This window comes from Agrobacterium genomosp. 13 str. CFBP 6927 (assembly GCA_900012615.1).
In the GTDB taxonomy this organism is placed as follows: Bacteria; Pseudomonadota; Alphaproteobacteria; order Rhizobiales; family Rhizobiaceae; genus Agrobacterium.
The window spans coordinates 435,691-491,767 of the sequence record LT009756.1 but is presented as its reverse complement, the minus strand read 5'-3'; the positions used below and the strand labels follow the sequence as shown (position 1 = coordinate 491,767).

61 protein-coding genes and 2 tRNA genes (2 of these 63 running past the window's edge) are annotated in these 56,077 nt (G+C 59.2%); 37 read left to right on the top strand and 26 right to left on the bottom strand.

Features of this window, described 5'->3' with window-relative positions; translation table 11 throughout:
* From AGR13A_RS02470 to motA, 6 genes are all read right to left on the bottom strand, one after another.
* Nucleotides 1-27, bottom strand: the start of a protein-coding gene (locus tag AGR13A_RS02470) for a hypothetical protein (RefSeq protein WP_035227720.1). The gene continues 411 nt to the left of window position 1, outside the view; only the first 27 of its 438 coding nucleotides appear in the window; the start codon lies at nt 25-27; its stop codon lies beyond the left edge, outside the window.
* A gap of 5 nt (nt 28-32) precedes the next feature.
* Nucleotides 33-1,115, bottom strand: a complete 1,083-nt coding sequence (gene flhB / locus AGR13A_RS02465) for a flagellar biosynthesis protein FlhB (RefSeq protein ID WP_035227722.1) — start codon at nt 1,113-1,115, stop codon at nt 33-35.
* A 126-nt stretch (nt 1,116-1,241) separates the two neighbouring features.
* Nucleotides 1,242-2,285, bottom strand: a complete 1,044-nt coding sequence (gene fliG, locus AGR13A_RS02460) for a flagellar motor switch protein FliG (protein ID WP_035227725.1) — start codon at nt 2,283-2,285, stop codon at nt 1,242-1,244.
* A gap of 27 nt (nt 2,286-2,312) precedes the next feature.
* Nucleotides 2,313-2,852, bottom strand: coding sequence for a flagellar motor switch protein FliN (fliN, locus tag AGR13A_RS02455; RefSeq protein WP_035227726.1), 540 nt, complete (start codon nt 2,850-2,852; stop codon nt 2,313-2,315).
* A 65-nt stretch (nt 2,853-2,917) separates the two neighbouring features.
* A complete protein-coding gene (locus tag AGR13A_RS02450; protein WP_167377379.1) occupies nt 2,918-3,877 on the bottom strand; it encodes a FliM/FliN family flagellar motor switch protein in 960 nt (319 codons plus the stop codon).
* Entirely contained in the window at nt 3,874-4,746 is an 873-nt protein-coding gene (gene motA / locus AGR13A_RS02445) for a flagellar motor stator protein MotA (protein WP_035227730.1), read from the bottom strand. The genes AGR13A_RS02450 and motA overlap by 4 nt, the downstream gene beginning before the upstream one ends.
* Nucleotides 4,747-4,931: 185 nt before the next feature.
* Here motA and AGR13A_RS02440 point away from each other — a divergent pair, with 185 nt between their 5' ends.
* From AGR13A_RS02440 to AGR13A_RS02360, 17 genes are all read left to right on the top strand, one after another.
* Entirely contained in the window at nt 4,932-5,711 is a 780-nt protein-coding gene (locus AGR13A_RS02440) for a DUF1217 domain-containing protein (RefSeq protein WP_139786060.1), read from the top strand.
* A gap of 1 nt (nt 5,712) precedes the next feature.
* A complete protein-coding gene (gene flgF / locus AGR13A_RS02435) occupies nt 5,713-6,447 on the top strand; it encodes a flagellar basal-body rod protein FlgF (protein ID WP_035227734.1) in 735 nt (244 codons plus the stop codon).
* Nucleotides 6,448-6,458: 11 nt separating this feature from the next.
* On the top strand, nt 6,459-7,865 hold the full coding sequence (fliI, locus tag AGR13A_RS02430; RefSeq protein WP_035227735.1) for a flagellar protein export ATPase FliI: 1,407 nt from the start codon (nt 6,459-6,461) through the stop codon (nt 7,863-7,865).
* A gap of 3 nt (nt 7,866-7,868) precedes the next feature.
* Nucleotides 7,869-8,432: a hypothetical protein gene (locus AGR13A_RS02425; protein ID WP_139786006.1), complete on the top strand. Its 564-nt coding sequence runs from the start codon at nt 7,869-7,871 to the stop codon at nt 8,430-8,432.
* Between the two features lie 254 nt (nt 8,433-8,686).
* Nucleotides 8,687-9,079 carry a flagellar basal body rod protein FlgB gene (flgB, locus tag AGR13A_RS02420; RefSeq protein ID WP_003493850.1) on the top strand — a complete coding sequence of 131 codons (393 nt, stop codon included), beginning with the start codon at nt 8,687-8,689 and terminating at the stop codon, nt 9,077-9,079.
* Nucleotides 9,080-9,082: 3 nt separating this feature from the next.
* Entirely contained in the window at nt 9,083-9,502 is a 420-nt protein-coding gene (gene flgC / locus AGR13A_RS02415; RefSeq protein ID WP_035227740.1) for a flagellar basal body rod protein FlgC, read from the top strand.
* Complete coding sequence (locus tag AGR13A_RS02410; protein WP_080833478.1) at nt 9,499-9,834, top strand: flagellar hook-basal body complex protein FliE; 336 nt, start codon at nt 9,499-9,501, stop codon at nt 9,832-9,834. The genes flgC and AGR13A_RS02410 overlap by 4 nt, the downstream gene beginning before the upstream one ends.
* An 18-nt stretch (nt 9,835-9,852) precedes the next feature.
* Nucleotides 9,853-10,641, top strand: a complete 789-nt coding sequence (gene flgG, locus AGR13A_RS02405) for a flagellar basal-body rod protein FlgG (protein ID WP_080826137.1) — start codon at nt 9,853-9,855, stop codon at nt 10,639-10,641.
* Between the two features lie 20 nt (nt 10,642-10,661).
* Nucleotides 10,662-11,162, top strand: coding sequence for a flagellar basal body P-ring formation chaperone FlgA (gene flgA, locus AGR13A_RS02400; RefSeq protein ID WP_080723312.1), 501 nt, complete (start codon nt 10,662-10,664; stop codon nt 11,160-11,162).
* 56 nt (nt 11,163-11,218) lie between these two features.
* Nucleotides 11,219-12,280 carry a flagellar basal body P-ring protein FlgI gene (locus tag AGR13A_RS02395; protein WP_237681190.1) on the top strand — a complete coding sequence of 354 codons (1,062 nt, stop codon included), beginning with the start codon at nt 11,219-11,221 and terminating at the stop codon, nt 12,278-12,280.
* Nucleotides 12,277-12,813, top strand: a complete 537-nt coding sequence (locus AGR13A_RS02390; protein WP_080833473.1) for a MotE family protein — start codon at nt 12,277-12,279, stop codon at nt 12,811-12,813. Before AGR13A_RS02395 ends, AGR13A_RS02390 begins: the two co-directional genes overlap by 4 nt.
* Nucleotides 12,810-13,529 carry a flagellar basal body L-ring protein FlgH gene (gene flgH / locus AGR13A_RS02385; RefSeq protein WP_080833471.1) on the top strand — a complete coding sequence of 240 codons (720 nt, stop codon included), beginning with the start codon at nt 12,810-12,812 and terminating at the stop codon, nt 13,527-13,529. The genes AGR13A_RS02390 and flgH overlap by 4 nt, the downstream gene beginning before the upstream one ends.
* Nucleotides 13,530-13,557: 28 nt before the next feature.
* Nucleotides 13,558-14,064, top strand: coding sequence for a flagellar basal body-associated FliL family protein (locus tag AGR13A_RS02380; RefSeq protein WP_080833469.1), 507 nt, complete (start codon nt 13,558-13,560; stop codon nt 14,062-14,064).
* Entirely contained in the window at nt 14,061-14,798 is a 738-nt protein-coding gene (gene fliP / locus AGR13A_RS02375) for a flagellar type III secretion system pore protein FliP (protein WP_003493833.1), read from the top strand. Before AGR13A_RS02380 ends, fliP begins: the two co-directional genes overlap by 4 nt.
* Nucleotides 14,799-15,169: 371 nt before the next feature.
* Nucleotides 15,170-16,360: a flagellin N-terminal helical domain-containing protein gene (locus AGR13A_RS02370; RefSeq protein WP_080833466.1), complete on the top strand. Its 1,191-nt coding sequence runs from the start codon at nt 15,170-15,172 to the stop codon at nt 16,358-16,360.
* 402 nt (nt 16,361-16,762) lie between these two features.
* A complete protein-coding gene (locus tag AGR13A_RS02365) occupies nt 16,763-17,953 on the top strand; it encodes a flagellin N-terminal helical domain-containing protein (RefSeq protein ID WP_080833465.1) in 1,191 nt (396 codons plus the stop codon).
* A 259-nt stretch (nt 17,954-18,212) separates the two neighbouring features.
* A complete protein-coding gene (locus AGR13A_RS02360) occupies nt 18,213-19,544 on the top strand; it encodes a flagellin N-terminal helical domain-containing protein (protein WP_080833463.1) in 1,332 nt (443 codons plus the stop codon).
* A gap of 205 nt (nt 19,545-19,749) precedes the next feature.
* On the opposite strand, the gene AGR13A_RS02355 is transcribed toward AGR13A_RS02360, so the two are convergent.
* Nucleotides 19,750-19,824 (bottom strand) — tRNA-Thr (locus tag AGR13A_RS02355).
* 155 nt (nt 19,825-19,979) lie between these two features.
* Here AGR13A_RS02355 and AGR13A_RS02350 point away from each other — a divergent pair.
* The 10 genes from AGR13A_RS02350 to AGR13A_RS02305 all read left to right on the top strand — a co-directional run bounded on the left by AGR13A_RS02350 (nt 19,980) and on the right by AGR13A_RS02305 (nt 26,834).
* Nucleotides 19,980-20,246 (top strand): hypothetical protein, encoded by a 267-nt coding sequence (locus AGR13A_RS02350; RefSeq protein WP_035227825.1) that lies wholly within the window; start codon nt 19,980-19,982, stop codon nt 20,244-20,246.
* Between the two features lie 102 nt (nt 20,247-20,348).
* A complete protein-coding gene (gene murA, locus AGR13A_RS02345) occupies nt 20,349-21,641 on the top strand; it encodes a UDP-N-acetylglucosamine 1-carboxyvinyltransferase (RefSeq protein ID WP_035227826.1) in 1,293 nt (430 codons plus the stop codon).
* Nucleotides 21,642-21,754: 113 nt separating this feature from the next.
* A complete protein-coding gene (locus tag AGR13A_RS02340) occupies nt 21,755-22,195 on the top strand; it encodes a DUF2948 family protein (RefSeq protein WP_080833462.1) in 441 nt (146 codons plus the stop codon).
* A gap of 134 nt (nt 22,196-22,329) precedes the next feature.
* Complete coding sequence (hisD, locus tag AGR13A_RS02335) at nt 22,330-23,628, top strand: histidinol dehydrogenase (RefSeq protein ID WP_080833460.1); 1,299 nt, start codon at nt 22,330-22,332, stop codon at nt 23,626-23,628.
* Nucleotides 23,629-23,631: 3 nt separating this feature from the next.
* Nucleotides 23,632-24,105 (top strand): UPF0262 family protein, encoded by a 474-nt coding sequence (locus AGR13A_RS02330; RefSeq protein WP_035227831.1) that lies wholly within the window; start codon nt 23,632-23,634, stop codon nt 24,103-24,105.
* 2 nt (nt 24,106-24,107) lie between these two features.
* A complete protein-coding gene (locus AGR13A_RS02325) occupies nt 24,108-24,596 on the top strand; it encodes an arsenate-mycothiol transferase ArsC (RefSeq protein ID WP_003493816.1) in 489 nt (162 codons plus the stop codon).
* A 143-nt stretch (nt 24,597-24,739) separates the two neighbouring features.
* A complete protein-coding gene (gene infA / locus AGR13A_RS02320) occupies nt 24,740-24,958 on the top strand; it encodes a translation initiation factor IF-1 (RefSeq protein WP_004432473.1) in 219 nt (72 codons plus the stop codon).
* A 33-nt stretch (nt 24,959-24,991) separates the two neighbouring features.
* The gene (locus tag AGR13A_RS02315) at nt 24,992-25,615 is read left to right on the top strand and encodes a Maf-like protein (protein ID WP_035227833.1); all 624 of its coding nucleotides are present in this window, start codon (nt 24,992-24,994) and stop codon (nt 25,613-25,615) included.
* Nucleotides 25,616-25,618: 3 nt separating this feature from the next.
* Nucleotides 25,619-25,846, top strand: a complete 228-nt coding sequence (gene yacG / locus AGR13A_RS02310; protein WP_035227836.1) for a DNA gyrase inhibitor YacG — start codon at nt 25,619-25,621, stop codon at nt 25,844-25,846.
* 151 nt (nt 25,847-25,997) lie between these two features.
* Nucleotides 25,998-26,834: a DUF6030 family protein gene (locus AGR13A_RS02305; protein WP_080833458.1), complete on the top strand. Its 837-nt coding sequence runs from the start codon at nt 25,998-26,000 to the stop codon at nt 26,832-26,834.
* Between the two features lie 12 nt (nt 26,835-26,846).
* Here AGR13A_RS02305 and galE read toward each other — a convergent pair whose 3' ends face one another.
* The 3 genes from galE to mscL all read right to left on the bottom strand — a co-directional run bounded on the left by galE (nt 26,847) and on the right by mscL (nt 29,942).
* Nucleotides 26,847-27,878, bottom strand: a complete 1,032-nt coding sequence (gene galE, locus AGR13A_RS02300; RefSeq protein WP_080833456.1) for a UDP-glucose 4-epimerase GalE — start codon at nt 27,876-27,878, stop codon at nt 26,847-26,849.
* A gap of 315 nt (nt 27,879-28,193) precedes the next feature.
* Nucleotides 28,194-29,360, bottom strand: coding sequence for a pyridoxal phosphate-dependent aminotransferase (locus AGR13A_RS02295; protein WP_080833454.1), 1,167 nt, complete (start codon nt 29,358-29,360; stop codon nt 28,194-28,196).
* Between the two features lie 153 nt (nt 29,361-29,513).
* The gene (gene mscL / locus AGR13A_RS02290; protein WP_035227845.1) at nt 29,514-29,942 is read right to left on the bottom strand and encodes a large conductance mechanosensitive channel protein MscL; all 429 of its coding nucleotides are present in this window, start codon (nt 29,940-29,942) and stop codon (nt 29,514-29,516) included.
* Nucleotides 29,943-30,225: 283 nt separating this feature from the next.
* On the opposite strand from mscL, the gene AGR13A_RS02285 reads away from it, so the two are divergent.
* Nucleotides 30,226-33,735 carry a PAS domain-containing hybrid sensor histidine kinase/response regulator gene (locus AGR13A_RS02285; protein WP_080833452.1) on the top strand — a complete coding sequence of 1,170 codons (3,510 nt, stop codon included), beginning with the start codon at nt 30,226-30,228 and terminating at the stop codon, nt 33,733-33,735.
* A gap of 52 nt (nt 33,736-33,787) precedes the next feature.
* Here the strand turns inward: AGR13A_RS02285 and AGR13A_RS02280 are convergent, their stop codons facing one another.
* From AGR13A_RS02280 to AGR13A_RS02220, 13 genes are all read right to left on the bottom strand, one after another.
* The gene (locus AGR13A_RS02280; RefSeq protein ID WP_080833450.1) at nt 33,788-35,635 is read right to left on the bottom strand and encodes a methyl-accepting chemotaxis protein; all 1,848 of its coding nucleotides are present in this window, start codon (nt 35,633-35,635) and stop codon (nt 33,788-33,790) included.
* Between the two features lie 145 nt (nt 35,636-35,780).
* Nucleotides 35,781-36,482, bottom strand: a complete 702-nt coding sequence (visR, locus tag AGR13A_RS02275) for a transcriptional regulator VisR (RefSeq protein WP_167377510.1) — start codon at nt 36,480-36,482, stop codon at nt 35,781-35,783.
* A 52-nt stretch (nt 36,483-36,534) separates the two neighbouring features.
* Nucleotides 36,535-37,266, bottom strand: coding sequence for a transcriptional regulator VisN (visN, locus tag AGR13A_RS02270; RefSeq protein WP_035227854.1), 732 nt, complete (start codon nt 37,264-37,266; stop codon nt 36,535-36,537).
* A gap of 370 nt (nt 37,267-37,636) precedes the next feature.
* Complete coding sequence (gene fliF / locus AGR13A_RS02265) at nt 37,637-39,319, bottom strand: flagellar basal-body MS-ring/collar protein FliF (protein ID WP_035227857.1); 1,683 nt, start codon at nt 39,317-39,319, stop codon at nt 37,637-37,639.
* 129 nt (nt 39,320-39,448) lie between these two features.
* The gene (cheT, locus tag AGR13A_RS02260) at nt 39,449-39,832 is read right to left on the bottom strand and encodes a chemotaxis protein CheT (RefSeq protein ID WP_003493786.1); all 384 of its coding nucleotides are present in this window, start codon (nt 39,830-39,832) and stop codon (nt 39,449-39,451) included.
* 14 nt (nt 39,833-39,846) lie between these two features.
* Nucleotides 39,847-40,392, bottom strand: a complete 546-nt coding sequence (cheD, locus tag AGR13A_RS02255; RefSeq protein WP_003493784.1) for a chemoreceptor glutamine deamidase CheD — start codon at nt 40,390-40,392, stop codon at nt 39,847-39,849.
* Nucleotides 40,389-40,778: a chemotaxis response regulator CheY2 gene (cheY2, locus tag AGR13A_RS02250; RefSeq protein ID WP_003493781.1), complete on the bottom strand. Its 390-nt coding sequence runs from the start codon at nt 40,776-40,778 to the stop codon at nt 40,389-40,391. Before cheY2 ends, cheD begins: the two co-directional genes overlap by 4 nt.
* Nucleotides 40,778-41,833: a protein-glutamate O-methylesterase CheB gene (cheB, locus tag AGR13A_RS02245; protein WP_080833446.1), complete on the bottom strand. Its 1,056-nt coding sequence runs from the start codon at nt 41,831-41,833 to the stop codon at nt 40,778-40,780. Before cheB ends, cheY2 begins: the two co-directional genes overlap by 1 nt.
* Entirely contained in the window at nt 41,830-42,738 is a 909-nt protein-coding gene (cheR, locus tag AGR13A_RS02240; RefSeq protein WP_003493776.1) for a protein-glutamate O-methyltransferase CheR, read from the bottom strand. The genes cheB and cheR overlap by 4 nt, the downstream gene beginning before the upstream one ends.
* A gap of 13 nt (nt 42,739-42,751) precedes the next feature.
* The gene (locus tag AGR13A_RS02235; protein ID WP_080833443.1) at nt 42,752-45,019 is read right to left on the bottom strand and encodes a chemotaxis protein CheA; all 2,268 of its coding nucleotides are present in this window, start codon (nt 45,017-45,019) and stop codon (nt 42,752-42,754) included.
* 16 nt (nt 45,020-45,035) lie between these two features.
* Nucleotides 45,036-45,401 carry a chemotaxis response regulator CheY1 gene (gene cheY1, locus AGR13A_RS02230; RefSeq protein ID WP_003493773.1) on the bottom strand — a complete coding sequence of 122 codons (366 nt, stop codon included), beginning with the start codon at nt 45,399-45,401 and terminating at the stop codon, nt 45,036-45,038.
* Nucleotides 45,398-45,697, bottom strand: coding sequence for an STAS domain-containing protein (locus AGR13A_RS02225; RefSeq protein ID WP_003493771.1), 300 nt, complete (start codon nt 45,695-45,697; stop codon nt 45,398-45,400). The genes cheY1 and AGR13A_RS02225 overlap by 4 nt, the downstream gene beginning before the upstream one ends.
* On the bottom strand, nt 45,697-47,292 hold the full coding sequence (locus AGR13A_RS02220) for a globin-coupled sensor protein (RefSeq protein ID WP_308399972.1): 1,596 nt from the start codon (nt 47,290-47,292) through the stop codon (nt 45,697-45,699). Before AGR13A_RS02220 ends, AGR13A_RS02225 begins: the two co-directional genes overlap by 1 nt.
* 516 nt (nt 47,293-47,808) lie before the next feature.
* Here AGR13A_RS02220 and AGR13A_RS02215 point away from each other — a divergent pair.
* From AGR13A_RS02215 to mnhG, 7 genes are all read left to right on the top strand, one after another.
* Nucleotides 47,809-48,186: a hypothetical protein gene (locus AGR13A_RS02215; protein ID WP_080833437.1), complete on the top strand. Its 378-nt coding sequence runs from the start codon at nt 47,809-47,811 to the stop codon at nt 48,184-48,186.
* A gap of 106 nt (nt 48,187-48,292) precedes the next feature.
* A complete protein-coding gene (locus AGR13A_RS02210; RefSeq protein ID WP_080833435.1) occupies nt 48,293-51,211 on the top strand; it encodes a monovalent cation/H+ antiporter subunit A in 2,919 nt (972 codons plus the stop codon).
* A complete protein-coding gene (locus tag AGR13A_RS02205; RefSeq protein WP_020810384.1) occupies nt 51,211-51,546 on the top strand; it encodes a Na+/H+ antiporter subunit C in 336 nt (111 codons plus the stop codon). The genes AGR13A_RS02210 and AGR13A_RS02205 overlap by 1 nt, the downstream gene beginning before the upstream one ends.
* The gene (locus tag AGR13A_RS02200; RefSeq protein WP_035239397.1) at nt 51,543-53,189 is read left to right on the top strand and encodes a monovalent cation/H+ antiporter subunit D; all 1,647 of its coding nucleotides are present in this window, start codon (nt 51,543-51,545) and stop codon (nt 53,187-53,189) included. The genes AGR13A_RS02205 and AGR13A_RS02200 overlap by 4 nt, the downstream gene beginning before the upstream one ends.
* Entirely contained in the window at nt 53,186-53,674 is a 489-nt protein-coding gene (locus AGR13A_RS02195; protein ID WP_003522771.1) for a Na+/H+ antiporter subunit E, read from the top strand. Before AGR13A_RS02200 ends, AGR13A_RS02195 begins: the two co-directional genes overlap by 4 nt.
* Nucleotides 53,671-53,952, top strand: coding sequence for a K+/H+ antiporter subunit F (locus AGR13A_RS02190; protein ID WP_003522772.1), 282 nt, complete (start codon nt 53,671-53,673; stop codon nt 53,950-53,952). Before AGR13A_RS02195 ends, AGR13A_RS02190 begins: the two co-directional genes overlap by 4 nt.
* Nucleotides 53,949-54,293 carry a monovalent cation/H(+) antiporter subunit G gene (gene mnhG / locus AGR13A_RS02185; RefSeq protein WP_003522773.1) on the top strand — a complete coding sequence of 115 codons (345 nt, stop codon included), beginning with the start codon at nt 53,949-53,951 and terminating at the stop codon, nt 54,291-54,293. Before AGR13A_RS02190 ends, mnhG begins: the two co-directional genes overlap by 4 nt.
* A 9-nt stretch (nt 54,294-54,302) precedes the next feature.
* Here mnhG and AGR13A_RS02180 read toward each other — a convergent pair whose 3' ends face one another.
* Nucleotides 54,303-54,635 (bottom strand): helix-turn-helix domain-containing protein, encoded by a 333-nt coding sequence (locus AGR13A_RS02180; protein WP_059760526.1) that lies wholly within the window; start codon nt 54,633-54,635, stop codon nt 54,303-54,305.
* Nucleotides 54,636-54,713: 78 nt separating this feature from the next.
* On the opposite strand from AGR13A_RS02180, the gene AGR13A_RS02175 reads away from it, so the two are divergent.
* Together AGR13A_RS02175 and AGR13A_RS02170 are read left to right on the top strand one after the other, a co-directional pair.
* Nucleotides 54,714-54,992, top strand: a complete 279-nt coding sequence (locus AGR13A_RS02175) for a hypothetical protein (protein ID WP_080833433.1) — start codon at nt 54,714-54,716, stop codon at nt 54,990-54,992.
* 53 nt (nt 54,993-55,045) lie between these two features.
* Complete coding sequence (locus tag AGR13A_RS02170) at nt 55,046-55,306, top strand: helix-turn-helix domain-containing protein (protein WP_080833431.1); 261 nt, start codon at nt 55,046-55,048, stop codon at nt 55,304-55,306.
* On the opposite strand, the gene AGR13A_RS02165 is transcribed toward AGR13A_RS02170, so the two are convergent.
* Nucleotides 55,307-55,897: an alpha-ketoglutarate-dependent dioxygenase AlkB gene (locus tag AGR13A_RS02165; RefSeq protein WP_080833429.1), complete on the bottom strand. Its 591-nt coding sequence runs from the start codon at nt 55,895-55,897 to the stop codon at nt 55,307-55,309. It lies immediately after the preceding gene.
* A 159-nt stretch (nt 55,898-56,056) separates the two neighbouring features.
* Nucleotides 56,057-56,077 (bottom strand) — tRNA-OTHER (locus tag AGR13A_RS02160); it runs 51 nt beyond the window's last position.

Here is a 56,077-nt window from a genome sequence, read left to right as displayed (position 1 = left end):
CTGTTCAGAATAGGCGGATTTTTTCATTGGTTTTATTGAACCCGTATTTTCGATGACTTCATGGCGTAAACCCGATGAACGAGTTCAGCCACAGCCTTATAAAAGGCTGGTGGAATCACACTATCGATCGAGACTTGCGCAAACATGGAGCGTGCGAGCGGTGGGTCTTCAAAAACGGGGATATTATTTTCTTCCGCAATCTCGCGGATTTTCAATGCGATAAGGTCCTGGCCCTTGGCCACGACGATCGGCGCATCGCTTTCTTCGCGCACATAACGCAACGCCACCGCAAAGTGTGTGGGGTTGGCGATGACAAGCGTTGCGCGCGGCACGTTGTTGATCATGCGCCGGCGGGCACGGTCACGCGCGATCGAACGCTGGCGGGATTTGACCACGGGGTCGCCCTGCGACTGTTTGTACTCTTCCTTCACCTCATGCTTCGTCATTTTCAGCTGGCTGAACCAGTGGTGGCGCGTCCACAAAAGGTCGACGGCGGCGAGCAGCGCGGTCGACAGCAGGATCACCACCATCATTTTTTTGACGATCTCGACAACCCTGACGAAAATCACCTGCGGATCGGAAAACATCAGGTCGATGAGACTGTAGAAATCGCCGCGCAGCGCAAAGAACATGATCACCGAAACGATCAATATCTTGAACAGCGATTTGCCGAATTCAACGAAACCCTGCTTGCTATAGATACGTGTGAAACCCTTTGCGGGCGAGACACGCGACCATTGCGGACGCACCCTTTCAAGCACCGGCGACGGCAGGTTCTGTAAAAACGACGAAGCGAGGCCGAAGACGATGAACATGATCATGGCCGGCATGAGCAGATAGGCCATGGATGTGCCGAGAAAATAAAGCAGCGACAGGGCGTCCGGCCTGGTGCTGAGATCCCATTGCTCGGGCTGGCCGAACAGGTCCTTCAGTGTGACACCGATGCGACCGGCACCATCGGGCAGAAAGAAAACCAGATAACAATAAAAGGCGAGCGACGAGGCAAAGATCGGCACTTCGCGAGAAAATGGAAGGTTGCCCTTTTCGGCCGCATCGCGGAGTTTTTTCTCCGTCGGGGCTTCTGTTTTACTGTCCTTGTCCTGATCGTCTGCCAAGGCACGTTCCCGGGATAAAAAAAGGCCCGCCGATCCCGGCAGGCCGTCATCCCGAAACTAGCGCCCATGGTCGGCCATCGCAATGGCCGCGTCTGCCAAGGGTGTGGGTTATCAACCGGCTTCCGCTTAAGCCGCCGCCGATTGTTCGTCCGTGGAGGCTTCCTTCAGCTGAATCTGGCCGGAATTGGCCAGGCGGATGGCTTCCTGCGCCACGGCGCGGCGCGCGATCGCCACTTCGCGGGTGTTGACCGAGGCCTGCGGCACGGCGAGATCCGATTCGATCATGCGGCGCTGACGCGGGCTGATGCTCGACAGGACACATTCCTTGATTTCCGCCGTGGCGCTGCGCAGGGCCATGGTGAGAACATCTGCCGAGACATCGTTGAGCAGCAGGACGCGGCTGCGCTGCGGCATGAACATGATGTCGTCGAAGAGGAAGATCTTCGGCTTGACCTTGTTGGCGGCTTCCTTGCTCAGCGTTTCGAGCGAGCTGAGCAGCGTGTCGACCTGCGGCTTTTCCATTTCGTTCATCAGATCGGCAACCTTGGTGGAACCGCCCGCATTGCGCTCTGCCTCGATCTCGTTGATGAGGTTGACCACACGCTTCTCGATGATCTGCGCAGCCGTGGGGCTGACTTCCTTCATGTTCACCGTACGGTTCATGATATCGGCGCGCTGTTCTTCCGGAATGGTGAGAAGGACCTTGGCGCCGAAAGACGAGGGCAGCATGGAGAGGATATAGGCGATGGTCTGGGGATGCTCGCGCAGCAGGAACTTGCCGACGAATTCCGGCTCGGCTTCCTGCAGGCGGTCCCAGATCGACGCCTCATAGGCCTGGAAGGCTGCACGGCGGCCAAGAAGGCTGTCGACTTCCTCCGGTGTCAGGCCTTCTTCGAGAATACTTTCAATCGCCTTGGCATTGTCCATCAGACCCGTTCCTTCGGTGAACAGGTCTTCGAACTCCGCCACGATCTGTGCAAGTTCGTCCGGGGGAATGACGCGCAGCGTCTGGGCCGAGGAAATGATCAGCTGCAATTCGTGCTGCGTGAAAAACTTCAGCAGCTTGCCGGCGACGCCCTTGCCCATGGCAAGAAGCACCGCGGCCGCCTTGTCGGCCTGAGACAACGGCTTGCCCGCAAGGGGGTTACCGAAATCCTCGAAGTCCATCATGGTCTTTCCTCTCCGTCCCCACAGGGATCAGGCTTTTCTCGTACTCATTACTTCAATCAATTTTACGCCGAAGCGCGTATCGTCGTCTTCAAGTACCGTTATTTCACCGCGCGCAATACGGCGGCCATTCACCATGATTTCAACCGGTTCGCCGATCTTGCGGTCTAGCGCGATCGTCGCACCTTCCTCGAGGCTCATCAGACCCGAAACCAGCATCCGGCTGGTGCCGAGAACGATCTGGACATCGATCGGGATATCCATGATCAGGTCCATATTGTCGGACAATCCGCTGCCAAGCGGCGCCTTGACGCCCGCAACCTGCGGGGCGGCGGCAAAATCATCCATCGCAAAATCGGTCGACCCGCCACCGAAGGCGGAAAGATCGCTGTCTGCGGAAGCATCGTCCGCGCTTCCGAAATCGCCGAAGTCACCAAAATCGGATAGCGAACCTTCCGCATCCGTCTTGAGGACGCCGCGCAGATCGCCGATAGCCTGGTCGATGTCGCCGCTGTCTTCAAGCGACGGCAGTACCGCATCATCGGTCACAGGTGTTTTCTTCGTAGCCATGCGCTGATTATTCCCTTTGAAACTTGCGTCAACCTGCCCAAAACCCCAAAAGGCCGGGGCAGGATTTAACCCATCAAATGTCGCAGAATCTCGTCGTCCGTGCTGACATTGTTCTTTACCCGAACCATGTAGCGGTCGCCGGACTTGCCGAATTCGCAATTATAGAGTTTGGAGCCGTTGGCACTGACCTCGACGCCGATATCGTCCTGCTTCAGATCCTGAAACGGAATGACGTCGCCGGCCACCAGCCTGGAGATCGTCCGCAGGGTCAGCGTTTCGAGCTTGATGCGCGCCTCGAGCGTTACCTGCGATCTTTTCACCTGCTGCGAAATCATATCCATCCATTCTTCCTGCTTCTTCAGCGCCTGGGCTGAAGCCTTGGGAGCGACGATGGATGTCTTGAGCAGGGGCCGCTGCGGAACGATGAGAGAAAATTCCGACGCGACCTTGCCGATATTGATCTTCATGCGAATGGTCACGCCATAGAGGCCGGCGATCATTTCGTCGAAGGCGCTTTTTCCATTGGCGTTGAAGGGCGGATCGATGGTCGCCTCGAAACCACCAGGTGCATTGACGCCCGAGCGCAGGACACCCGCGATGCGTCCGAGAACCATGGCCGCAAGGTCGAGTTCGATATGGGACAGGCTGCGCTCATCAGGCTCGCCGATGCTGTCAGGGGCCGCACCCAGCATGCGCTCCATGAGCGCGATGACGAAGCCGTTGCCGACAGCCATCATGAAATTGGGGCACCAGTTGCGCAGCGAACAATCGGCGACGGCGACATTCTGTCCGACATTGGCGATGAGATCGGTCATCAACCCCGATTCGGAACCGAGATATTCGACCTCTATCGCAATGCCGGTCTCGCTGTGAAAGATGTCCGGCAGGAATTCGCTGTAGAGATGGCCGATATCGGAACCGATCTTGGCGATCGTCCTGCGGTCGGAAAGCCCTCCCGTGAGTTTCGCGAGCAGGGCAGTATCGATGGCGGGGGCTCTTTGGGGTGCAGCTTTAGCCATCGTCATGCCGCCTTGTTTTCGCCGCCGGGGTTCATCATCTCCTGCTCGACGGCGTCGATGGACGGCCGCTCATAGTTGGAGATGGTCTTGCGGCCGTATTCGAGCGCGACCTGCGGCACCGAGCCGTTCATGTAGGCGATCAGCGTCTGCTTGACGATGATGTAGAGGCGGTGCTGCTTGGTGCGGACGATCTTGACCTGCGACGCGAGCGGATTGCAGATCGAATAGGACAGGATGATGCCGAGCATGGTGCCGACGAGTGCGGCGCCGATCAGGCCGCCCAGAACTTCCGGCGATTCGTTGATCTTGCCCATGGCCTTGATGACACCGAGAACCGCCGCGACGATACCGATGGCGGGGAAGGAATCGCCCATGGTGGTGATCGCGTGGTAGGGCTTCAGCTTGTCGGTCAGGATGGTTTCGATTTCCTCATCCATCAACGCTTCGATTTCATGGCTGCGGGCGTTGCCGATGATGATCAGGCGGACGTAGTCGCAGATGAACGAGGTCAGTTCCTTGTTCTTCAGGACCGAAGGTGCGCTCTGGAAGATCGAGGATTCTTCCGGATTGTCGATATGGGCCTCGATCTCGTTGCGCGACTTCGTGCGCAGGTCGCGCATCAGCGAATAAAGCACGCCGAGCACGTCGAGATAGTTTCGCTCCTTGGGCACCGAATGTTTGAAGGCCTCGCCGAGCGCCTTGCCCGAGTCCTTCACGACCTTCATCGGGTTCGCCATGATGAAGCCGCCGAGGCCGGCGCCACCGATAATCAACAATTCGAACGGCTGAACCAGCACGTCCAGATGGCCGCCCATCGCCATGTAGCCGCCGATGATGCAGCCGAAGGTGATTATAAGTCCAATTACAATATTCATTGATCGACCACGCCCGAACAGTGTTCCATGCCGCCATCTCTAGAAAATGTGGCTTGCGTGAACCTGTCCGCGAGGCCTCCTGCTCGCTTCCCCATCAGCCAGTTTCGCACAAGCAAGCTGCGGCACTATGCCGGCAAAGGCGGACGTGCGCCTTGAGATCGGGATCAAACGAGAGCGGCGGTTCAGTGACTTCCACCTACACCAGCTACAGACTGATCAGTCATGACATCGGCAAGTCGCTCGAGCGCGTGTCGAAGCAGCCCGACGTGGCGCGCGAGACCGAATATTACCGGTCGAAAATCGGCGATGTAAAATCCATCGACGATTTCATGGCAGATACCCGTCTCTATAATTATGCGCTGAAAGCCCACGGCCTCGAGGACATGGCCTACGCGAAAGCCTTCATCCGCAAGGTGCTGGCGGAAGGCACAACCAGCAAGGACGCCTTCGCCAACAAGCTTTCCGATAGTCGTTATGCCGATCTTGCAAAATCGCTGGACTTTGTGAGCTTCGGGGCAGCCACGACCGCAACTGAGGCGGCGCAGTCCGGCGTCATCAGCAAATACACACGCCAGACCCTTGAACAGGAGGCGGGTGACGACAATAACGGCGTCCGTCTTGCCCTTTATTTCGAGCGCATGGCGCCGAATATCAAATCGGGCCTCGACTTTCTGGCAGACGACGCGCTCGCGCAGGTGTTCCGCACGGCCTACAACCTGCCCGACGAATTTGCGGCAGCAGATGTCGAGAAACAGGCCGCTCTCATCGAAAAAACCATCAATATCAAGGATCTGCAGGATCCTGAAAAGGTCGGCAAGCTGCTCGAGCGTTTCACCATCATGTGGGAAATGCAAAATCCCTCGACGACCTACGATCCCCTTGCCGTTTTCGGCTCCTCCAGCGGCTACGGCATTTCCCCTGACCTGCTGATCTCCATCAACTCCCTGAAACTCGGAGGCAAATGATATGCAATCCGGACTATACGTCGCCCTGTCCTCGCAGATCGCGCTGGAGCGCCGTCTCACCACCATTTCCGACAATATGGCGAATGTGAACACGGTCGGCTTCCGCGGCTCCGAAGTGAAATTCGACGAAATGGTCGCCAAGAACCACAATGACATGAATGCCAAGGTGGCTTTCGTATCGCAGGGCAACGACTACCTCTCCACCCGTCAGGGCGCTTTCGAACAGACCGGCAATTCCTTCGATTTCGCCATCAAGGGCGATGCCTGGTTCTCGCTGGATACGCCCGATGGCCAGATCCTGACACGCGACGGCCGCTTCACCATGCGCCCGGACGGCGCGCTCATCTCCTCGAACGGTTATCCTGTGCTCGACGCGGGCGGCGGTCCCATCCAGCTCAATGCGAATGGCGGCCCGATCACCGTCGGTCTCGACGGCGCCATCAGGCAGAACGAAAACATCGTCGCCACGCTCGGCATCTTCCAGGCGGATTTCTCGCAAGGCTTCCTGCGCCATCCCAATAGCGGTGTGAAGCCCGTGGCCCAGCCGACACCGGTCGTCAACAACCACGAGGTCGGCGTTGTTCAGGGTTATCTGGAAGAATCGAACGTCAACGGCATTTCACAGATGACGCAGCTCATTCAGGTCAACAGGGCCTTCGAAAGCATTTCCTCACTGATGCGCGACACCGAATCCACCTTCGGTGAGGGGATCAAGACGCTTGGCGGCGCGCGTTGAGGAACTGAGTGATGACAATGCCGGAATCCATGCTCTCGGCCCACGCGATCTCTCCGAAGCTCGCCCAGCTGGCAAGCCTTGCCGGGCACTATGCCGATCCGGAGTTTTCCGTGTCGCCGGGCGGTCATGTCCGCACCATCGCCGCCGGACACTATACGGTTTCCGGCCTTTCACGGCATGTGAGGCTTGGCGAATTCGTCGCCCATCGCAGCGCGACCGGCATTCATCTCGGCGAAGTGGTGCGCGTGGAACCGGACATCTGCTATGTCTGCCCGATCGAACCGGGCGAACCGATCGGCATCCACGACACCGTCATTCGCAAGGGCGCCTTCCGCGTCGCGCCTGACGACAGCTGGTGCGGGCGCACCATCAATGCGCTTGGCGAACCCATCGACGGTAAAGGCCCGCTTGCTTCTGGCACCGAGCGTCGTTCGATTTCCAACAACGCGCCGCCTTCGATGACGCGCAAGCGCGTGGAAACGCCCTTTAAAACCGGCGTGCGGGCGATCGATATATTCTCGCCCCTGTGCCTCGGTCAGCGCCTCGGCATTTTCGCCGGTTCGGGTGTGGGTAAATCCACGCTGCTGTCGATGCTCGCTAAGGCCGACGCCTTCGACAAGGTCGTCATCGGGCTGGTGGGCGAGCGCGGCCGCGAAGTACGGGAATTCATCGAAGACACGATGGGCGAAAACATGGGCAAATCCATCGCCGTCGTCGCAACCAGCGATGAAAGCCCGATGCTGCGCAAGATGGCCCCGCTTTCCGCCGTCACCATCGCCGAACATTTCCGCGACCAGGGCGACAACGTCCTTCTTATCATCGACAGCGTCACCCGTTTCGCCCATGCGATCCGAGAAGTGGCGGTCGCTTCGGGCGAGCCGCCAGTGGCGCGCGGTTACCCAGCCTCGGTCTTTACCGAATTGCCGCGCCTTCTCGAGCGGGCCGGACCCGGCGCCGAAGGCACCGGCACCATCACCGCCATCGTCTCCATTCTGGTCGACGGCGACAACCACAACGATCCGATTGCCGATTCGACCCGCGGTATTCTCGACGGCCATATCGTGCTGGATCGCAGCCTCGCCGAAGAAGGCCGCTATCCGCCGATCAATCCGCTCGCTTCGATCTCGCGTCTGGCCAAGAAGGCCTGGACGCCGGATCAGGAAAAGCTGGTCTCGCGCCTCAAGGCGCTGGTGCACCGCTTTGAGGAAACGCGGGATCTGCGGCTGATCGGCGGCTATCGTCCAGGGACCGACCCCGATCTCGACATGGCGGTAAAGCAGGTTCCGATCATCTATGAAACGCTGAAACAGCTTCCGAACGAACCGGCGGCGCAGGACGCCTATGCCGATCTGGCGACTGCGCTGCGTGGCGGAGTGCAAAATAATCAGCCGCAGGTAAACCCGAGAATGAGAGGCTGATCCGTGAAAAAGAATCAGATCGACAATGGCGATGTCGGGGATGCGCGGCCGCAGCCTCCTTTTTTCACGCTCGACCGTATTCTGGCGTGGACGGGAATAGGGCTTGCCGCCGCTGCGGCCTTCTTTCCGTGGTATGTGTTCTTCAACGAGGACAAGTTCGGAATAAAGGTGGCAGGCGGCGATCGCACGCGCGACCTGCCCCATACCGGCCCGCGTGAAGTCTTCAGTGTTTCGCCCATGGCCATGACCAACCGCAACAAGGAAGACATGCCGCCACCGGCGGAATTGCCGGATATGCTGACAACGGCGACCGTCAGCGGAAACGGCAAGGAAAAACAGAACGACCTTGCAGCCGGGCTTGAAGACCAGCCCTTCCCCGGCCAGACCTCCTTCCGCCTGCTGCATGTTTCCAACGGCCGCGCATTGATCGAAGACGGATCGGGCATGTATGTGGTGCGGGTCGGCTCCACATTGCCCGACAATGCGCGCCTGACGAAGATCGAGCAGCGCGGTGGCCAATGGCTGATAGAGACCTCTTCCGGGAAGACCTATCATCCCGAGAAGTAGTCAAATCATTCAGCCCGTATTGCTGTCAGATTTGGCAATGATTCAGCATCCGCACACCGGGCTGGATGCCGGATTTAGTCCGGCATGACGGAGAGGTTTTGATACTCAAGGCGCGCCGCATCTGCCGGCGCGCTTTTTTTGTTTCCACGACAGCCCGGGAGATCACATTCTCCCTTCTCCGCATCTTCGCCCTCCCCGCAAGTCTGACGCAAGATTAGCGCCGTAGGTTCGGGCCATACGAGATGGAGAAGTCTATGCAACCGATTCAACTGTTCGATCTGGCATCCCGCCAAGCGGAATGGCTGAGCGTGCGGCAGGAAGTCGTGGCGACCAACATCGCCAACGCCAACACACCGAAGTTCCGCGCCAAGGATGTCAGCCCTTTTGAAGCCGTGATGCAGGCCACCGACCAGCAGGTCGGCATGGCGAAAACCCATCCCGCCCATTTCGGGGCAAGCGCCCTTAGCGAAAACATCGCTCTGCGCGACAACCCGGTCAATAACGAGATCGGCATGCAGGAATCGGGCAATTCGGTCGCGCTTGCGGAAGAAATGACCAAGACCGGCGAGATCAAGCGGCAGTACGACCTGAACGCCAATCTCGTCAAATCCTTCCATCGCATGATGCTGATGACGGTAAAGAGGTAAGCCATGGATCCCTTGAGTGCGGCGAGCAAGATCGCGGGCAGCGGCCTGGAAGTGCAGTCCACACGACTGCGCATCGTGTCCGAAAACATCGCCAACGCCAGATCGACCGGCGACACCCCGGGCGCCGACCCCTATCGCCGCAAGACTGTCACCTTCGGCTCGGAGCTCGACCGCGCCAGCGGCGTGGAACGCGTGACGGTGAAGAAGCTCGGCGTCGACCGGGGTGACTTCGTCAACGAATACGACCCCGGCAACCCGGCCGCCGACACCAACGGCATGGTGAAGATGCCGAACGTCAACATCCTGATCGAAATGGCAGACATGCGCGAAGCCAACCGCAGCTACGACGCCAATCTTCAGGTCATCCGCCAGACACGCGACCTCGTCGCTTCCACCATCGACCTTCTGAAGGCATCGCAATGATCGACGGCATCAAGCAACTCAGCTCCCTTTCGCTCGCGCGCGGCGCAAGCGGCGTTTCCTCGCTGACGGAAAGCGTTTTCGGCAGCCAGCAGACGACGCCCGCCCAGCAGACGGGTGCAAGCTTCGCAAGCGTTCTCGGCAACGTATCGATCGATGCGATGAACAACCTGAAGAAAGCCGAAGTTGCCTCCTTCGAAGGCATTCAGGGCAAGGCGAATACGCGCGAAGTGGTCGATGCCGTGCTTTCGGCCGAGCAGTCGCTGCAGACCGCCATCGCGCTGCGCGACAAGATCGTGTCGGCCTATCTCGACATTACCAAGATGCAGATCTAGCCCAGCAGGAATATTGACATGAGAGCTCTTGCCATCGCTGCCACCGGTATGGACGCCCAGCAGACCAATCTGGAAGTCATCGCCAACAACATCGCCAACATCAACACCACCGGCTACAAGCGCGCGCGTGCGGAGTTCACCGATCTGCTCTACCAGACCGAGCGCATGCAGGGCGTGCCGAACCGCGCCAACCAGGCGATCGTGCCGGAAGGCGCCAATATCGGCCTCGGCGTGCAGACTTCGGCCGTGCGCAACATCCACACCCAGGGCAACCTGATCGAGACCGGCAACAAGCTTGACGTGGCGATCATCGGACAGGGCTGGTTCCAGATCGAGGCGGCCGACGGTTCGACGCTCTACAGCCGCGCCGGCGCCTTCAACAAGAATGCCGATGGCAATCTCGTGACGGTCGATGGCTATAACGTCATTCCCAACATCAATATCCCGACCGACGCGCAGGACATCACCGTTACCCGCACGGGTCAGGTGACGGCCCGTATCGGCAATGCCGCTGAATTCACCGAACTCGGCCAGCTCACCATCGCCAACTTCGCCAACGAAGCGGGTCTGAAGCCACTCGGCGACAACCTCTTTGCCCAGACGCCGGCTTCCGGCGACGCGGTCATCGGCGTGCCTGACGATCCGAGCTACGGCTACATCAAGCAATCCTACCTCGAAGGCTCGAACGTCGACGCCGTCAAGGAAATCACCGACCTGATCACGGCGCAACGCGCCTATGAGATGAATTCCAAGGTCATCACCACCGCTGACGAAATGGCTTCGATTGTCAGCAAGAACCTGAAGTAAGAACGGAAAGGCAGGCGAACATGAGGTTTGGCCGGAACAATAGCAGCTACAGAACGGCGCTCGTCCGTATGTGCCTGGCGTCTGCCTTTTCACTGGGGGTTTTTGCGCCCGCATCGATGCCGGCTCTGGCCCAGGCGCCGATGGCGCTGGTTCCCACACGTACCATCTATCCGGGCGAGACGATCACGCCCGAACAGGTGAAGCCGGTGGAAGTGACCAACCCCAATATTTCCTCGGGCTATGCCAGCGACATCAGCGAAGTCGAAGGCATGATCTCCAAGCAGACCCTGCTTCCCGGCCGCACCATTCCCGTCGCGGCCCTGCGCGAACCCTCGCTCGTCGTGCGCGGCACCAGCGTCAAGCTCGTCTTCACCATCGGCAACATGACGCTGATGGCTTCGGGAACGCCGATGACCGATGGATCGCTCGGCGAGGTCGTGCGCGTGCGCAACATCGATTCCGGCGTGATGGTCAGTGGCACGGTCATGAAGGACGGAACCATTCAGGTGATGGCGAAATGAGAGTGCTTCGTATCATAGCCGCGGCCATTCTGTTTTCAGCCCAGCCGTTCCTTTCCATGCCCGCAGCCCATGCCGATACGTCCCGCATCAAGGATATCGCATCGCTGCAGGCCGGACGGGACAACCAGCTGATCGGATATGGTCTCGTCGTCGGTTTGCAGGGCACGGGCGACAGCCTGCGGTCCTCGCCGTTTACGGAGCAATCCATGCGCGCGATGCTGCAGAATCTCGGCATCACCACGCAGGGCGGCCAGTCAAACGCCAAGAACATCGCCGCGGTGATGGTGACGGCCAATCTGCCGCCCTTCGCCAGCCCCGGCAGCCGCGTCGACGTGACGGTCAGTTCGCTGGGCGACGCAAACTCGCTGCGCGGCGGAACACTCATCATGACCTCGCTCTCCGGTGCTGACGGGCAGATCTATGCGGTCGCGCAGGGTGCGCTGATCGTCAACGGCTTTTCGGCCCAGGGCGACGCTGCGACGCTGACGCAGGGCGTGACGACCTCCGCACGCGTGCCGAACGGCGCGATCATCGAGCGTGAGCTGCCGTCCAAGTTCAAGGATTCGGTCAATCTCGTCCTTCAGCTGCGCAATCCCGATTTTTCGACCGCGGTCAGGGTCGCCGATGTCGTCAACGCCTTTGCGCGCGCCCGCTACGGCGATCCGATCGCCGAGCCGCGCGATTCGCAGGAAATCGCGGTGCAGAAGCCCCGCACCGCCGATCTGACCCGCCTGATGGCGGAAATCGAGAACCTGACGGTCGAGACGGACACGCCGGCAAAGGTCGTGATCAACGAGCGTACGGGCACGATCGTCATCGGTGCGGATGTGCGCATCTCCCGCGTCGCCGTAAGCTATGGAACGCTGACCGTGCAGGTGACCGAATCGCCGCAGGTCATCCAGCCGGCGCCATTCTCGCGTGGCCAGACGGCCGTGCAGCCGCAGACGGATATCATGGCAATGCAGGAAGGCAGCAAGGTCGCCATCGTCGAAGGCCCTGACCTTCGCACGCTGGTTGCCGGTCTCAACAGCATCGGGCTCAAGGCGGATGGCATCATTGCCATTCTGCAAGGCATCAAATCCGCCGGCGCCCTTCAGGCGGAGCTTGTGCTGCAATGATGAAAAGTCTGAAGAAAAACCATTTCTCGAATGGCCTTGCCCGCTTCGCAGCGGTGGCATCGCTGCTATTCCTGCTGCCGGCCGCCGGCGCGGAAAGCCAGCAGAACGTGGTGTCGGAACTCAGTACGCAGGATGAAATCCAGAAATTCTGCACCAACATTGCCGATGCCGCCCGCGACCAGCGTTACCTGATGCAGAAGCAGGAGCTTGAAAAGCTTCAGGCCGACGTCAACGAGCGCATCTCCGTGCTGGAAGACCGCAAGGCGGAATATGAGGACTGGCTGGCCCGCCGCGAGCATTTCCTCGCTCAGGCGAAAGCCAATCTCGTCGATGTCTACAAGACGATGAAGCCGGACGCCGCCGCACCGCAGCTTGAAAAGATGCATGTGGAGATTGCCGCCGCCATCATCATGCAGCTGCCGCCGCGCCAATCCGGTCTCATCCTCAGCGAAATGGATGCGCAGAAAGCCGCAACCGTCGCCGGCATCATGTCGCAGGCAACTGACAAAAACACTTCGAAGGATCCTTCATGAGCACGCGTCGTCTTCCGGCCCTCCTCCTGCCGCTCGCTCTGCTGGCCGGCTGCCAGAACAACCAGACCCTGAAGGAAATCGGCAATGCGCCCGCGATGAGCCCGATCGGCAGCGGCCTGCAATTCAGCCAGACGCCGCAGATGGGCATGTATCCCAAGCAGCCGAAACATATGGCCAGCGGCTATTCGCTGTGGAGCGACAGCCAGGGAGCACTGTTCAAGGATCTGCGCGCGCTGAATATCGGCGACATCCTGACCGTCAACATCCAGATCAACGACAAGGCCGATTTCGACAATGAAACGGAGCGTAACCGCACGAATTCCAGCGGCCTGAACTGGAAGGCCAATGCGGAGATCCTTGGCTGGAACCCGAAGGCCGATTCCAGCATCAATTACGGTTCCGATACCGACACCCAGGCCAAGGGCAAGACCAAGCGTTCTGAAAAGCTGACACTCCTCGTGGCCGCCGTGGTGACCGGCATTCTCGAAAACGGCAACCTCATCATCAGCGGTTCGCAGGAAGTGCGCGTCAACCACGAAATCCGCATCCTCAATGTCGGCGGTATCGTCAGGCCGCAGGATGTCGATGCGCAGAACATGATCTCCTACGAGCGCATCGCCGAAGCACGCATCTCCTATGGCGGTCGCGGCCGTCTGACGGAAGTGCAGCAACCGCCGGTCGGTCAGCAGGTCGTCGACCTGTTCTCGCCCCTCTGACGCCGGCATGCGGGAACGAGACTGATCCATGGAAAACGAACAGGCTGAGAGCAAGAAAAAGTCCTCCCCGCTGGTCATGACCATCGCCGGCGTTGCTATCCTCACATTGCTCGGCGCAGGCGGCGGCTGGCTTGTGGGCGGTATGATCGCCCCCAGGATCGCCGGCGCCGAGACGGCCGCGAAAGCGCCGGAAGCTGCCGGTGAAAAGGGTGGCAAAGACGCCGAAGGCATCGAAAAAATTTCCGCCGAGGCGAACGGCATCGTCCAGCTCGACCCCATCACCACCAACCTCGCCTACCCTGCGACGAACTGGGTGCGGCTTGAAGTGGCGCTGATGTTCAAGGGGCCGGTGGAAGTGGGTCTCGCCGAGGATATCCATCAGGATATCATGGCCTATGTCCGCACCGTCTCCCTTCAGCAGCTGGAAGGGCCGCGTGGCTTTCAATATCTTAAGGATGACATTCAGGAACGAGTTGACCTGCGCTCTCAAGGGCGCGTATCCAAGGTCATGTTCCGGACCTTTGTCATCGAATGATTCGATTTCTTGTTACCATCGCCGTCCTCCTCGCCTTGCCGGGCCTTGCCAATGCCCAGCAATTTCCGTCCGATCTGTTCAATACGCAGATAGACGGATCCGTCGCGGCATGGATCATCCGTACCTTCGGTCTTCTGACGGTTCTCTCCGTCGCGCCCGGCATTCTGATCATGGTCACGAGCTTTCCGCGCTTCGTGATCGCCTTTTCGATCCTGCGCTCAGGCATGGGGCTTGCATCGACCCCGTCCAACATGATCCTGCTGTCGATGGCGATGTTCATGACCTTCTACGTCATGTCGCCGACCTTCGACAAAGCCTGGACGGACGGCGTGCAGCCGCTTTTGCAGAACCAGATCAACGAACAGCAGGCCGTAGAGCGCATCGCCGAACCCTTCCGCACCTTCATGAACGCCAATACGCGTGACAAGGATCTGAAGCTCTTCGTCGATATCGCCCGCGAGCGCGGACAGGAAGTGATGACCAACAATGTCGTCGACTACCGCGTGCTGGTTCCTGCCTTCATGCTGTCGGAAATCCGGCGCGGTTTCGAGATCGGTTTCCTGATCATCCTGCCGTTCCTGGTCATCGATCTGATCGTCGCCACCATTACCATGGCGATGGGCATGATGATGCTGCCGCCCACCTCCATTTCGCTGCCGTTCAAGATCCTGTTTTTCGTGCTGATCGACGGCTGGAACCTGCTTGTCGGCAGCCTCGTCAGATCGTTCAACTAACGGCAATCTGTGCCGAACTGACACCGCTTAACCCTGTTCTTTAACCCCGCATGCCCAAGGCTGCGGGGTTTTTGCGTTTTAACGCTTTAGTTACCAGCTTTACTGATGACTTGGTAACTATATTTTTAAATTGAAAACTCACCAATAATATAAATCCAAAACTAACTATAAGTATTTTCCAGTATTTCTTAACGTTCAAATTAATCATTGGGCAATTTTTCGCTGCGAGATTTCCCACACACACAACGGGTTTGGTTTCCGAAACTAAGCATTTCTGAACCGAGTGGCATGAAGCCGAAACGTTGCGACCGGTAATACAAAGTCCGGAATGTCCCCACTCCAGTATCTCGTAAACAAGGGACACATTTACTATGGCAAGCATTCTCACCAACATTAACGCAATGTCCGCTCTTCAGACGCTGCGTTCGATCTCTTCCAGCATGGAAGACACGCAGAGCCGTATCTCGACGGGTCAGCGCGTAAGCTCTGCCTCCGACAACGCTGCTTACTGGTCGATCGCGACCACCATGCGTTCGGACAATGCAGCTCTGTCTTCCGTACAGGACGCGATGGGCCTCGGCGCCGCCAAGGTCGACACCGCCTCTTCCGGTCTTGAATCCTCGATCAACGTCATCAAGGAAATCAAGAACAAGCTCATCACTGCCCAGGAATCGACGGCTGACAAGTCCAAGATCCAGGAAGAAATCACGCAGCTCCAGGATCAGCTGAAGTCCATCACCGACTCGGCTTCCTTCTCCGGTGAAAACTGGCTCAAGGGCGTTATCGGCAAAGCCGCCGCAACGGCCGGCGACCTGGCAACCGGCGTTTCCATCGACAAGCAGATCGTCGGTTCCTTTACCCGTAGCTCTGAGGGCAACGTCAAGGTTCAGTCCATCGACGTCACTCTCGACGGCTCGAACGTTCTCGTCGATGTCAGCGGCAACAAGCAGGGTATCCTCGATGCCGACGCCCTGAAGGCAAACGTTGCAAAATGGACCGATGGTACGTTCCGCACCGCAACGACGACGCTCGGCGCGACCTTCTCCGAAGGCTCAAACGGCGTCTGGAGCGATGGCACGGACTTCTACAAGCAGGTTGGCGAAAACAAGTGGCTCCAGACAACTGACGCCACTGGTGCAACTCTCAATGCAGCTGTTCCCGCTGCACTGACGACGACCGCAGCCGTCTATGCTTCCGGCACATCGGTTCTCAACCTGGATCTCACCAAGCTCGACACCATGAAGACCGATTTCGGCCTGGGTGCGACCGCAACCAGCGAAGACGTTCTCGACCAGCTGATCTCGCATGTTGATGGCCAGCTCGAAGCAGCGACAAGCGCAGCCGCAAAGCTGGGCGCCGTATCTTCGCGACTGGATATGCAGCAGAACTTCGTTTCCAAGCTGTCTGACTCGCTCGAAAGCGGTATCGGCCGCCTCGTCGACGCCGACATGAACGAAGAATCCACCAAGCTGAAGGCCCTGCAGACGCAGCAGCAGCTGGCAATCCAGTCGCTCTCGATCGCAAACAGCGACTCGCAGAACATCCTGTCGCTCTTCCGTTAAGAGACGGCATCTCATAGCCCTTAAGGGGCTGGGGGATCCAATATCGAGACCAGGTGTGCGGGGGCTGACCGGGCATCTGGTACGATAGGAAAAAATGGTCGGAGGCTGAGCCAACCATACAGACAAAGGCCGCATCTTTTTAAAAAGGATGCGGCCTTATCTGTTTTTTAAGGTCTTTGCTTTACGCGCGCGTGCGCGCGATGGTTGAAAAATTAAATCAAAAGATGTGCGATTTTGCTGCCAGCTTAGGGCTTCATTAACCAAAGCGGGATTAGCTAAGGCCATCGAAACGGTGAGCTAACCTTTAAAAATCAGCCGGTTAGCAGGCATGATGCTGTGCGCCGTTCCCGGTGAGACCGGAATGTCCCTTCTTTAATCAGCCATTCAAGGGGCAAATCTATCATGACTAGCATTCTTACCAACATCGCAGCTATGTCTGCTCTCCAGACGCTGCGCTCTATCGGCCAGAACATGGAAGCCACTCAGGACCGTGTTTCGTCCGGCCTCCGCGTTGGCCAGGCTTCCGACAACGCCGCTTACTGGTCGATCGCGACCACCATGCGTTCGGACAACGGCGCTCTTTCCGCAGTTCAGGACGCTCTCGGCCTCGGCGCCGCCAAGGTTGATACGGCTTATGCCGGCCTTGAATCCTCGATCGACGTCATCAAGGAAATCAAGAACAAGCTGGTCGCTTCGCGCGAAGCAGGTGTAGACCGCGCCAAGATCCAGGAAGAAATCACGCAGCTTCAGGATCAGCTGAAGTCCATCACCGACTCGGCTTCCTTCTCCGGTGAAAACTGGCTCAAGGGCGTTATCGGTAAAACCGCCGCAACGGCCGGCGACCTGGCAACCGGCGTTTCCGTCAACAAGCAGATCGTCGGTTCCTTTACCCGTAGCTCTGACGGCAACGTCAAGGTTCAGTCCATCGACGTCACTCTCGACGGCTCGAACGTTCTCGTCGACGTCAGCGGCAACAAGCAGGGCATTCTCGACGCGGACGCACTGCGCGCCGACGTCGCAAAATGGACCGATGGTACGTTCCGCACCGCAACGACGACGCTCGGCGCGACCTTCTCCGAAGGCGCAAACGGCGTCTGGAGCGATGGCACGGACTTCTACAAGCAGGTTGGCGAAAACAAGTGGCTCCAGACAACTGACGCCACTGGTGCAACTCTCAATGCCGCTGTTCCCGCTGCACTGACGACGACCGCAGCCGTATATGCTTCCGGTACATCGGTTCTCAACCTGGACATCACCAAGCTTGACGCCATGAAGACCGCTTTCAACCTGGGTGCGACCGCAACCAGCGAAGACGTTCTCGACCAGCTGATCTCGCATGTCGATAACCAGCTCGAAGGCGCAACAAGCGCAGCCGCAGGACTGGGTGCCGTGTCTTCCCGCCTCAAGCTGCAGGAAAACTTCGTTTCCAAGCTGTCCGACTCGATCGACAGCGGTATCGGCCGCCTCGTCGACGCCGAGATGAACGAAGAGTCCACCAAGCTGAAGGCCCTGCAGACGCAGCAGCAGCTGGCAATCCAGTCGCTCTCGATCGCAAACAGCGACTCGCAGAACATCCTGTCGCTCTTCCGTTAATCGGAAAAAGCCTTTCAAGACTGAAAAGCCGCGCTCCAAGCGCGGCTTTTTTCATTATCGTTAAGAAAAATTATCGTTCCTTAATTTCTCGTTCCGTTGATTTAGGCTTTGTTAACCATTTGCCGCCTAAAACCTAGTCATCGAAACGATTGGTTAACCAAGACGAAAAAGAGGTTAACAGGCATCAAGCCGCGCGATCGTTCCCGGCGGCAATCCGGAATGTCCCTTTTCATTTCAGCCAATCAAGGGGCAAATAATTATGACCAGCATTTTGACGAACGTCGCGGCAATGGCCGCCCTGCAGACCCTTCGCGCCATCGGCAGCAGCATGGAAGAAACGCAATCGCGTGTTTCCTCCGGCCTGCGTGTCAAGACCGCCTCCGACAACGCCGCCTATTGGTCGATTGCGACCACCATGCGCTCTGACAATGGTGCGCTTTCCGCCGTTCAGGACGCCCTCGGCCTCGGCGCAGCAAAGGTCGACACCGCTTATTCGGCCATGGAAACCACAGTCGATGTCGTCAAGGAAATCAGCAAGAAGCTGGTTGCGGCCCGCGAAGCCGGCGTCGACAAGGCGAAAATCCAGGAAGAAATCAGCCAGCTTCAGGATCAGCTGAAGAGCATCGGCGAATCCGCCTCCTTCTCCGGCGAAAACTGGCTGAAGGGCAAGATCAGCGACGCCACCGGCAATCTCACACCAATCACCAAACAGGTCGTCGGCTCCTTTATCCGCGATGGCGCAGGCAATGTTGCGGTCAAGACCATCGATATTCAGGTCGACAACAAGACGGCGCTTTTCGACACCTCGACGGGTACGACGAAGAACGGCATTCTCGACAGCGCCGCTTATTATTCCGACACCGGCGTCCTGAAGCAGTTCGAGATTACGACGACAACCGCAGGCGTTTCCACAACCACGCTCCACACTGCAAAGGTATTTACAGAGGCTCAGCTTCTGGCCTTCCCGTCGGGCTCGACAACAACGGTTTCAGCTGCCGACGCAACGACCGGCCTTGTTACCGTTGCCGCAGCAACCGCCGCGAAAGATAACGGCACCTACTTCAAGATCGGTGAAAACGCCGCTGGCGAAGCCCTTTATGTCAAGGCCAACAATACTGCGCCCGCCGCCGGCACCACCGTCACCACAATCGGAACGGGCGGCTCGTCCAACAATAATATCTATCTCGAGACCGCCGCCGCGGATTCGCAGATGGCCCAGAAGCTTAACTACTCGCTGATCGACCTCGACATTACCAAACATCTCGGCGGATTGACGAATGCCAGCGGTCAGGCACTGACTGAAAATGACGGTCTCGACAACATGATCCAGTTCGTCAATACCCAGCTGGAATCGGTCATCAGCGCGAGTGCCGATCTCGGTTCCATCAAGATGCGCCTGGACCTGCAGGAAGATTTCGTCTCGAAGCTGACCGACTCCATCGACAAGGGCATCGGCCGCCTCGTCGATGCGGACATGAACGAAGAGTCCACCAAACTCAAGGCTCTCCAGACACAGCAGCAGCTGGCAATCCAGTCGCTCTCCATCGCCAATACCAGCTCCGAAAATATCCTGTCGCTATTCCGCCAGTAAGCGGCGCCCGTTGGCTACGGGCGGTTTCGTCCCGCTCTGGCAGCAACAGAATATTCGGATATGGAAACCGCGCTTCGCAAGAGGCGCGGTTTTCCCGTTTGCCGAAAGCTGCACGGCGTGCGCAAAAGGGCGCGCAGATACCGCAAATGGCATCGGCCACGACAGCTAAATTCGCGCGTAAATATTTGATTACATTGGGGGAAAATGGTGCTGCTAGAGAGATTTGAACTCTCGGCCTCTCCCTTACCAAGGGAGTGCTCTACCCCTGAGCTATAGCAGCATCCGGTGCCGAAGCGTTTGCTTCAGCATCAAGCGTGGCGGCCTATTGCCATAGGTTTTTGATGAGCGCAAGTCGCAAAACGATATTCTTCATCAAGCGGCGCAAAAAAGCATGCCCCCTGTTGAAAAACGTATTTTTCGGATATTGCTGAATTTATGAACGAACATCATGACAAACAGGCGAAGGCAGGGGTTTCCCCCGGCGCTTCCGCGGAGCCGTCCGCCCCGGCGGCAAACGCCAACGCGCAGGCTGGCCCCGGCGAGAAGGCGCGCCAGCGCGAGGCGGAACGCAAGGCGCGGGCGGCGAAGAAGCTTCGCGAAAACCTCATGAAGCGCAAACAGCAGGTTCGTGCGCGCCGTGCCGGCGATGCGGATGACACGATTGGCCTGCCTGCCGCAAAAACGGACGAATCATCCTCATAGAGAATTCATCAGCATAAAATTGAAACGCCGCGGAAACTCGTCTAAGGACGCGCCTTTCCGCAAGGCAGATAAAGAAAGGCGGGCGAAGGCCCGTAGGGACGCATGGATCGCATCAGAATTACGGGTGGCAACAAGCTCAACGGCATCATTCCCATCTCCGGCGCGAAAAACGCCGCCTTGCCTTTGATGATCGCATCGCTTCTGACAAGCGATACGCTGACGCTTGAAAACGTTCCGCATCTGGCCGATGTGGAGCAGCTCATCCGCATCCTCGGCAATCATGGCGTCGATATTTCCGTCAATGGCCGCCGCGAGAGCCAGGGCGAAGCCTATTCCCGCACCGTGCATTTCACCTGCCGCACCATTGTCGACACCACCGCCCCTTACGAGCTGGTTTCCAAGATGCGCGCCAGCTTCTGGGTCATCGGCCCGCTTCTGGCCCGTGAAGGCCGCGCCCGCGTTTCCCTGCCCGGCGGCTGCGCCATCGGCACGCGCCCGGTCGACCTGTTCATCGAGGGTCTTGAGGCGCTGGGTGCGACGATGGAGATCGACGGCGGTTACATCAACGCGACAGCCCCCAAGGGCGGCCTGATCGGCGCGGTTTACACCTTCCCGAAAGTATCCGTCGGCGCAACACATGTGATGCTGATGGCAGCGAGCCTTGCAAGAGGCACCACCGTCATTCACAACGCCGCGCGCGAGCCGGAAGTCGTTGATCTGGCGCAGTGCCTCACCGCCATGGGCGCGAAGATCGAGGGCGCCGGCACCTCTACCATCACTATCGAGGGCGTTACCTCGCTCTCGGGTGCGCGCCACCGGGTTCTGCCTGATCGTATCGAAACCGGCACCTATGCCATGGCGGTTGCCATGGCCGGCGGTGACGTGGTGCTGGAAGGCACGCACGCATCCTTGCTCGACAACGCGCTCGACACGCTGCGGCTTGCGGGTGTTGGCATCAGCGACACGGAAACGGGCCTGCGCGTCGTGCGTAACGGCAACGGCATTCAGCCGGTCGATATCGTCACCGAGCCCTTCCCCGGCTTCCCCACCGATTTGCAGGCGCAGTTCATGGCGCTGATGACCCGCTCGCAGGGCGTTTCCCACATTACCGAGACGATCTTCGAAAACCGCTTCATGCATGTGCAGGAACTGGCCCGTCTCGGCGCGAAGATTTCGCTCTCCGGACAGATGGCCCGTATCGAAGGTGTTTCCCGCCTGAAGGGTGCGCCTGTCATGGCGACCGATCTGCGCGCCTCGGTGTCGCTGGTCATTGCCGGCCTGGTGGCGGAAGGCGAGACCATGGTTTCGCGCGTCTACCACCTCGATCGCGGCTTCGAACGTCTTGAAGAAAAGCTCACCCGCTGCGGTGCGCTGGTCGAACGCGTCAGCGATTGATCCTTTCATCGCCGCTCATCCGTTTCTACCCGTTGCAGAGCGGCCCGCGACTGCCTATTTCAATAGCAAGAAATAGACATTGCGGGCCATAGCCCGCGGAAAAGGAAAAAACGATGAGCGGCCTGAAATTGCTCGCGCTGGATAATGAAGATCTCTCCGTCATTTCGACGCATATGCAGGACAGCGTCTTCAAGCTGAAGGATGTCGCCTTCGAGCCGAAGCACGGGCAATTCACGCTTTCCGCCAATCGTTTCGTCTGGGAAAGCACGAACAAGAAGGCCCTGCCGCCGGAACGCTGCCGCAGCGTTGTTTTCCTGAAGCGGGTCTCCGCCGTTCGCTCGCACGGCATCAATCGCGAGGACAAGGAACAGGTGCTTTCGCTTCTCGCCATCCGTTTCGTGCAGAACGGCGAAGGGCCGGATGGAGCCGTTGAGCTCACGCTTTCGGGCGGCGGCGCAATCGCGCTTGACGTCGAATGCATCGAGGCGCAGCTGACCGATGTGAGCGGCGCCTGGGAAACGGCCGCCAAACCGCATCATCCCGATAGCGAATAAGCGCTCCACACCACTGCAACGGTTGCCTTTCGTCACCGTTTCGATTTATGCCACATACCAGAACCGCAATTGTTGCTGCGGTAAGTTCGTGCACCTTGCGGGATCGCCCGCGGGGACAATGAAAGGGTAATGGCGTGGCAATCTGGCTGGAGCGGGCATCGGCTGATTTCGAACAGAAATTCGCTGCCTTCCTGACAACCAAGAGAGAAGTTTCCGAAGACGTCAACGCGACCGTTCGCGACATCATCAACGATGTCCGCCATCGCGGCGATGCGGCCCTTGCCCATTACTCCCTGAAATTCGACGGCATCGATTTTTCCAAGGTCTCGATGCGGGTGACGGCGGATGAGATCGATGCGGCCTTTACCGCCGTCGATGCAAGCGTCATCGAGGCCCTCGAACTCGCAGCCCGGCGTATCGAAAAACACCATGCACGGCAGATGCCGAAGGACGACATCTACGAGGACGATATCGGCGTGGGTCTCGGCTCGCGCTGGACCGCCATCGAAGCCGTTGGCCTTTATGTACCCGGCGGCACCGCCAGCTATCCAAGCTCGGTGCTGATGAATGCCGTGCCGGCCAAGGTTGCCGGTGTGGAACGCATCGTCATGGTCGTGCCGGCAAATGGCGGCGCGGTCAATCCGGCGGTGCTGGCTGCGGCGCGTATTGCGGGCGTCGAGGAAATCTATCGCATCGGCGGCGCGCAGGCTGTCGCAGCTCTTGCCTATGGCACGGAAAGCATCGCGCCGGTCGCGAAGATCGTCGGTCCAGGTAACGCCTATGTGGCGGCCGCCAAGCGCCAGGTCTTCGGCACCGTCGGTATCGACATGATCGCCGGCCCCTCCGAAGTGCTCGTCATTGCCGACAGGGACAATGATCCGGACTGGCTGGCAGCTGATCTTCTCGCCCAGGCGGAGCACGATCGCGGCGCGCAATCCATCCTGATCACCGACAATGCCGAACTCGGCAAGGCGGTTGAGGCCGCTGTCGAGCGGCAGCTGAAGCGTCTGTCACGTTCCGAGACGGCGGCGGCAAGCTGGGCTGATTTCGGCGCAATCATTCTGGTCGACAAGCTCACCGACGCCATTCCGCTGGCCAACCGCATCGCCGCCGAGCATCTGGAACTTGCCGTCGATGACCCGGATGCGCTGATGGCCCACATCCGCAATGCAGGCGCGATCTTCGTCGGACGCCATACGCCTGAGGTGATCGGCGATTATGTCGGCGGCTCCAACCACGTTCTGCCGACGGCACGCTCGGCGCGCTTCTCCTCCGGCCTTTCGGTGCTGGATTTCGTCAAGCGCACCTCGATCCTGCGCCTCGGCCCCGAGCAGCTGCGCCAGCTCGCACCGGCGGCGATCACCCTTGCCCGTTCGGAGGGGCTGGACGCGCATGCGCGTTCCGTCGCAATCCGCCTCAATCCGGAAAGTTAAGCGATGGCTTCAGGCGATTTCCGGCTCTGCGACGTGGTACTGGACGACAGCATCGGCCGGTCCACGCCCGACGTGGAGCATGAACGCGCCGTCGCCATTTTCGACCTGATCGAGGAAAACACCTTCGAGCCGCTTGGCCATGTCGGCGGGCCATACCGGCTGCATATCTCGCTGGTCGACGCCAAGCTGGTTTTTTCGATCCGAACCGAAGACGAGAAGGATGTCGCGACCCATATCCTGTCGCTGACGCCGTTCCGGCGCATCATCAAGGATTATTTCCTGATCTGCGAAAGCTATTACGAGGCGATACGCTCTTCCACCCCCAGCCAGATCGAGGCGATCGACATGGGCCGGCGGGGTATTCACAATGACGGGTCGCAGACACTGATGGACCGGCTTTCCGGCAAGATCAAAGTGGACTTCGATACGGCGCGCCGCCTCTTCACCCTTGTCTGCGTGCTTTATTGGCGGGGTTAGAGATGAGCGATCCTGCCGCAGCGCCAAATGAGGGACGAGCGCCCAAATCGGTTCTCTTCATGTGCGGCATGAACTCCATCCGTTCCCCCATGGCCGAGGTCATCGCCAAACGGCTGGTGGCGCCCGGTATCTATATACAGTCCGCCGGCGTGCGGGCGGGCGAGCGCGACCCCTTCGTGGATGCCGTGCTGGAAGAACAGGGTTTTTCGCTCGGCAAGCACAAGCCGCGCACTCTAGACGAGATCGAGGATGATTTTTTCGATCTGATCATTACATTGACACCCGAAGCCCACCACGCAGCCCTGGAACTGACCCGCTCGAATTCGCTCGATGTGGTCTATTGGCCGACCATGGACCCGACGGTGATCACCGGCACGCGCGAGCAGATTCTCGACGCCTATCGCGAGGTACGGGACCATCTGGCAAAGCTGATCTCGGAACGACTGCCGAGAAGGCAGCAGCCGGTGGCGGATACGCTTTCAAAAGACTGAAAACTGCCTTGGCCTGTTAAAATCAATCGCGATTTTCAAGCCGATGCTTTAGAGGTTCACAAATGTGCCGGGATTGTGTAGTTTCCGCGCAATTTTCCCGGACTCGATATGTCCGGCACTATCAACAGGAAGAAAACCCTTACATGACAAAAGAAGAAGTCCTTGAATTCCCGGGCATCGTAACCGAATTGCTGCCGAACGCAACATTCCGCGTGAAGCTTGAGAATGAGCACGAAATCATCGCCCACACCGCGGGCCGCATGCGCAAGAACCGTATTCGTGTTCTGGCGGGCGACAAGGTGCTGGTCGAAATGACACCTTACGACCTGACCAAGGGCCGCATCACCTACCGCTTCAAGTAATCCGTTTTCGGCATCGGACGCCCGGGCAGCGCAATGACCAACTCAAAACAAAAGCTCGTTCTGGCATCCGGCTCGCCGCGGCGTCTGGAACTGCTGCATCAGATCGGCGTCGAGCCGGCACGTCTGATGCCGATGGACATCGACGAAACGCCCGCGAAGCTCGAGCATCCGCGAACGCTGTGCCGTCGCCTGTCGCAGCAGAAGGCCGAGGCGGCCCATGCGGCGCTGAAAAGCGAGCAGGCATGGAAAGACGCCTATGTTCTCGGTTCCGACACCGTCGTGGCCGTGGGTCGTCGTATCGTCGGCAAGGCAGAATATACTGAAGACGCCTCGGCGGCGCTGCATCTTCTCTCGGGACGCAGCCACTGGGTCTATACCGGCATCTGCCTTGTGACACCCGGCGGCAAAATCCGCCAGAAGGTGGCGGAAACCAAGGTGCGCTTCAAGCGCCTCTCCACACGCGAGATCGATGCCTATATTGCCTCCGGGCAATGGCGTGGAAAGGCAGGCGCCTACGGTATCCAGGGGATTGCCGGTTCGTTCGTCCAGAAATTGACGGGTTCCTATACCAATGTTGTCGGCCTGCCGCTTTATGAGACAATGTCGCTTCTTACCGGCGAAGGATTTGAGGTGACGTCAGGCTGGCTCGAAGGATAGACCATGGCAAAACCATCCCAGGAAGGCGTGGGAAATGTCACGCCGCTTCGGAAATCACAGCCATGCCCGGAATGCGGGCGACCCTCGAACCGGGATGACTATCCCTTCTGTTCGGATCGCTGCCGTTCGCTCGATCTTGCCCGCTGGCTGAACGGCTCTTACGCCATTCCCGTCGCGGATGATGAAAGCAGCGCCGGCGGACAGGATACCGGCAGGAATACCTCCGAATAACATCCCGAACCGCCGGAAACTCCGGCGGTGAATTGCATGATATTTTTTCAGGGCCTGCGCCCGTAATATATAATTCCCGGGTTACCCACTGCCCGAAAATCCATATTGAAACCCGGCTGACGCCCTCCCCGGCAGCCATTAAGGTCCGGCAATGGACGCAAGCTTGCAAAAGAGAGTGAGCCATGGCGCGCTGCTATTTGCGGTGCTGGCCGTTTGTTGCGCCATATTGGCGACGGTGCTGCTTGCCAATGACGGAAAGCACCTCAAAAGCCTGATGACCTATCTCAACCTGGCGTCCGCGACGAGTTCCGCCGAAGCGCCGCAGAAGATAAAGCCCGTCAAACGGCAAAAGCCCGCTCCCAGAAAACTCGATCTGCCGCCCCACCTGTTGAAATTCGAGCAGGCAGGCGTGCGCGCATCATTTGCACGCGACTTCGTGCTTTCCGGCAAGGATCTCTGCGACCGCTTTACCGCTGAGGGTTTTTCAAACCCGCAGGGCTGGCACGCCAGCCCGGTCAATATCCGCAATTTTGAATGCATGGCCGATCTTGCCGCCGGGAGCACAGCAGACATTGCCGAACGGGCATCGTTATTCCTGGAGATCAGGGGCGAAGCGTCGGGCGAAGTTCGCTCCATCAGGATGAAAGCGGTTGCACCCGAGACACCGGATGGAGCCGTCATTCTGACACGGCTTGGTGATGCGCTGACCATGATCGTCGGGCAAACCCGCTGGGGTGATTTGGCCAACATGCTGGAGCCGGCGCGCAGGATGCAGCCCTATCAGGCACAGCATTTCGGCATTTCCGTTTCCGTAAAGCCGGAGCCGACCGCTCCGCATCGGCTGAACGTGATTTTGCTGGCGACGGAACAATCGCCGGGACTGAAAGTGACACGTAGCTTTTTCGACAGGGACCGATGGCTTCGGCCCGCCGCCGTTTCCGACCGACCGACCCTCTATCCTTCCATCAAGGAAAAGCACAACCCGTGATGCAAAGGCGGCTCAGCCTATCGCCGCCAGCTTGCGACGGACCGGCGGGATCCTGTCCTTTTGCTGCGCCTGACGCTTGGCTTCCCACTGAAGCGCGGTGCGAACGATGGTGGTCAGATCATCAAACCGCGGGCGCCAGCCCAACTCTGACTGGATACGGCCGGAATCCGCCACCATTGTCGCAATATCGCCGGCGCGGCGCGGACAATGGATGATCGGGAAATCCTGCCCCGATTCCCGCTGCACCGTGTTGAGGACGTCCAGCACCGAGTAGCCGACGCCATAACCGCAATTGAGCGTTCGTGTGCCGCCGCCGGCGCGCAGATGCGCCATGGCCAGCATATGCGCGTCGATCAGATCACTGACATGGATATAGTCGCGAACGCCCGTGCCATCTGCCGTCGGATAATCGGTTCCATAAACGTCGACCCGGTCGCGTCGGCCGGTGGCCGCTTCGCACGCTACCTTGATGAGGTTCGCGACGCCCGTGGGGGAAGGACCGGCCCTGCCCTGCGGGTCAGCGCCCGCAACGTTGAAATAACGCAGTGCCACATAGTTGAAATCATGCGCCTGCACGACATCGCGCAGCATGATTTCGGAAGCGAGTTTCGACAGGCCATAGGGATTTTCCGGGCTGAGGATCGCTGTTTCGGGAACCGGGCCATCAAAGGGCTGGTTTCCGTAGACGGCTGCTGTCGAGGAAAAGATGAAGTTGCGAATGCCATGGCCGACCGCTGCCGCAACGAGGGCGCGGGTCGTGCCAGTATTGTTTTCGTAATATTCGAGTGGCCGGCTGATCGATTCAGGAACGCTGACAGAGCCGGCGAAATGGAAAATGGTCTCGATCTGATTTTCTTCGAAGATCTGGCCGAGCAATTTGCGATCCGCCGCGTCGCCCAGATAGAAACGCGCCGCCGGTGCTATCGCCCAGCGCGATCCCGTCGAAAGCCGGTCGACAACAACGACCTCTTCCCCGGCGTCGAGCAGAGCCCACACCATGTGGCTTCCAATATAACCGGCCCCACCGGTAACAAGAACAGCCATGACATTACTTCCCTGTTTGCTTTTCTTGATCCCATCAAAGCCAATAATTCTTCATCATTGATTACTTGCACAGCGAATACGCCATCAAACCCTCAGCCCTCTGAAAAGGTGGCTTACGATTGGTTAGCGCAATAAAGTGCTTTTTATTTATTAGATGAAAATGTTCTCATAAAAGGAACAATCAGCGCATAGCATAGAAATGCGCTCACGTCGATGGCTACGCCGTGGGGTTGTAGTTTTCGCAGCTCATCGTGATTTCTGGGGCAGATTTGCACCTGCCGCGCAGCATGATGCGCGGCGCGGCAGGGCAAAGATTTAGCGGCCGAGAATGTAAGACGCCAGCCGATCGGCCGCGTCTTCGATCTGTTTGGGGTTGCGCAGGAAGCAGGCGCGCAGGAACAGTTCCCCGCCTTCGCCAAAGGCAGTGCCGGGCGCGAGGCCGACGCCGGTCTTGTCGACAATATCCAGCGCCGTCGCACGGCTGTCCGTCACGCCGTCTATCTTGAGGAAGGCATAAAGGGCGCCATCAGGCTTCAGGGTTTCGACATGGTTCGTTGCAATCAGGGCATCGCAAAGGATGTCTCTGGATGTCAGAGCGCGCTCATAGTTCTCGCGGATGAAACCGTCGCCGTGATCGAGTGCCGCAACCGCGCCGCGCTGCATGAACTGCGCTACGCCGGACGTGGAATATTGAATGAGGTTCTCGATCACCTGCCCGATGGCGGGCGGCGCCACGAGCCAGCCGACGCGCCAGCCGGTCATGGACCAGTTCTTCGAGAAGGAATTGGCAAAAACGATCTTGTCGTCCGGTTCCATGACATCGAGGAAGGACGGCGCGCGTGTGCCGGCATAGTGGTAAAGCGCATAAATCTCATCCGCCACGATCCAGAGATCATGCTTGCGGGCGAGCGTCAGAACATCGCGCAGATTGTCGCGTGTCGCGGTCCAGCCGGTCGGGTTGGACGGCGTGTTGATGAACAACGCCCTGGTCTTGCCGGTAATCGCGCTTTCCAGCTTGCCGATATCCAGATCCCAGCGACCGTCGTGGAAATCGATGCCAACCGGAACGGCCTTTGCGCCCGCCACACCGATGGCAGCGACGATATTCGGCCAGGTGGGCGTGAGATAGACCATTTCGTCGCCCGGCGACGTCAGCGCCTGCACGGCAAGCGCAATCGCCTGCATGCCGGACCCTGTCACGTAAAAATGTTCAGGGGGAAGCCTGGCAGCAAAGTGGCGCTCGTAATAGCTGCTGAGCGCCTGTCGCAATTCAGGAATGCCGCGTTGCCAGGTATAGAAGGTCTCACCATTGTTGAGCCCGTCGATGGCAGCCTTGTTGATGAAGTCCGGGCTCGGCAGATCGCCTTCACCGACCCAAAGCGGCAGAAGATTGTCCCGTCCCCGGGCATAATTCACGACTTCAACAATGCCGCTCTCGGGAGCCGCCAGAGAGCGTGCACTCAGACTGTTCAAAATGGACATTAAAGACACTCCGTTTGGTGTCTTCTTATCCCATGGAACAGCCGATATGCATGATATTCCGTGAGGCGGTCATGGATTTTCTTTATGGATCAATCCCCGGCCAGAGAACGCCGCCCGCATGGACCGGCGACCAGGCCGGGGATAATTCCGATCTTAACGCGTCTTCAGCAGATCGCGGATTTCGGTGAGAAGCTTGACGTCTTCCGGCGGCGGCGCTGCTTCCGCCTTCTCCTCGACCTTCTTGGTCTCGACGGAGGCCCGCAGCTTGTTGACGCCCTTGACCATCAGGAAAATGATCCAGGCCAGAATGAGGAAGTTGATAAGAACCGTCAGAAAGTTGCCATAGGCGAAAACGGCGCCCTGATCGCGGGCGGCAGCGAGCGAGGTGGCGGTAACGCCGGAACTCAGCGGCAGGAAGTAGTTCGAGAAGTCGAAACCGCCGAAAATCGCGCCGACGATCGGCATGATGAGATCGTTGACGACGGAATCGACGATCTTGCTGAAAGCCGCTCCGATAATCACACCCACGGCCAGGTCCATGACATTGCCGCGGGCAATGAAGGTTTTAAATTCGTTAAGCATTCAGATTGTCCCTCTCTCCTGCTTCGCGAGCTGAAGCTATGTGACTGTCCCTACACGCTCAACCATATAGCTTCCTTACCCCATTTGGAATTCGCCAAGATTGCATTTATTAGCTTTTTTGCACGCCAGCATTCTGTTTCTACGCATTTTCCGGGCATAAAACCGCTACGCACTTTTATTGGAAATGCTCTCATCTTGAACTTTATGATCAGACCGCGCTCATTCTCAACGGCACGGAATTCGCCTATGCTCCTGTTCGGGAATTCTGGCATGGGGAGGATGCGTGCTTCCTGGGTGGATCATATTCGGTTCGGCCTTCGCTTATGTCCTGCTGCTGTTTGCGGTTGCAAGTTATGGGGACAGGAACAGCCGGAAAAGAAACGCCCCGAAAAAAGGGCGGCCGTTCGTCTATGCGCTTAGCCTTGCGATCTACTGCACGTCATGGACCTATTTCGGCGGCGTCGGGCTTGCCGCCGACAGGGGGCTGGAGTTCCTCGGCATCTATACCGGGCCGATCCTCGCCTTCACCATCGGCATGCCGATCATTCGCCGCATCGTCGAACTGGCAAAAACGGAAAAGCTGACATCGGTTGCGGATTTCATCGCCGCCCGCTACGGCAAAAACTCCACCGTGGCGATGATCGTCGCCATCATCGCGCTCGTCGGCGCCATTCCCTATATCGCCCTGCAATTGAAAGCCGTTTCCAACTCGGTGGCGACGATGGTCGATCCCGGCGATTACGGCATAGGCAGCGGCAATCTCTATTTCCTCGATCTGCCGCTGGTCGTCACCATCGTCATGGCCGGCTTCGCCGTCATGTTCGGCACGCGCCACACCGATGCCACCGAGCATCAGGATGGGCTGATCCTGGCGATTTCGATGGAATCCCTCGTCAAGCTCGTCGCCATGTGCACGGTCGGCTTTTACGTCCTGTTTGTGCTTTTCGACGGTCCCTCGCATCTGTGGCAGCTTGCCTCCGGCAATGAACAGGCCATGAAGGCCATATCCTACCATACGCCCATCAGCCGCTGGATCGTGATGACCCTGCTTTCCGGCTTCGCCATCATTCTTCTGCCGCGCCAGTTCCACGTCACCGTGGTGGAAAACCGCACGCCGGAAGAGCTGCGCATGGCGGGCTTCCTGCTGCCGCTCTACCTCATTGCCATCAACATCTTCGTTCTGCCGATCGCGCTGGCCGGCATTCTGACGCTCGGCGCAAATGGCGATGCCGATCTTTACGTGTTGCAGCTGCCGCTCGCCCATCAGATGCCGGTCGTGTCGCTGATCACCTTCATCGGCGGGTTTTCGGCGGCGACCGCGATGGTGATCGTCGCCTCGGTTGCGCTGTCGATCATGATCTCCAACGACATCGTCATGCCGATCTTCCTGCGGCAAAAGCTGCTGAACCGCTCGCCGCACCGGGACAACTTCGCCAAAACACTTCTCAACATCCGCAGAACGGCGATCTTTGCGGTCCTGCTTCTGGGCTACGGCTATTACCGTGCCGCAGACAGTGCGACCGGGCTTGCCTCCATCGGCCTCCTGGCATTTGCGGCCATAGCCCAGATGGCCCCTGCCCTCTTCGGCGGCCTGTTCTGGCGCCGGGCCAATGCGCGCGGCGCAATTGCGGGTCTCAGCTCGGGCTTTTTCGTCTGGGCCTATCTGCTGTTTCTGCCAAGCTTCGGCGGGCCTGATAACTCCGAGGTCGCGGCGAATATTCTCGGCTTCCTGTTTTCGGGCAGCACGGTCTTCAACGGTCCCGAGGCCGATCCATTTGTGAATGCGGTCATTCTCAGCCTGCTGGTCAATAGCCTTGCTTTCGTGCTCGGCTCGCTCTCGCGCAATCCGCGTCCGGTGGAACGCATCCAGTCCGGTATCTTCGTCAAGCGCCACTCGAAATCGCAATTCGCCACGCGCGGCTGGAAAACCCGCGTCAGCGTCGGCGACCTCAAAAGCGCGATCGCCCGTTATCTCGGCGAAGAGCGCATGCTGCGCTCGCTGGCGACCTATGAAAAAACGGCGGGCAGAAAGCTTAATGACGAGCAGCCCGCCGATATGGCGCTCATTCATTTCTCCGAACAATTGCTGGGCAGCGCCATCGGTTCGTCATCGGCCCGGCTTGTGCTTTCGATCATTCTTCAGAAAGCGGAGGATACCAGCGCGGACACGGCCTGGCTGCTCGATCAGGCGAGCGAGGCCCTGCAATATAATCAGGACATGCTGCAGACCGCTCTTGCGCAAATGGATCAGGGCATTGCCGTTTTCGACAGTTCGCAGCAGCTGACGATCTGGAACCGACGCTTCCGCACCCTGCTGGATCTGCCCGAGCAATTCGGTCAGGTTGGGGTTCCACTCACGGATATCGTTTCCATGTTGCAGGAGCGCGGCGACATGCCGGCCGGCGATACGAATGAGCTTATCACCAGTTTCCTGACCATGGACCTGCCCTTCTCGCTGGTGCTTGCGGGTGGCGAGCGGATTATCGAAGTGCGCTCCAACACCATGCCGGACAAGGGCATCGTCGCCACTTTCACCGATATCACCCAGAGGGTGGCGAGCGACCAGGCATTAAAACAGGCGAACGAAACGCTGGAGCAGCGTGTAGCGGAGCGCACCGTCGAGCTTACCCGCGTCAACCGCGAACTGGCTGAGGCGAGAGCATCCGCCGACGAGGCGAATATCGGCAAGACGCGGTTTTTCGCCGCCGCCGGTCACGACATTCTTCAGCCGCTGAATGCAGCCCGCCTTTATTCCTCCTCGCTCGTCGAGCGGCTTGGCGCATCGGGGGAAAGCGATCTCGTGCAGAATATCGATTCGGCGCTCGAATCGGTCGAGACGATTCTCGGTGCGGTGCTCGATATTTCCCGCCTCGACACGGGTTCGATGAAGGCGCGCATGACCTCGGTGCCGCTGAATGAGCTGCTGAAACGCATCGAGACCGACTTTGCGCCCATGGCGCAGGAGAAGAACCTCGATCTGGTGGTCATGCCCACATCGCTGACGGTGCGCTCGGACCCCAATCTCCTGCGGCGGCTGATACAGAACCTGGTCTCGAACGCCATCAAATATACGCTGACGGGCAAAGTCGTCGTCGGCGCGCGCCGCCGGGGCGGTGAGGTCGTCATTCAGGTGACGGATTCCGGCATCGGTATTCCCGCCTCCAAATTCCGTACGGTCTTCAAGGAGTTCGCCCGGCTGGATGAAGGGGCAAAGACAGCGTCGGGCCTCGGGCTTGGCCTCTCCATCGTCGACCGGCTGTCGCGCATGCTGCACCATCCCGTGCAGCTGATTTCAACACCCGGCAAGGGCACGACCTTCCGCATCCACCTGCCGCGCGAGGCGGACCGGATCGCACCCGCGAAAGCCAGCGGTACAATCGTCAATCCAGCGGCGAGCGATCGCCTTCACGGTATCAGGGTCCTGTGCATCGACAATGAGCCGAAAATCCTTGAGGGCATGACGCTGCTGCTGTCGGGCTGGGGTTGCGAGGTCCTACCCGCAGGTTCGGTGGCGACGCTGGAAGAACCGTTCCTGACGCTGACCGCGGCACCCGACGTGATCGTTGCCGATTACCATCTGGATGATGGCGACGGCATCAGCGCGATCCGTCTCATCAGGACTTTTTACGGCAAGACGATCCCTGCCCTGCTTTTGACGGCGGACCGCAGCCCGGAAGTGCGCAGCGATGCGGAAAAATACGGAATTTCCGTCCAGCACAAACCGGTCAAGCCGGCAGCCCTGCGCGCCTATATCAACCAGATATCCAGCACGGCCCGTGCGGCGGCGGAATGAAAAACTCCCGGACCTTGTGATCCGGGAGTTCTTTGCTTTCTGAATGCGCCTCTCAGGCCGCGCGGCTCAACCGATCCCTGCCGGTCACTGAGCCCTGTTCCATCTGGAACCGCTGAACCAGATCGAGCAGCGCCTCCACTTCACCGGACAGCACCCTGCTCGCCGCGCTGGACTGTTCGGCAAGGGCGGCGTTCTGCTGGGTCATCTGATCCATCTGGTTGACGGAACTGTTGACGTTGTGAAGCGCAGAAGACTGGTCCTGCGTCGCGGTCGCGATGGTTTCGACATGCTGGCTGACGGTGACGATCTGTCGGCTGATGGCGGAAAGAACCGTACCCGCCTCCTGCACCAGCTTCGAACCGGAGCTGACCTCATGCGTCGACTGGTTGATGAGCTGCTTGATTTCACGCGCCGCATCGGCGGAACGCTGTGCAAGCTCGCGTACTTCCTGCGCGACGACGGCAAAACCCTTGCCAGCCTCACCCGCACGCGCCGCCTCGATGCCGGCATTCAGGGCGAGAAGGTTGGTCTGGAAGGCGATGTCATCGATGACCTCGATGATCTGCTCGATCTTGCGCGAAGCGTCTTCAATGCGGCCCATGGCGTCAACGGCATTGCTGACGACCGAACCGGAACTGTCGGCGCTCTGCTTGGTGACGCGAACGGCCTCATTGGCCTCCCGTGCCCGCTCGGCCGAGGATCTGACAGTCACCGTAATTTCGTCTACGGCGGCGGCGGTCTCTTCCAGCGAGGCGGCCTGGTTTTCGGTGCGCTTCGACAGATCGACCGACGATTGCTCGATTTCAAAGCCGCTATGTTGGATGATGAGTGTGCGTTCCCGGATCTGCCCCAGCGCATCGCGCAGGTTGAGAAGGGATTCGTTGAAGTCCGTGCGCAGCCGGTCCAGACGGCCGTTAAAGGGCGTCTCGATTGTGCGGCTCAGATCACCGCGCGAAAGTCTGCCAAGGCCGGAGGCGATCTCACCGACCGCAAATTCGATCTGGCCGTCCAGCTCCTGCTTCTCGGCATCGTTGCGGTGACGTTCTGATTCCGCCATGGAGCGTTCCTCGGCGCTCTTCCCTTCGATCGCCAGCTTCTCAAGCGCATTTTCGCGGAATATCACCAGAGCGCGGGCGATGTTGCCGAACTCGTTGCTGTTGGTGGCATAGGGGATCGGCGTATCGAGATTACCATCCGAAAGGGACTTCACCGCATCGGTCAGCTTGCCAAGCGGCTGAAGCGTACGCTTGATGACGAAATAGGCGAGCAATCCGACGCCAAGCATGGCGAGCGCGCCGCAGATCAGCATCATGTCGCGCAGGCTGTATATCTGCGCATCGTAGACATCCATGGGAATACCCACGAACAGGATGCCGACGGTTGCGCCGGTCTTGTTCGTAACCGGCATATAACCGGTCATATAGCTGGTGCCGAACAGCGTGGCGGTGCCAAAATAGGCCTCACCCTTGGAAACTTTCGGGAAAGCGGGATGATCGGTAGCAAGCTTGGTGCCTGCTGCTCTTTCACCCTTTTCGTTCTTCAGATTGGTGGTCAGGCGAATGAACTCACCGGCCTTGGCTTCAAAAACAGTAGAGATACCGCCGTTACCGGCTGCCGTGCGATCGACGAGATCATTGTCGCGCATCGTTCCGATGCTGGCACGGCCCACGCTCTTCAACTCGCCATCCACCATTTCGAGGGCAACGCCGCCGACCTTCATCTCGTAGAGGATTGCCATGCCGCGCATTGCGCTGTGCGTATCGCGCAGCGCGGTGGTGATGATGTTATCCTTCAAGCGAATGTAGGTCGAAAAACCAACTGCCGCCACGCTGAGCGTGATCAGGCCGATCGTCAACGCGACGACCTTGCCAGCAACGGACTTAAAGAGCCGGTTGTACATGAAACAGTTCCCCAAAGCCAAACTTATAAAAGTTCTAGTAGGCAACTGTTAAAAAAACGCGAAGTGTCGATGGCAGCTTTTAGGGGCTGCACAAGGCCGGCAGGCGCCCGCCCGGCTTATGCGGGACGGGAAGCCCCGTCCAGGATCAATGGATGTAACCGAGACGGATCGCCTTTGCGATCGCCTGAATGCGGTTGACTGAATCGAGCTTGATCGTTGCCGAACCGAGATAGGCATTGACGGTGTGCACGGAAAGCCCGAGCTTGACCGCAATCTCTTCGCTGATACGGCCATCACCCGCCAGTTGCAGGCAGGCGATTTCCCTTTCACTCAAGGCTTCCGACGGTGCCGCCTTGCGCTCGTCCAGCGCCAGCATGTCGACCATGATCTCGCAGCATTTGATGTGCTGCTCGATGACGACCTCATTGTCGAGAACGAGATTGCTGCCGCAGAAAACGATATAGCCGTTGCCGATGGTGCCAAGCCGCACCGGCAGGGCCAGGCCCGCATAGGGCAAGGTGTCGTTCTCGATCCGGCGCAAGAGAGCCGGCACATCGGGAAGATCGGCGAAGCCGCCGGCATTCTTGTTGCGCCAGATGACCGGCAACAGCGACGTTTCGATATGGTCGAGAAGAATATCGCCGACGGCGCGGATGAACTGGGTGCTCTGTTCCGCGGCATTCATGCCCCAGTTTTCCAGCTCGCAGGTCATCTTCTTCTTGTTGGGGAAGCCGGAAGCAGCGGCTTTCGTCACCACGAAATTTCGCGCGCCGACCAGCTTCTGCATGGCGACGAGTTTCGGAAACAGGTCCGACCGGGTTGTCACGACCGGGCTGCGGTGAAACATCCCCGTTTGACCAAAGCCCTCATTGTCCTTCGTCTGTACCATCGTTCGATGCCTATACAAGGTTGTTGCGCACGGCGTAGGCAATTGCCTCCGAGCGGGTTTTTGTCGCGGTTTTACGCATCACGCTTGTAATGTAATTATTGATCGTATTGCGAGAAATGCCAAGGATCATCGCAATTTCGTCACTGGTCTTGCCTTCGGCGATCCAGAACAGGCACTCGAGCTCACGCTCGGTGAGATCGATATCCCGCACCGCCTTCGCTTCGCTGGCGATGCCGAAACTGACGCAATAACCCGTCAGCAGGGCAATTTCGCGCAGACGCTCCGGCAAAGGAACGGCATTTTCAGGAAACAGCAGCAGCAGCGACAGCCGGATGCGGCCGACGCAGAAAGACAGGGCCGAATATTGCCGGTCGATACCGTAGGGAACGGAAACGTCGTCTGGAAGGAAAAGCAATCGAGGCCGCAGAAGCGAAAGGCATTTTTCCATTTCGCTCGATCTGTTCTGGCTGTTCGTCAGTTCGACGCCGAGCCTGCGCACCAGATCGAAGGGCCAATCGGATGTGACGATGAATTTAAGCCCGGTTTCTTCGAGAAGATCATCCCGCGCCAGCAGATAATGCGAGGCGCCAGCATAGGTCACAAGCAAATCCAGCGCGCCTGAAACGTTACCGGCGGCAGCCGTGGCAGCGACATTTTTGGCAAGCTGGTCGCGCGGCAAGGGCTTACCCATGCCCTCCATAGGCTTGGCAGACAGCCTGCGGATATCAACATCGACTTTCAATCGCCTACGCCCTCTTGCTCCCAGTGGGAGATTATACATCGGGATGGAATCATTCCATTCGAGAAGCTTACCAAAACGGGATGGCGCCCCCCGGAGACCGAATCACTTCATTTTATGGAACCGACCGGAATTTGCCATTACCTGACAACAGCCTTTCCACGTATTTCCCTGCTCGTCTATTGCTAAAAAAACATACTGAAAAGCTGGCCAATCCATAAACGGCATTCTCAGCCTATTCCCAGCAAACTGTATCGTTGCTGAATTTTTTGTAAACAGTGTCCTGAAACGAGAATGCAGCCACGCGCCTGCCAAACATACCAAAAAGTCCGTAAATGCGCAAAAGGCCGGGTAAACCCGGCCTTTTTCAAAATCACGCGGCTTTTTCCACCGCCCATTTGCGAAGAATCTTGGCTGCTCTTTCCTCGCTGATTTCCACCATGCGGGAGAGCCTGCGCTCGGGTCCTTCGCGAACCCGGCGGTTGAAGGTGCCTTCGCTGTCGCCGCCAGCAAGAAGGTCGTCGGTGCTGTCGAAGCCGAAATCCGCCCCGAAACCTTCCATGAGACCACCTGCACCCGCATCCATGCCAGGGGAGAAATCCGGCAGTTCGAGACCTGCGGCCTCCTGGCTGAGCTGGCCTGCGGCAGCACCGTTGCCGGCGACCGTGCGGACCAGAGGACGTACACCGAGCCAGATGACAAGGAAGGCGACAGCGACGAAGGCGAGCGAATTGATGATGCCTGCCGAATTGCGGCTGAGCACTTCCATGATGCCCGGTCCGCTTGCGGCTTCGTCGAGCAGCTGCGTTTCCAGGAAGTCCATGGCAGTCAGAGTGACCATGTCACCGCGATCGGAAGAAATGCCCGCAGCCGAGGTTACGATCTTCTGCATTTCAGCAAGATAGGCATCGATTTTGGCCTGATCGGCGGGTTCACCGACCATCTTGGCGATGCGGCCCTTGTTGACGACCACGGCGACCGAAAGCTTCTCGACGGTATAGCCGTTCTTGACGGTGGCGACCGTTTTGGAATTGATCTCGTAGTTGGTCTGTTCTTCTTTCTTCGCGGACTGGTCGGAAGACTGTGGACCACCAGCGCCGCCCTGCGGCGCTGCCTGCGGCACGTTCTGCTCCACGGTCGCTGCCGTGTCGGGCTGCGTTTCCTGGGACTTCTGGTCTTCCTTCACCGTGCGGACAGAGCGCTCGACGCGTGATTCCGGATCGTAGACGGTTTCCTGAATCTGGCGGCTGTCAGTATTGAGCTGCGCCGTGACGCTGGAGCGGAAATTGTCCATACCGAGGAAAGGCGCCAGCGCCTTGTCGATATTGGTGGTGATTTCCTGCTGAACGTTCTGCGCCAGTGTCAGCGAACGGTTCATGGCGGCATTGGTGACATCGTCACCGGAGGCCAGAAGCTGGCCCGTCGAATCAAGCAGGGTCACGTCATCGACTTCAAGGCCGGGAACGGCCGAGGCGACGAGGTGACGGATGGAGGCGGAGGCCTTGCGCCCGGCGGTGGCACTGGCGCGGATCATGACTGATGCCGTGGGCTTCTGTTCACCACGGCGGAAATTGCCGACGTCAGGCATGACGATATGGACGCGTGCGGCCGCAACCCCGTCGATCTGCTGGATGGAGCGGCTGATTTCGCCCTCAAGGGCGCGAACCCGCGTCACTTCCTGCATGAAGGAGGTCAGGCCGAGAGAGCCGACATTGTCGAAAAGCTCGTAACCGGCATTGGCGCTGTCCGGCAGGCCGCGCTCGGCCAGCAGCAGACGCGCCTTGCTGGTGAGCCCGACGGGAACCTGGAGGCTCGCACCATCGGTTCCAACCTGAAAGTCCAGCCCCGATTCGGCAAGCGCAATGCTGATCTTGTTGAGGTCGCTCTTTTCAAGTCCCACATAAAGGGTCTCGTAAGCGGGACGGTTCACATAGAGTGCCGCTGCAAGGATAACGGCCATGGACAAAACGCCCACGCCGCCCAGCATCAGAAGCCGTGTCTGACCCAGCGCCGCGACATTCTTCAAGACCTGAGGGATTTGATTTAACAGATTCATTCTGTTCCGCACCGTCATTCATAGAGTCCGAGACCTTTTGGCCCCGTGGTGACAATAGGGTGCGAAGCTTGCGCGAGCGTTGCCTTTCTCCGTTATCCGCGAAGGATGGATGAATGGCAGCCGGAAGGTCTAGAACAGGTCGAAGTCGCCGGAGGCCTTGTCGAGCGGCTGGGAATGGCCATGGCGGAACGCTGCGCCCAGCGCCTTTTGCATTTCGGCAAGCTTGACGAGGCTGAGTGCCGTCGAGACGTCCACGATCCAGTCACCGGGAATGGAGCCTGTGATGGTGTCGATGAACTCCGCAAGGCCGCGGGTCTTCTGAACGGCAAGATCGATGCCCTGCAGCAGCTTGACGCCATCGCTGGACAATTCGCCGCTGGTCACTTCCAGCAGCTGCGGCTCGATGCGCTCAATAAGATAGGCGACGTCGTGCAGTTCCGATACCACCCGCATCAGAACGTCCGGCAAGGCTTCTTCGAACGGAGTGGTGCCGGTGTGGTCTGCAATCTGCATTGGAAACTCCGTGACTAGAAAAATTCGATGTCGTTGGCGACGGGTTTGGGCGCCGGCACCGGACGCGTTTCCATCGCAACGGTCTTCTGGGTTTCCGCGCCGCTGAGCGGATGCTGCCGCGCACGGCCTGAGACCGGCCAGAATTCGATCTTGCGGCCGTGTTCCCCGCCCGTGGAGGAGCTTATGACCGGAATGCCTTCATCCTTCAGAAACTGCATGGCGAAGATGGCATTCTGCTCACCGACATTCGAGAAGCTGGCGATCGTCTTCGCGCCGCCGAAAACCTTGGCCTCCAGCCGGTCGCGGCGGGCGCCCTTCTTCAGAAGGCCGTTGATCAGAAGTTCCATGAGATGCACGCCGTAACGCGTTGCATCTCCCCCCGTCACATTGCCCGTTCCCGGCAGCAGGAAGTGGTTCATGCCTCCAATGCCGGCAACGGGATCTCTGAGACAGGCGGCCACGCACGAACCGAGTATCGTCGTCATGACCACGTCGGGATCGTTGACAACCTTATACTCGCCCTGAATGATATGTACGCGCTTGGCCGCAGCTTCAATCATTTCAGCGATCCGAAAACCGCTTCGATGGCAGCACGCATCTTGTCGATCGTGAAGGGTTTGGCCAGCACGTTATTCGCGCCGAGCTGCGCTGCCTTCTGCACCAGCGCGCGGTCGCCCTGCGCGGTGAGGATGATGAAGGCGGCCTTCTTGGTGGTTGGGTTGGCCCGCACGGCGTGCAGGAAGCCAAGGCCGTCCATCTTCGGCATGTTGAAGTCGGAGATGACGAGATGATGGGGCTGCTGCTCCATGATCTTCAATCCCTGCTCGCCATCGCCAGCGGCAGTAATCTGCTTGAAGCCGAGCTGTGTCAGCGCATCGCTGAGGAGCAGCCGGCTGGTCACCTGATCGTCGACGATCAGAACTTTGATCTTTTCTGCGAGAGACATTAGTCAGCACCTTCTTTACGGGCAGTGGTTAGTTTCAGGATTTCTTCGCCGATGGAGGCCAACGGCAATTGCTGTTCCACGGCGCCAAGCTCATAAGCCACACGCGGCATGCCGTAGACGACACATGTTTTTTCGTTCTGGCCGACGGTGCGCGCACCGGCATGGCGCATTTTCAACAATCCGGCTGCACCATCGCGGCCCATGCCGGTCAAAATGACGCCGACGGCGTTGCGTCCGGCAAGCTCGGCCACCGAATCGAACAGCACATCGACGGAGGGGCGATGGCCGTTGACGGGATCACGCTCGATGAGCCGGCAGCAGGGCGCAGTACGATTGGCGATCTGCAAATGGCGCTCGCCGCCCGGCGCGAGGTAAATCTTGCCGGTTTGCAGGCGTGCGCCGTCCGTCGCCTCTTCCACGACAGGTGCGCAGATGCGGTTCAGCCTTTCCGCGAAACTCTTGGTGAATGTCGGCGGCATATGCTGGGTGATGACGGTCGGCGGGCAATTAGCCGGAAACTTCTGAAGCACGGCGATCAAGGCCTCGACGCCACCCGTGGAGGAGCCGATGGCCACGACCTTGCGGCCGGCGCGATAATCGCTGACCGGGGTCGGCTGCACTGCCGCTGCTGTTTCCGGGCGCGCCGCGCGATAGGCCGCGTGCTGCGAGCGGGCGGCGGCTTTTACCTTGTCGGCAAGATCACCAAAGGGACGCGCATCGCCGGGAGCGGGTTTGCCGACACAGTCGAAAGCACCGATTTCAAGCGCGGCAAGCGAGGCGTCAGCGCCGCGATGCGTCAAGGACGAGACCATGATGACCGGCATCGGCCGCAGGCGCATGATCTTTTCGAGGAATTCGAGGCCGTTCATTTCCGGCATCTCGATATCAAGCGTCACGACATCGGGATTGAGATGCTTGATGGCGGCGCGCGCTTCCATGGCGTTGCCGGCCTGGCCGACCACCTCAACCTCCGGATCTGCCTTGAGGACGGCCGAAATCAGGCCGCGCATCGTTGGAGAATCATCAACGACAAGAACCCGTGCGAGCGCGCTCATGCCTTCCTCCCCGAAGCGTGACCAATGAAGCGGTATGTGGTGATGCCTGTATTGTCGAACAGGTTCTTGGCATCACCGGAGACGCGTTCGGAATGGCCGATATAAAGATGACCGCCTTCCGGCAGCAGCCCCGCGAAACGCGACCAGATACGCGTCTGCGTCGGCTCGTCGAAATAAATGACGACGTTGCGGCAGAAAATGACGTCGAAATTGCCCTTGAAGGGCCATTGCGTCATCAGGTTCAATTCGTTGAACGTGATGAGGCGCTTGACCTTGTCATCGATCTGGAACTTGCGACGGCCACCGGCATCGACTTCCGTGAACCATTGCTTGCGCATGGCGGGAGACACCGTTTCGAGCGCATTGTCGTCATAGACCCCTGCTCTGGCCTGCGCCAAAATCTTCGGGTCGATATCCGTCGCCAGGATTTTAAAATCGTAATCCGCCGCATTCGGGAACATGGCGAGCACGGTAAGTGCGATGGAATAGGGCTCCTGCCCGTCGGAACAGGCCGCCGACCAGATGCGAACACGACCGCCGCTCTTCGCCCGGGCGATGAGGCCCGGCAGGACCTCGTCACGCAGATGTTCGAAATGATGGTTTTCGCGAAAGAAGCGGGTGAAATTCGTCGTCAGGTGCGACAGCATTTCGCGCCGCGCCTGGGCGCCATCCGGCGAGGACACCAAAGCGCAATATTCGCGGAAACCCGACAGGCCGAGATTGCGGATATGCTTCGACAGGCGGGAATAGACCAGCGACGCCTTGGTGTCGTTGAGATAGATGCCCGCATCGGCATAGATCATCGCCGCGATTTCCGACAGGTCGCGCCGTGTCAGCGGGTATTCGCCGCTGGCAAGGACATCGTCGGGAGACTGGCGCTGATCGCTGAAATTAAGTGCTGCCATGAACGATCCGCTTTCAACCTGTCGCCGCAAGCGACATTTCCTGCTTCAGGGGCTGTCCGCGCGAGGCGCTGACGATGGCATCGACATCCAGGATAAGCGCAACGCGTCCGTCACCGAGGATGGTGGCGGCGGCAATGCCCGGAACATGGGTATAGTTGGCTTCCAACGACTTGATGACAACCTGGCGCTGGCCCTGGATCGCATCGACCATCAGGGCGCGCTGGCCGCCGCCTTCCGATTCCACCAGAAGAGCGACACCTTCGACCGGATCGGCCTGGGTCGGGCGGAAGTTCAGCACGCGGCCGACATCGACCAGCGGGCAGAAGGAGTTGCGGATGGAGATCAGCCGCTGGTTCGCGCCGAAGGAATGAATGTTCTTCGCCTCCGGCTGCAGGGTTTCCACGATTGCCGTCAGCGGCACCACCAGCGTCTGGCCGGCAACGGTCACCACCATGCCGTCGAGAACGGCAAGCGTCAGCGGCAGGCTCATGGTGAAGGTCGAGCCAAGGCCGGGGCGCGAGGAGATGCTGATGCGGCCGCCAAGCGCCTGAATGGAGCGCTTGACCACATCCATGCCGACACCGCGGCCGGAAATGTCGGAAATCTTGTCGGCGGTGGAGAAGCCCGGGGCGAAGATCAGATTGTCGATCTCCTCGTCGGTCAGGTTCGCATCGGCGGCGATGAGATCGTTGTCGATTGCCTTCTGGCGAACGCGCTCACGGTTGATGCCGGCGCCATCGTCCTGAAGCTCGATCAGGATACGGCCAGAGCGGTGCTTGGCCGAAAGCTTGATGGTGCCTTCCGGGTTCTTGCCCGCCGCTTCGCGTTTTTCCGGTGTTTCGATGCCGTGGTCGACGGCATTGCGGATCATATGCGTCAGGGGTTCCGCCAGCTTGTCGATGACCGTCTTGTCGACTTCCGTGTTTTCACCCTCGGTGACGAGGCGGATCTGCTTGCCGATCATGTCGGCGACTTCGCGGACGATACGCGACATGCGCTGGAACACCGGCTTCACCGGCTGCGCGCGGATCGCCATGACGCTGTCCTGGATTTCGCGCGTCAGCTGCTGCAGCTCGTCGAGGCCCATATTGACGGCAGACGTGCCGCTCGCATCGTTTTCGATGACGCTCTGCGACAACATCGCCTGATTGATGACGAGCTCACCGACAAGGTTGATAAGGCGGTCGACGCGGTCGAGGTCCACACGGATGGTCTGGCCGGCGCTGGCATTAGCCGCCGCATTGGCGTTCGCCTGGGCTGCGGCGGGTGCTGCGGCCGCCTCACGCTTTTCGATTGCTGCATTGACGCTCTGGGCGATCTGCGTCGTCGCAACGGCCGTTTCGACGGCTGCAGCAACATAGGACACTTCCGCCGCGATGGCTTCGACGGCGGGTTCCTCTTCCGGTCCGCTATCGAGAGCCGAGAGATCGAACGGAACCGGGATCATCGGAAGCTCTTCCTCATCCGCGGCGGCATCCGACACAACGGGGGTGATTTCGAGATCGCAGTCCCATTCAGCGAATTCGAAGACGCTGCGGATACCCTCTTCACCCTTTTCGGTCGTGATCGAAACCGTCCAGGAGAGATAGGACGCTTCCGGGTCGAGCTTGTCGAGCGAAGGCAGCTCTGACATGTCGCAATTGATGCTCATTTCACCGATGCGCGAAAGATCGCGCAGGAGAAGGGCAGCCTCGTTGCCTTTCGAATAAAGCGATGCGTGCGGCTTGAAGGTGATCTGGAAGGTCGGCGCTTCCATCAACGGCGTGGTTTCGTCGGCAAAGTCCGAGAAGGAGAACGGGATCGGCTCGAAACCGCTCTCATCCGTCGGCTTGGGTGCGACGGGTTGCGGCGCCTTGACGGCAGCTGGCGCTGCCACCGGCGCGGAAACCTGTATGGTTTCACCATTTGCCAGCGCTTCCAGTTCCTTGACGAGGCCGCGGGTGCGGCTTTCATCGACGCTGCCGCCGTCTCTGGCTGCATTGGTCAGGTCCGCCAGCACGTCGGCGGAGCGCAGCATGACCTTCAGAACATCCTGTGTCGGCTCCAGCTTGTTGGAGCGGACGCAGTCGAGGGTCGTTTCAAAAACGTGGGCGAAGGCCACGAGATCATCGAGACCGAAGGCACCCGCCCCGCCCTTGATGGAATGAACGGCACGGAAAACGGCGTTGACGGTTTCCGGATCACGGTCGCCGTCATTCAATTTAAGAAGCCCCGATTCCAGTTCGGCGAGCTGCTCCTCGCATTCCTGGAAAAAGATTTCCTTGATTTCGTTCATATCCATCGTGAAATGTCCCGTATCAGGCGGTTACGCGTTCAATGGCATCGATGAGTTTCGCAGGGTCGAACGGCTTGACGATCCAGCCCGTCGCACCGGCCTGACGGGCACGGTTCTTCTTTTCCGCATCGCTTTCGGTCGTCAGGACCAGGATCGGGATCGCACGATACTTTTCGTTGCGCCGTACACCCTCGATGAAGCCGAAGCCATCGAGACGGGGCATGTTGATATCGGTCACGATGACATCGGGGTTGCTCTGCTCGAGCACTTCGAGGCCCTCAATGCCATCTTCGGCCTGAATGGTTTCGAAACCGGCATTGTTAAGGGTGACCAGGAGCATGTTCCTGATCGTCCGGGAATCATCCACGGTAAGAACTTTTTTCTTCACTTTTGCATCTCCTTGGGGAGCAAATGGTCAATATCGACGCCTATCAGTTTCATCGTCTTGTCGAATGCATCGGACACCTTAGCAAAACCGAACCGCTTGCCGTCCTCTTCCCAGGATTTCGCGCCGGCCATCAGAACCTGGGCGCAAAGCGCGCCGATACGCTCAACCTCTGACGCATCGACCGACAAAGGTGCTCCTCTCAGCGTCATCAGCTTGCCGTGCAGGGCCGATGCTTCGTTGAGATCCAGCACCGGTGACAGTTTCAGCGTCGCCTCAGCTGCTTTTCTGGCTGCCATTACATGACTCCCTGACGTCTGAATTGTTGGTAATCCTGGCCGTAATCCGTGCGACCATCCGCACGGGCCATAAATGAAGTGTCCTGCCGGTCCGCACCGGATACCGCTTTCGCCTGTCCCTGACGGGCAATGCGGAATTCGCGGATGGTGCGGCCGAGTTCGAGAATGACGGTTTGAAGCGCGTCGGCCTCGGAAGCGCTCGCGCTGATATCGACGGCGTTCCGGCCGGCCTGCCTTTGCTGTTCGCCGATATCGGCAGCAACCGATTGCAGTTCGCCGGCCTGCTCGGCCGTATGCCGGGAGACTTCCGCGATCATGTCGTTGATGCCCGAGACCTGCCGGACGACACCGCCGATTGCGTCCTGCGTGCGGTTGACCATGCGCACGCCGCCCTCGACCTGCGTCTTCGTGGTGCCGACAAGGCTCTTGATCTCCCTTGCAGCATCGGCGGAACGCTGGGCGAGCGCCCGGACCTCCTGCGCGACGACAGCGAAACCACGTCCGCTTTCACCCGCGCGCGCCGCCTCGATGCCGGCATTGAGGGCGAGAAGGTTCGTCTGAAAAGCGATCTCATCAATCGTGCCGATGATCCTGCCGATCTGTTCGGCGGATTGTTCGATGTCAGACATGGCGTCGATGGCCTCGCCGATCGCCCGGCCGCTCTCGACCGCCGCCTCGCGAGCGCGGGAAACAGCCGTTTCCGTGGCCGCTATACGCGCGCCGTTTTCGGCAACGTTCCCGATCATCGCCTGGATGGTACGGGAGGTTTCGGCAAGCGCTTCGGCCTGCTGGCGGGAGCGTTCGGCGATGGAGCGGCCCATATCGGCAAAGCGCGCGCCGAGCGCTTCAGCCTCGCCGATGCTGTTTTGCGCCGCGATCAGCGATGCGCCGATCGTTTCCAGAGCCGTGTTGAAGGAAGCTGCAACATCGCGATAGGCTTCCGGCACCTCACCGCCGATGCGGGCCTGCAAATCGCCCGCGGCAAAGGCCGTCAGTGCCGTGCCCAGCAACTTCGCCGCTTCCGAGCGGTCATTGTCACGCTGTTCCGCCAGTTCGCGACCATGGCGCAGGCGCAATTCGTTGAAGCGCAGCGAAACGGCGATTTCGGTATCGACCATTACCAGACGGACGACATTCTTGACGGCTTCCGCCAGTTCACGGGTTTTCTTGCGGTTGCCGGGCAGGATGGAGCGCGGTGCATGTTCGGCCACCAGCCCGCCGACGAGATGTTCCAGAACCACCGCGTGGCTGGCGATCTGCCAGCGCGGATCGAGCCCCATGCGGCTGGCATTGTCGGAAAGAACCTTCACCCGCTCAGCGTAGAGCGCATCGAAACGCGCATCGGTCAGAACGCTCCAGTGCGAGGATTGCAAATCGTGCAGGCGGTCGAGCTGATTTTCGCTTTCGAAAGACGGAGAACAGTCCGGCATGGACTGGAAACGGGTCATCACGTCCCGCAGGCCGGCCTTGACGTAAGGCTCCAGCATGCTGCGATAATTGCGCAGGAAATCGGATTGCGTCTCGTCGAGGCCGGCAAAACGCAACCGTCCCGCCAGGCTTCCGCCTGCCGATCTGCGCGCTTGATCTGATGGCAAGTCCTGCCCCAACCGACGTCCCCAACAACATGACGGCCGGTAAAACCCGGCCAATTGGCCAAGGTTCAGAACGCCAGCACCCTAAAGGGGATTTTTGAACGAACATACCCATCGCGGACGATGCGGCATCGACGCCTGCCAGACCTTCTTGAACCAAGAAACGAAATACCGGATCGGCACCGGTACGGCAGTGCGGCGTCATGCCTGGAAGGGGAAAGAACCCCATTCCGCCGTGGAAATACCATCAATCTTTATGGTTAATTCCTTGCTTGAAAGTTAAGAAACATAAGCACCGGCGTCAAACGGTAAAATTTGTAAAAGCTTTTAGCGATTGTCGCCCTTACTTTGCCGCAAACGGGCGAAAACGAAAAGGAATCAGACGCTGCGGGCGGTTTTTCCGGCCTGTGCGCTGGACAAGCGTGTCTGCCTTCCCCTAAAACAAATCAACGGGATATTCGCTGCACGGTGATGCTTTAAAGAGACCTTTACGATCAAGGAGATGCCAACTTGTTATGGATGGAGAAATGCCGCTGTTCAGGGCGCCATCCGCAAGTGTTGATCGGCCTCGTGGTCGCAAGCCTGCTCGTCATGATCGGCTTCCAGTCTCCTTCCGGTGTCAAGACCGTCTCGAAGGCCAGCCGTCTGGAGCGTTTGCAGACAGTGGATCTCGGCCGATCCCTTTCTCTTCGCGATAAAGAATGCACAAACGGCGATGATTTCGGCTGCAAGGCCGGCGAGGCCGGTTCGGGCTTTCGCCCCAGCGATTTCGCTTCATCCACCCTGCGGATAACAGTTGAGGTGACGCGGGCCGTCACACCTGTTGCCGTCGTGCCACAAGCTTTCCGAGACTTTGCGAGCGTGGTTCCAAGAGCGCCCCCGCATATTATCTATTAGTCATTCCGGCGGTCCTCATCATTCGGTTCATCATGAACCTTGAGGGATCGGAGTCGTCGGAAACCCGCCGTAGGCTCCAATTCCAGAGAGAAAACCGCCGCCGCATATGACACTTGCAACCATTCTTCCATTCATTGTCGCATTGCCCTTTGTCGGCGCCCTCCTGACGGCTTTCATGCCGCGCGACGGTGCGGCCGCCGGTCCGGCCTCCGTTGCGGGCGCCGTCGCCCTTTTCGGTCTCATCAGCAGCATCTTCCTTTATTCGACCGTCAGCGGCGGCGGCGTGCTGAAATATGATGTGGAATGGCTGCCGCAGCTCGGCCTCAACTTCACCCTGCGGCTGGATGGATTTGCCTGGATTTTTGCGATCCTCATTACCGGTATCGGCCTTTTGGTGGTGCTCTATGCCCGCTATTACATGTCGGCCGAAGACCCGATCCCGCGTTTCTTCGCCTTCCTGCTCGCCTTCATGGGCTCGATGCTCGGCGTGGTTCTGTCCGGCAACGTGATCCTGCTGTCGATCTTCTGGGAAATGACCAGCATCTTCTCGTTCCTGCTGATCGGCTACTGGCACCAGAACGCCGGTGCGCGCGACGGTGCGCGCATGGCACTGACCGTGACCGGCATCGGCGGCTTCAGTCTTCTGGCGGGCCTGCTGATCCTCGGCCATATGGCGGGAAGTTACGATCTCGACAAGATCATCGAGGCCGGCGCCGATATCCGCGCCCATTCGTTGTATCTGCCTGCACTTATCCTTATTCTCGGCGGCGCGCTGACGAAGAGCGCGCAGTTTCCATTCCATTTCTGGCTGCCCAACGCCATGGCGGCGCCCACGCCCGTTTCCGCCTATCTGCATTCCGCCACCATGGTGAAGGCGGGCGTGTTTCTGCTTGTCCGGTTCTGGCCGGTGCTGGCGGGCACGCAGGAATGGTTCTGGCTGGTGGGTGCGGCCGGCATCATCACCCTGCTGCTCGGCGCTTATTTCGCCATGTTCCAGCAGGACCTGAAAGGGCTGCTGGCTTATTCGACCATCAGCCATCTCGGCCTCATCACCACGCTTCTCAGCCTCGGCAGCCCGCTTGCGGCGGTTGCGGCCATCTTCCACATGGTCAACCACGCCACCTTCAAGGCGTCGCTCTTCATGGCGGCCGGCATCATCGACCATGAAACCGGTACGCGCGACATGCGGCGCTTAAGCGGGCTTTACACCTATATGCCGGCGACCGCGACACTCGCCATGGCGGCGAGTGCGGCCATGGCCGGGGTGCCGCTGTTCAACGGCTTCCTTTCCAAGGAAATGTTCTTTGCCGAGGCCGTCGAAACCCATGCCGACTCGTTGCTGGACCGGGCGCTGCCCTATGTGGCGACGCTATCGGGCGCATTTGCAGTCGCCTATTCGCTGCGCTTCATCCATACGGTCTTCTTCGGCCCCAAGCCCGTCGATCTGCCGAACCCGCATCCGCACGAGCCGCCGCGCTGGATGCGTTTCCCCATTGAATTCCTCGTCTTCGCCTGCCTGATCGTTGGCATCGTTCCGAGCCTCTCCATCGGTCCCTTCCTGCATTCGGCCGTGCTTTCCGTGCTTGGTGCGCAAACGCCGGTCTACAGCCTGTCGATCTGGCACGGTTTCAACCTGCCGCTGATCATGAGTATCGCGGCGCTGATCGGCGGCGTCACGATCTATGTCCTGCTCGGCGGTTATTTCTCGCGCTGCGATGATGGCCCGCCGGTCTTCCGGCATCTGCGGGGTCAGCGCATCTTCGAGCGCATTCTCGTCACCGTGTCCTGGAAGTGGGCGCGGTGGCTGGAAAGCACGCTCGGCACGCGGCGTCTGCAGCCGCAGCTGAGACTTCTCATCCTCGTGGCGCTTCTTGCCGGTTTCTCGCCCCTGTTCCTTTCGGAATTCTCCCTGTCGCTGCCGCGCGTCACGACCTTCGACCCAATCTTTGCCATCCTGTGGCTGATCGGCATGATCGCGGCAATGGGTGCGGCCTGGCAGGCGAAATATCACCGCCTCGCCGCCCTCGTCATGCTGGGCGTCTCGGGCCTCGTCACCTGCCTTACCTTCGTCTGGCTTTCCGCGCCGGATCTCGCCATTACCCAGCTGCTGGTCGAAATCGTCACCACGGTTCTCATCCTGCTCGGTCTCAGATGGCTGCCGAAACGCTTCGAGAAGGTCGACAGCAGCGATGAGCTGCCGGCGCAGCTTCGCCGCGCGCGTGACTTTTTGCTCGCCGCAGCAAGCGGTATCGGCATGTCCGTCATTGCCTATGCCGTGATGACCCTGCCGGTGCCGAACGCGATTGCGACCTATTTCCTCGAACGCGCCTATACCGAAGGCGGCGGCACCAATGTCGTCAATGTCATTCTCGTCGATTTCCGCGGCTTCGATACCTTCGGGGAAATCGCGGTGCTGGCCATCGTGGCGCTGACCGTCTTTGCGCTGCTTCGCCGTTTCCGCCCCGCCCATGAAAGCATCGGGGTGCCGGAACAGCAGCAGATGCAAAACGCCTTCGATGCCGAACGGCCGGACCGTAGCAAGGGCGATACGGTCCGCGACTATCTTTATGTGCCATCGATCGTGATGCAGTGGATGTTCCCCGTCATCATCACCTTCTCGATCTTCCTGTTCATGCGCGGCCATGACATGCCGGGCGGCGGCTTTGCAGCCGGCATCACCATGGCGATCGCCTTCCTGCTGCAATATCTCGCCGGCGGGGCGCGCTGGGCGGAAGACCGCATCCGCATCCTGCCGCTGCGCTGGATGGGCTTCGGCCTTTTGATGGCGGCGTCAACGGGTATCGGCTCCTGGTATTTCGGTTACCCGTTCCTGACCTCCTATTTCCAGTATACGGAGATACCCTATATCGGCAAAATGCCGACGGCATCGGCCCTGCTGTTCGATCTCGGCGTCTTCTCGCTGGTCGTCGGCTCCGTTGTTCTTATCCTGATAGCACTGGCACACCAATCGTTGCGTAACTACCGCGTTCGCACGCCTGAAGCCGCAAAAGCGGAGGACGTGTAATGGAACTCATTCTTGCAATCGGCATCGGCATCATGACCGGCTCCGGCGTCTGGCTGGTGCTGCGCCCGCGCACCTATCAGGTCATCGTCGGGCTTTCGCTGCTGTCTTACGCCGTCAACCTCTTCATCTTCGGCGTCGGCGGCATCAAGACCAATGCGCCGCCGGTGCTGGTCAACGGCGTCGACAGCTCCACGCTCGCCGACCCCGTGCCGCAGGCGCTGGTGCTGACGGCCATCGTCATCGGTTTTGCCACCACCGCATTGTTCCTCGTCGTGCTGCTTGCCGCCCGCGGCCTCACCGGCACCGACCACGTGGACGGGAGGGAGACGAAATGATGTCGTTCCCCTTCCATATTGTCATCGCGCCCATTCTTCTGCCGCTGATTACCGCCGCCCTTCTGCTGTTCTTCGACGAGCGCCAGCGCGTGGCGAAAGCCGCCATCAGCCTCACCTCGACCGTGCTGTTGCTGGTGGTCGCCATATTGCTGTTCCGCGAGGTGAACTCGACGGTCAATACCGAGATCGCGGCCGTGGTCTCGAGCGGCGTCTATCTGCTCGGCAACTGGCCGGCGCCCTTCGGCATCGTGCTCGTCGCCGACCGTCTTTCGGGCCTCATGGTGCTGTTGACGGCGCTGCTTGCCATCCCGTCCTTGATCTATTCGATGGCGAAGTGGCACAGATCGGGCGCGCATTTCCATTCGCTATTCCAGATGATGCTGATGGGCGTCAACGGCGCATTCCTGACCGGCGACCTCTTCAATCTCTTCGTCTTCTTCGAAGTGATGCTGGCCGCTTCTTACGGTCTGCTGCTGCACGGCTCCGGCCAGCAGCGCGTCAAGGCCGGGCTGCATTATATCGCCATCAACCTCGTCGCCGCCCTGTTCTTCCTGATCGGCGTCAGCCTCATCTATGGCGTTACCGGCACGCTGAACATGGGCGATCTCGCCCATCGCATCGAGGGGCTCAACCCCGATCAGCGCATGCTCTTGGAAACCGGCTCGGCCATCCTCGGCATCGCCTTTCTGGTCAAGGCCGGCATGTGGCCGCTGAATTTCTGGCTGCCTTCCGCCTATGGCGCGGCGTCGGCCCCGGTGGGCGGGCTGTTTGCGATCATGAGCAAGGTCGGCATCTATGTCATCGCCCGCCTGTCCTTCCTGCTTTTCGGGCAGACGGCCGGCGAATCCGCCGGTTTCGGCCATGATGCCCTGCTGGTCGGCGGCATCGCCACCATCATCTTCGGCGCCATCGGCGTTCTGGCGTCGCAGGCGCTCGGCCGGCTCGCCGGCTTTTCGGTTCTGGTGTCGTCCGGAACGCTGCTTGCCGCCATGGGCACCGGCAATCCGACGGTTGCGGCCGGCGCGCTTTATTACATGGTCAGCTCCACCCTCACCATCAGCGCCTTCTTCATGCTGATCGAACTCGTCGAACGCGGACAGGATGCCGGCGCGAACGTTCTTGCCGTGACCATGGAGGCCTATGGCGAGGGCGACGAGGAAGAGGAGGAGGAGGAAGTCGGCGTGACCATGCCCGCCACCATGGCGGTGCTCGGCGCCTGTTTTGCCGCCTGCGGCATTCTTCTCGCCGGCCTGCCGCCGCTTTCGGGCTTCATCGCCAAATTCTCGATGCTGACCGCCATCCTCAATCCTTCCGGGCTCGGCGCCAATGACAGCGTTTCCACCCTCTCCTGGTGGCTGGTCTTCCTGATCGTCTTTGCCGGTTTCGCCTCGCTGATCTCCATGACCCGCGCCGGCATCCGCACCTTCTGGGCCTCCATCGAAGGCACCGTGCCACGCGTGCTCGTCATCGAAATTGCCCCCGTGATGCTGCTGCTCGGCCTCACGCTTGCCATGACCGTGCAGGCAGGGCCGGTGATGCGTTACATGCAGGAGACGGCGCGTATTCTCGACCTGCCGGCGAGCTATATTCAGGGCGTCATTTCCGCGCCGAGGGCGGGAAGCAACCCGGAGGCAGAGCCATGATAAGCCGTGTTCTGCCCTACCCGCTGCTGACGATCTCGCTGATCTTCTTCTGGATGACGATCAACAGCTTTTCGCCGGGGCATCTGCTGCTCGGCACCGGTGTTGCGCTTGTCGCCTCCTGGGCGATGGCGTCGCTCAGGCCCGCCAAGCCGCGCATCCGCAACTGGCACAGGCTGGTGCAGCTGATCCTGATCGTGCTTTACGATATCGTCAGGTCCAATCTCTCGGTCGTGAAGATCATCCTGTTCAAGCGCGAGAGGGACCGCAAATCCGGCTTCCTGGCCGTGCCGCTCGATATTCGCGACCCGATGGCGCTTGCGGTTCTGGCGACGATCCTGACCTCGACGCCGGGAAGCGCATGGCTCGAATATAATTCCAGCCAGGGCACGCTGCTGCTTCACGTTCTCGACGATGTGGATGAGGCGGCCTGGATAAGCCTCATCAAGAACCGTTATGAAAAACTGCTGATGGAGATATTCGAATGAGTTCGATTATCCTTTTCTGGTCCTTTTCGCTGGCGCAGTTCATGCTCGCCATTGCCATGGCGATCTCGGTCTATCGCATCGCCATCGGCCCGCGCGCGCAGGACCGCGTGCTGGGCGTGGATACGCTCTATGTCAACGCCATGCTGCTTCTCCTGACCTTCGGCCTGCGCACCGGCAACGACATTTATTTCGAGGCATCGCTGCTGATCGCCATCCTCGGCTTCGTCTCCACCGTCGCCCTTTCCAAATTCCTGATGCGCGGCGAGGTGATCGAATGAGCGAGGCGCACGAATTTCCCCTCTGGGCCGCCATTGCCGTGGCCTTCTTCGTGCTGCTCGGCGCCTCGCTGACGCTGATCGGCACCATCGGCTTTGCCAGGCTCAACAGCTTCTATGAGCGCCTGCATGCGCCCACACTCGGCACCAGCTGGGGCACCGGCGGCATCGTCATGGCCTCGATCATCTATTTCTCCGTCTCCGGCGACCGCTTCGCCTTCCACGAAATCTTCATCGGCATTTTCATGACGGTGACGACCCCGGTTTCCCTGATGCTGCTCGGCCGGGCAGCACTTTATCGGGACCGGGCGGAGCAGAATACGGATAATCGGGAGCATCTTTAGAGCGCCGGGCTACTTTGCCCGGCTGTTCGCCACCGCCTCAATTGCGATGGCCATGACTTCCAGATCGCTTTCCGGCAGTGCATTTGCTGCCGCAGCGATCTTTGCTTTCAGCAGATCATGGCCAGTCAGCGCGGCTGTTTTCTTCTCAAAATCAAGCAATGCGTTCGGAGTGCTATCCAGAACGGTGGCTATCCGAACGAGTGTCGCCAGATCGGGCTCCCTTCGGCCCATGATGTAGTTGCCGTAACGACGCTCCGTAAGCCCCGCTCGGCGGGCAACTTCGGCATTGGAGAGACCAAGCTCCTTCGCGCGCTTTTTCAGATTTGCTGCAAATGATTCCATAGGAACAGATTGTTCCTGACAGAAACCACGGGTCTATGTACATTATGGCGTTATCGATCACGTCATTATAGGTAGGCCATGCCGCTCAGCGTCGACTATCTCTATCTCATTGCGGGCTGCAGTTTCGTCCTGGCCGCTTACCTCTGGCTCGAATGGCAGACCCGCATTCGACCCATGCTCTTACCAAGCTCGGAGATTAAACGCCTTGCTGATGACCTGATTGAACGACATGGCGAGCGCGCGGAGGAATTCGCCGCAATGGAAGAAGACCGGGCATGGCGCTATTCGCGAAGCTTCGAGCAGGGCAAATGGCGGCGTGTGCGCAGAGAACTTGATTGCCGCGACAATATCCCATAGCAGGATAATTCAGGATCGACCCTTGGCACTGCGATTTTGAGATTTTTCGGCACATGACAAAGTCTACGCATACACCCGAGTACCGGCTTCTTGTTGAAATACTGAGTGACACGCGGCGAAAAGCAGGGTTAACCCAGCAGCAAATCGCAGATCGGCTGGGTAAGCCACAGTCCTATGTCGCAAAGGCCGAAGGGGCTGAAAGACGCATAGATGTCGTTGAGTTTGCAAAACTGTCGGCGGCGATGGATCAGGACCCGATAGCGCTTCTCCACCTTTTACTCGAGCGGATAAAAGAGAAACCCTCTCCTCTCTGATCAAGACTGTTTCGAAGCGATAACCTTGCGAAAAGTGAGGGAAATTCGCCTGTCTCGGGCTTTCCTAACTCCGTTCACGATATCCGATTTGCGAGCCGGAATTTCATGGGTCCAGCCGTAGCGGCCAGCGTCTCTCAGCAAGACGCCGGAGCGAGGTTGAAGCAAGACGCCGCATATGGCTGGTCCACGCAATTCGCGGAAAACCATCTCGCATGTGGATAAAAGGCTTATCGACGCGATCGTATCGTCAAAACAGGGCACACAATCGACGTGCGCACTGATGCCCTGCCCCGGAATATATTCGTTCGCGATAACCTGATCGGGCAAATCCCGACAATATCCTGCGGTAACCAACCGCTCCGCGAACACGCCAAGCCATGGCGGCAACGGCCCGATATACGCATCCGCGGTAACAGCACGCGCCTTATAGTCGTACCGATAACCGAAATGCTGCACGCGGCGTTTCAACTCCGTGCTCCACACACCCGCATCCAGTCTGTGGGCGATGCCGGCCTCCTCCTCTGGAGAGAGAAAGCCGTCAAAATAGACAATGCCAGGCGGTAGAAGAGGTGGGCTTGTGACACGATCCATTTGTGGGCTGCTCTCCAACTGCCTGCAACAGACAGGGTTGGCCTATGGTTATACCGGGCCTGTCAAAAGCATATGATGGCTGTAGCTACTCATCGAAATTTGCCTGCAAATGGACAAGTCGCCAAGCACGCAATTCGTCAACAATACTATTGAGATAAATGGTGCCCGGAGGCGGATTTG

Coding starts and splice junctions, on each gene's coding strand:
- fliG (WP_035227725.1), bottom strand. CDS start 2,285: ATGATGGACTTCGAGGATTTCGGTAACCCCCTTGCGGGCAAGCCGTTG.
- fliN (WP_035227726.1), bottom strand. CDS start 2,852: ATGGCTACGAAGAAAACACCTGTGACCGATGATGCGGTACTGCCGTCG.
- AGR13A_RS02450 (WP_167377379.1), bottom strand. CDS start 3,877: ATGACGATGGCTAAAGCTGCACCCCAAAGAGCCCCCGCCATCGATACT.
- motA (WP_035227730.1), bottom strand. CDS start 4,746: ATGAATATTGTAATTGGACTTATAATCACCTTCGGCTGCATCATCGGC.
- flgF (WP_035227734.1), top strand. CDS start 5,713: ATGCAATCCGGACTATACGTCGCCCTGTCCTCGCAGATCGCGCTGGAG.
- fliI (WP_035227735.1), top strand. CDS start 6,459: ATGACAATGCCGGAATCCATGCTCTCGGCCCACGCGATCTCTCCGAAG.
- flgB (WP_003493850.1), top strand. CDS start 8,687: ATGCAACCGATTCAACTGTTCGATCTGGCATCCCGCCAAGCGGAATGG.
- flgC (WP_035227740.1), top strand. CDS start 9,083: ATGGATCCCTTGAGTGCGGCGAGCAAGATCGCGGGCAGCGGCCTGGAA.
- AGR13A_RS02410 (WP_080833478.1), top strand. CDS start 9,499: ATGATCGACGGCATCAAGCAACTCAGCTCCCTTTCGCTCGCGCGCGGC.
- flgG (WP_080826137.1), top strand. CDS start 9,853: ATGAGAGCTCTTGCCATCGCTGCCACCGGTATGGACGCCCAGCAGACC.
- flgA (WP_080723312.1), top strand. CDS start 10,662: ATGAGGTTTGGCCGGAACAATAGCAGCTACAGAACGGCGCTCGTCCGT.
- AGR13A_RS02395 (WP_237681190.1), top strand. CDS start 11,219: ATGCCCGCAGCCCATGCCGATACGTCCCGCATCAAGGATATCGCATCG.
- AGR13A_RS02390 (WP_080833473.1), top strand. CDS start 12,277: ATGATGAAAAGTCTGAAGAAAAACCATTTCTCGAATGGCCTTGCCCGC.
- flgH (WP_080833471.1), top strand. CDS start 12,810: ATGAGCACGCGTCGTCTTCCGGCCCTCCTCCTGCCGCTCGCTCTGCTG.
- AGR13A_RS02380 (WP_080833469.1), top strand. CDS start 13,558: ATGGAAAACGAACAGGCTGAGAGCAAGAAAAAGTCCTCCCCGCTGGTC.
- fliP (WP_003493833.1), top strand. CDS start 14,061: ATGATTCGATTTCTTGTTACCATCGCCGTCCTCCTCGCCTTGCCGGGC.
- AGR13A_RS02370 (WP_080833466.1), top strand. CDS start 15,170: ATGGCAAGCATTCTCACCAACATTAACGCAATGTCCGCTCTTCAGACG.
- AGR13A_RS02365 (WP_080833465.1), top strand. CDS start 16,763: ATGACTAGCATTCTTACCAACATCGCAGCTATGTCTGCTCTCCAGACG.
- AGR13A_RS02360 (WP_080833463.1), top strand. CDS start 18,213: ATGACCAGCATTTTGACGAACGTCGCGGCAATGGCCGCCCTGCAGACC.
- AGR13A_RS02350 (WP_035227825.1), top strand. CDS start 19,980: ATGAACGAACATCATGACAAACAGGCGAAGGCAGGGGTTTCCCCCGGC.
- murA (WP_035227826.1), top strand. CDS start 20,349: ATGGATCGCATCAGAATTACGGGTGGCAACAAGCTCAACGGCATCATT.
- AGR13A_RS02340 (WP_080833462.1), top strand. CDS start 21,755: ATGAGCGGCCTGAAATTGCTCGCGCTGGATAATGAAGATCTCTCCGTC.
- AGR13A_RS02330 (WP_035227831.1), top strand. CDS start 23,632: ATGGCTTCAGGCGATTTCCGGCTCTGCGACGTGGTACTGGACGACAGC.
- AGR13A_RS02325 (WP_003493816.1), top strand. CDS start 24,108: ATGAGCGATCCTGCCGCAGCGCCAAATGAGGGACGAGCGCCCAAATCG.
- infA (WP_004432473.1), top strand. CDS start 24,740: ATGACAAAAGAAGAAGTCCTTGAATTCCCGGGCATCGTAACCGAATTG.
- AGR13A_RS02315 (WP_035227833.1), top strand. CDS start 24,992: ATGACCAACTCAAAACAAAAGCTCGTTCTGGCATCCGGCTCGCCGCGG.
- yacG (WP_035227836.1), top strand. CDS start 25,619: ATGGCAAAACCATCCCAGGAAGGCGTGGGAAATGTCACGCCGCTTCGG.
- AGR13A_RS02305 (WP_080833458.1), top strand. CDS start 25,998: ATGGACGCAAGCTTGCAAAAGAGAGTGAGCCATGGCGCGCTGCTATTT.
- galE (WP_080833456.1), bottom strand. CDS start 27,878: ATGGCTGTTCTTGTTACCGGTGGGGCCGGTTATATTGGAAGCCACATG.
- AGR13A_RS02295 (WP_080833454.1), bottom strand. CDS start 29,360: ATGTCCATTTTGAACAGTCTGAGTGCACGCTCTCTGGCGGCTCCCGAG.
- mscL (WP_035227845.1), bottom strand. CDS start 29,942: ATGCTTAACGAATTTAAAACCTTCATTGCCCGCGGCAATGTCATGGAC.
- AGR13A_RS02280 (WP_080833450.1), bottom strand. CDS start 35,635: ATGTACAACCGGCTCTTTAAGTCCGTTGCTGGCAAGGTCGTCGCGTTG.
- visR (WP_167377510.1), bottom strand. CDS start 36,482: ATGTTTCACCGCAGCCCGGTCGTGACAACCCGGTCGGACCTGTTTCCG.
- fliF (WP_035227857.1), bottom strand. CDS start 39,319: ATGAATCTGTTAAATCAAATCCCTCAGGTCTTGAAGAATGTCGCGGCG.
- cheT (WP_003493786.1), bottom strand. CDS start 39,832: ATGCAGATTGCAGACCACACCGGCACCACTCCGTTCGAAGAAGCCTTG.
- cheD (WP_003493784.1), bottom strand. CDS start 40,392: ATGATTGAAGCTGCGGCCAAGCGCGTACATATCATTCAGGGCGAGTAT.
- cheY2 (WP_003493781.1), bottom strand. CDS start 40,778: ATGTCTCTCGCAGAAAAGATCAAAGTTCTGATCGTCGACGATCAGGTG.
- cheB (WP_080833446.1), bottom strand. CDS start 41,833: ATGAGCGCGCTCGCACGGGTTCTTGTCGTTGATGATTCTCCAACGATG.
- cheR (WP_003493776.1), bottom strand. CDS start 42,738: ATGGCAGCACTTAATTTCAGCGATCAGCGCCAGTCTCCCGACGATGTC.
- AGR13A_RS02235 (WP_080833443.1), bottom strand. CDS start 45,019: ATGGATATGAACGAAATCAAGGAAATCTTTTTCCAGGAATGCGAGGAG.
- AGR13A_RS02225 (WP_003493771.1), bottom strand. CDS start 45,697: ATGGCAGCCAGAAAAGCAGCTGAGGCGACGCTGAAACTGTCACCGGTG.
- AGR13A_RS02215 (WP_080833437.1), top strand. CDS start 47,809: ATGGAGAAATGCCGCTGTTCAGGGCGCCATCCGCAAGTGTTGATCGGC.
- AGR13A_RS02210 (WP_080833435.1), top strand. CDS start 48,293: ATGACACTTGCAACCATTCTTCCATTCATTGTCGCATTGCCCTTTGTC.
- AGR13A_RS02205 (WP_020810384.1), top strand. CDS start 51,211: ATGGAACTCATTCTTGCAATCGGCATCGGCATCATGACCGGCTCCGGC.
- AGR13A_RS02200 (WP_035239397.1), top strand. CDS start 51,543: ATGATGTCGTTCCCCTTCCATATTGTCATCGCGCCCATTCTTCTGCCG.
- AGR13A_RS02195 (WP_003522771.1), top strand. CDS start 53,186: ATGATAAGCCGTGTTCTGCCCTACCCGCTGCTGACGATCTCGCTGATC.
- AGR13A_RS02190 (WP_003522772.1), top strand. CDS start 53,671: ATGAGTTCGATTATCCTTTTCTGGTCCTTTTCGCTGGCGCAGTTCATG.
- mnhG (WP_003522773.1), top strand. CDS start 53,949: ATGAGCGAGGCGCACGAATTTCCCCTCTGGGCCGCCATTGCCGTGGCC.
- AGR13A_RS02180 (WP_059760526.1), bottom strand. CDS start 54,635: ATGGAATCATTTGCAGCAAATCTGAAAAAGCGCGCGAAGGAGCTTGGT.
- AGR13A_RS02175 (WP_080833433.1), top strand. CDS start 54,714: ATGCCGCTCAGCGTCGACTATCTCTATCTCATTGCGGGCTGCAGTTTC.
- AGR13A_RS02170 (WP_080833431.1), top strand. CDS start 55,046: ATGACAAAGTCTACGCATACACCCGAGTACCGGCTTCTTGTTGAAATA.
- AGR13A_RS02165 (WP_080833429.1), bottom strand. CDS start 55,897: ATGGATCGTGTCACAAGCCCACCTCTTCTACCGCCTGGCATTGTCTAT.